The 56711-nt window shown below is 68.2% G+C and carries 39 protein-coding genes, 2 tRNA genes, 1 rRNA gene and 1 other RNA gene; 28 read left to right on the top strand and 15 right to left on the bottom strand.

Translation table 11 applies throughout. The annotated features are described in order from the left end of the window. The first annotated feature begins 37 nt into the window (after positions 1 to 37). A 5S ribosomal RNA gene (rrf, locus tag FK267_RS12860) occupies positions 38 to 155 on the top strand. A 246-nt stretch (positions 156 to 401) separates the two neighbouring features. Continuing rightward, entirely contained in the window at positions 402 to 1715 is a 1314-nt protein-coding gene (locus FK267_RS12855) for a threonine/serine exporter family protein (protein ID WP_232622402.1), read from the top strand. Positions 1716 to 1820: 105 nt separating this feature from the next. Here FK267_RS12855 and FK267_RS12850 read toward each other — a convergent pair whose 3' ends face one another. Next, on the bottom strand, positions 1821 to 3587 hold the full coding sequence (locus tag FK267_RS12850; RefSeq protein WP_232622401.1) for an aspartate:alanine exchanger family transporter: 1767 nt from the start codon (positions 3585 to 3587) through the stop codon (positions 1821 to 1823). 305 nt (positions 3588 to 3892) lie between these two features. Between FK267_RS12850 and FK267_RS12845 the strand changes: the two genes are divergently transcribed. The 3 genes from FK267_RS12845 to ilvC are packed head-to-tail and all read left to right on the top strand — an operon-like array spanning position 3893 to position 7236. Continuing rightward, a complete protein-coding gene (locus FK267_RS12845) occupies positions 3893 to 5677 on the top strand; it encodes an acetolactate synthase large subunit (protein WP_141407439.1) in 1785 nt (594 codons plus the stop codon). A 5-nt stretch (positions 5678 to 5682) separates the two neighbouring features. Next, the gene (gene ilvN, locus FK267_RS12840; RefSeq protein ID WP_003784785.1) at positions 5683 to 6195 is read left to right on the top strand and encodes an acetolactate synthase small subunit; all 513 of its coding nucleotides are present in this window, start codon (positions 5683 to 5685) and stop codon (positions 6193 to 6195) included. Positions 6196 to 6204: 9 nt separating this feature from the next. Further along, positions 6205 to 7236, top strand: coding sequence for a ketol-acid reductoisomerase (ilvC, locus tag FK267_RS12835; RefSeq protein WP_075373901.1), 1032 nt, complete (start codon positions 6205 to 6207; stop codon positions 7234 to 7236). Positions 7237 to 7315: 79 nt separating this feature from the next. Here ilvC and FK267_RS12830 read toward each other — a convergent pair whose 3' ends face one another. After that, positions 7316 to 8575: an MFS transporter gene (locus FK267_RS12830; RefSeq protein ID WP_141407438.1), complete on the bottom strand. Its 1260-nt coding sequence runs from the start codon at positions 8573 to 8575 to the stop codon at positions 7316 to 7318. Next, entirely contained in the window at positions 8572 to 9192 is a 621-nt protein-coding gene (locus tag FK267_RS12825; RefSeq protein WP_141407437.1) for a TetR/AcrR family transcriptional regulator, read from the bottom strand. Before FK267_RS12825 ends, FK267_RS12830 begins: the two co-directional genes overlap by 4 nt. A gap of 116 nt (positions 9193 to 9308) precedes the next feature. On the opposite strand from FK267_RS12825, the gene FK267_RS12820 reads away from it, so the two are divergent. Further along, entirely contained in the window at positions 9309 to 10376 is a 1068-nt protein-coding gene (locus FK267_RS12820; protein WP_141407436.1) for a 3-isopropylmalate dehydrogenase, read from the top strand. 67 nt (positions 10377 to 10443) lie between these two features. Continuing rightward, positions 10444 to 11103, top strand: a complete 660-nt coding sequence (locus FK267_RS12815; RefSeq protein ID WP_141407435.1) for a hypothetical protein — start codon at positions 10444 to 10446, stop codon at positions 11101 to 11103. A gap of 34 nt (positions 11104 to 11137) precedes the next feature. On the opposite strand, the gene FK267_RS12810 is transcribed toward FK267_RS12815, so the two are convergent. After that, a complete protein-coding gene (locus FK267_RS12810) occupies positions 11138 to 11965 on the bottom strand; it encodes a gametogenetin (protein WP_141407434.1) in 828 nt (275 codons plus the stop codon). An 86-nt stretch (positions 11966 to 12051) separates the two neighbouring features. Here FK267_RS12810 and FK267_RS12805 point away from each other — a divergent pair, with 86 nt between their 5' ends. The 10 genes from FK267_RS12805 to FK267_RS12760 all read left to right on the top strand — a co-directional run bounded on the left by FK267_RS12805 (position 12052) and on the right by FK267_RS12760 (position 31312). Next, positions 12052 to 13227 carry a branched-chain amino acid aminotransferase gene (locus tag FK267_RS12805; protein ID WP_004565326.1) on the top strand — a complete coding sequence of 392 codons (1176 nt, stop codon included), beginning with the start codon at positions 12052 to 12054 and terminating at the stop codon, positions 13225 to 13227. A 179-nt stretch (positions 13228 to 13406) separates the two neighbouring features. Beyond that, on the top strand, positions 13407 to 14543 hold the full coding sequence (locus tag FK267_RS12800; RefSeq protein ID WP_141407433.1) for an LCP family protein: 1137 nt from the start codon (positions 13407 to 13409) through the stop codon (positions 14541 to 14543). A gap of 75 nt (positions 14544 to 14618) precedes the next feature. Beyond that, positions 14619 to 15926: a UDP-N-acetyl-D-mannosamine dehydrogenase gene (gene wecC / locus FK267_RS12795; protein WP_075379399.1), complete on the top strand. Its 1308-nt coding sequence runs from the start codon at positions 14619 to 14621 to the stop codon at positions 15924 to 15926. Then, positions 15908 to 19117, top strand: a complete 3210-nt coding sequence (locus tag FK267_RS12790) for a bifunctional glycosyltransferase/CDP-glycerol:glycerophosphate glycerophosphotransferase (RefSeq protein ID WP_141407432.1) — start codon at positions 15908 to 15910, stop codon at positions 19115 to 19117. Before wecC ends, FK267_RS12790 begins: the two co-directional genes overlap by 19 nt. Positions 19118 to 19381: 264 nt before the next feature. After that, a complete protein-coding gene (gene tagD, locus FK267_RS12785; protein WP_065363115.1) occupies positions 19382 to 19774 on the top strand; it encodes a glycerol-3-phosphate cytidylyltransferase in 393 nt (130 codons plus the stop codon). Positions 19775 to 19914: 140 nt separating this feature from the next. Then, entirely contained in the window at positions 19915 to 23904 is a 3990-nt protein-coding gene (locus FK267_RS12780; RefSeq protein ID WP_141407431.1) for a CDP-glycerol glycerophosphotransferase family protein, read from the top strand. Then, complete coding sequence (locus FK267_RS12775; protein ID WP_141407430.1) at positions 23901 to 25745, top strand: glycosyltransferase family 61 protein; 1845 nt, start codon at positions 23901 to 23903, stop codon at positions 25743 to 25745. The genes FK267_RS12780 and FK267_RS12775 overlap by 4 nt, the downstream gene beginning before the upstream one ends. Further along, positions 25742 to 27667 carry a glycosyltransferase gene (locus FK267_RS12770; RefSeq protein ID WP_141407429.1) on the top strand — a complete coding sequence of 642 codons (1926 nt, stop codon included), beginning with the start codon at positions 25742 to 25744 and terminating at the stop codon, positions 27665 to 27667. Before FK267_RS12775 ends, FK267_RS12770 begins: the two co-directional genes overlap by 4 nt. Then, positions 27664 to 30069 carry a hypothetical protein gene (locus FK267_RS12765; RefSeq protein WP_141407428.1) on the top strand — a complete coding sequence of 802 codons (2406 nt, stop codon included), beginning with the start codon at positions 27664 to 27666 and terminating at the stop codon, positions 30067 to 30069. The genes FK267_RS12770 and FK267_RS12765 overlap by 4 nt, the downstream gene beginning before the upstream one ends. 28 nt (positions 30070 to 30097) lie before the next feature. After that, the gene (locus FK267_RS12760; RefSeq protein WP_141407427.1) at positions 30098 to 31312 is read left to right on the top strand and encodes a glycosyltransferase family 2 protein; all 1215 of its coding nucleotides are present in this window, start codon (positions 30098 to 30100) and stop codon (positions 31310 to 31312) included. Positions 31313 to 31363: 51 nt separating this feature from the next. On the opposite strand, the gene FK267_RS12755 is transcribed toward FK267_RS12760, so the two are convergent. The 6 genes from FK267_RS12755 to FK267_RS12730 are packed head-to-tail and all read right to left on the bottom strand — an operon-like array spanning position 31364 to position 38117. Next, entirely contained in the window at positions 31364 to 32140 is a 777-nt protein-coding gene (locus FK267_RS12755; RefSeq protein ID WP_075374709.1) for a DUF6270 domain-containing protein, read from the bottom strand. Positions 32141 to 32142: 2 nt separating this feature from the next. Next, positions 32143 to 33180 carry an ABC transporter ATP-binding protein gene (locus FK267_RS12750; protein WP_141407426.1) on the bottom strand — a complete coding sequence of 346 codons (1038 nt, stop codon included), beginning with the start codon at positions 33178 to 33180 and terminating at the stop codon, positions 32143 to 32145. After that, positions 33167 to 34081, bottom strand: coding sequence for an ABC transporter permease (locus FK267_RS12745; RefSeq protein WP_141407425.1), 915 nt, complete (start codon positions 34079 to 34081; stop codon positions 33167 to 33169). The genes FK267_RS12750 and FK267_RS12745 overlap by 14 nt, the downstream gene beginning before the upstream one ends. Next, complete coding sequence (locus tag FK267_RS12740) at positions 34078 to 35805, bottom strand: glycosyltransferase family 4 protein (protein ID WP_141407424.1); 1728 nt, start codon at positions 35803 to 35805, stop codon at positions 34078 to 34080. Before FK267_RS12740 ends, FK267_RS12745 begins: the two co-directional genes overlap by 4 nt. Next, positions 35798 to 37072, bottom strand: a complete 1275-nt coding sequence (locus tag FK267_RS12735; protein WP_075379391.1) for a glycosyltransferase family 4 protein — start codon at positions 37070 to 37072, stop codon at positions 35798 to 35800. The genes FK267_RS12740 and FK267_RS12735 overlap by 8 nt, the downstream gene beginning before the upstream one ends. Positions 37073 to 37076: 4 nt before the next feature. Beyond that, complete coding sequence (locus tag FK267_RS12730; RefSeq protein WP_141407423.1) at positions 37077 to 38117, bottom strand: MraY family glycosyltransferase; 1041 nt, start codon at positions 38115 to 38117, stop codon at positions 37077 to 37079. Between the two features lie 954 nt (positions 38118 to 39071). Here FK267_RS12730 and tagD (FK267_RS12720) point away from each other — a divergent pair. Next, positions 39072 to 39479, top strand: a complete 408-nt coding sequence (gene tagD, locus FK267_RS12720) for a glycerol-3-phosphate cytidylyltransferase (protein ID WP_141407422.1) — start codon at positions 39072 to 39074, stop codon at positions 39477 to 39479. A gap of 6 nt (positions 39480 to 39485) precedes the next feature. On the opposite strand, the gene FK267_RS12715 is transcribed toward tagD (FK267_RS12720), so the two are convergent. The 3 genes from FK267_RS12715 to orn form a co-directional block, all read right to left on the bottom strand. Further along, a complete protein-coding gene (locus FK267_RS12715; protein ID WP_141407421.1) occupies positions 39486 to 40346 on the bottom strand; it encodes a polysaccharide deacetylase family protein in 861 nt (286 codons plus the stop codon). Positions 40347 to 40554: 208 nt separating this feature from the next. Continuing rightward, positions 40555 to 40630 (bottom strand) — tRNA-His (locus FK267_RS12710). A 118-nt stretch (positions 40631 to 40748) separates the two neighbouring features. Continuing rightward, positions 40749 to 41360, bottom strand: a complete 612-nt coding sequence (gene orn / locus FK267_RS12705) for an oligoribonuclease (RefSeq protein ID WP_141407441.1) — start codon at positions 41358 to 41360, stop codon at positions 40749 to 40751. A gap of 183 nt (positions 41361 to 41543) precedes the next feature. Here orn and FK267_RS12700 point away from each other — a divergent pair, with 183 nt between their 5' ends. Beyond that, on the top strand, positions 41544 to 44051 hold the full coding sequence (locus FK267_RS12700) for a serine/threonine-protein kinase (RefSeq protein ID WP_141407420.1): 2508 nt from the start codon (positions 41544 to 41546) through the stop codon (positions 44049 to 44051). A gap of 87 nt (positions 44052 to 44138) precedes the next feature. Here FK267_RS12700 and FK267_RS12695 read toward each other — a convergent pair whose 3' ends face one another. Further along, a complete protein-coding gene (locus FK267_RS12695) occupies positions 44139 to 46826 on the bottom strand; it encodes an ATP-binding cassette domain-containing protein (RefSeq protein ID WP_075379385.1) in 2688 nt (895 codons plus the stop codon). A gap of 395 nt (positions 46827 to 47221) precedes the next feature. Between FK267_RS12695 and FK267_RS12690 the strand changes: the two genes are divergently transcribed. The 4 genes from FK267_RS12690 to FK267_RS12675 all read left to right on the top strand — a co-directional run bounded on the left by FK267_RS12690 (position 47222) and on the right by FK267_RS12675 (position 51593). After that, positions 47222 to 47294: transfer RNA gene (locus FK267_RS12690), tRNA-Arg, on the top strand. 308 nt (positions 47295 to 47602) lie between these two features. Beyond that, the gene (locus tag FK267_RS12685; protein WP_075379384.1) at positions 47603 to 49204 is read left to right on the top strand and encodes a GTPase domain-containing protein; all 1602 of its coding nucleotides are present in this window, start codon (positions 47603 to 47605) and stop codon (positions 49202 to 49204) included. Continuing rightward, the gene (locus tag FK267_RS12680; protein ID WP_141407419.1) at positions 49201 to 50703 is read left to right on the top strand and encodes a GTPase; all 1503 of its coding nucleotides are present in this window, start codon (positions 49201 to 49203) and stop codon (positions 50701 to 50703) included. Before FK267_RS12685 ends, FK267_RS12680 begins: the two co-directional genes overlap by 4 nt. 167 nt (positions 50704 to 50870) lie before the next feature. Beyond that, a complete protein-coding gene (locus FK267_RS12675) occupies positions 50871 to 51593 on the top strand; it encodes a single-stranded DNA-binding protein (RefSeq protein WP_075379382.1) in 723 nt (240 codons plus the stop codon). Here the strand turns inward: FK267_RS12675 and FK267_RS12670 are convergent. Then, positions 51586 to 52146 carry a TY-Chap domain-containing protein gene (locus tag FK267_RS12670; RefSeq protein ID WP_075379381.1) on the bottom strand — a complete coding sequence of 187 codons (561 nt, stop codon included), beginning with the start codon at positions 52144 to 52146 and terminating at the stop codon, positions 51586 to 51588. The two genes, FK267_RS12675 and FK267_RS12670, sit on opposite strands and share 8 nt — an antisense overlap. Positions 52147 to 52361: 215 nt before the next feature. On the opposite strand from FK267_RS12670, the gene ftsE reads away from it, so the two are divergent. From ftsE to ssrA, 5 genes are all read left to right on the top strand, one after another. Then, a complete protein-coding gene (gene ftsE, locus FK267_RS12665) occupies positions 52362 to 53051 on the top strand; it encodes a cell division ATP-binding protein FtsE (protein WP_004565300.1) in 690 nt (229 codons plus the stop codon). Positions 53052 to 53063: 12 nt separating this feature from the next. Continuing rightward, positions 53064 to 53981 (top strand): permease-like cell division protein FtsX, encoded by a 918-nt coding sequence (gene ftsX / locus FK267_RS12660; RefSeq protein ID WP_010614826.1) that lies wholly within the window; start codon positions 53064 to 53066, stop codon positions 53979 to 53981. A gap of 6 nt (positions 53982 to 53987) precedes the next feature. Further along, the gene (locus tag FK267_RS12655; RefSeq protein ID WP_004565298.1) at positions 53988 to 55304 is read left to right on the top strand and encodes a peptidoglycan DD-metalloendopeptidase family protein; all 1317 of its coding nucleotides are present in this window, start codon (positions 53988 to 53990) and stop codon (positions 55302 to 55304) included. A 155-nt stretch (positions 55305 to 55459) separates the two neighbouring features. Then, positions 55460 to 55996, top strand: a complete 537-nt coding sequence (gene smpB, locus FK267_RS12650) for an SsrA-binding protein SmpB (protein WP_009747496.1) — start codon at positions 55460 to 55462, stop codon at positions 55994 to 55996. 165 nt (positions 55997 to 56161) lie between these two features. Further along, positions 56162 to 56532: a transfer-messenger RNA gene (gene ssrA / locus FK267_RS12645) on the top strand. Positions 56533 to 56711 lie beyond the last annotated feature (179 nt).

Below are 56711 nucleotides of genomic sequence, written 5' to 3'. Positions count from 1 at the left end.
ACCGCACCAGACAACGAAGCACTGCCCATGTAGTCGTCTCGGTGGTCACAGCGACAGGGAAACGCCCGGTATCCATCCCGAACCCGGAAGCTAAGCCTGACAGCGCCGATGGTACTGCACCCGCCAGGGTGCGGGAGAGTAGGACACCACCGAGCACAAACATCAACTGGCCCGGAACCGCCACGAGCGGCTCCGGGCCAGTCACTTATGCTCTCCCACCAACAAGACACTCAACACCACCTCACAACACCCCGCACTCCAGTATCTGAAACCGAGAGATACCTGGACCGAACTGACAGCGGGATGCGAAACGGTGCACCATTGTCTCTGTGACTCATAGCGACCTCCCTGCCACTCCATCGGATAACGGCCATGAACCGAGTCTCGATGCCGATCGGCTCATGCAACAGTCCGACGTCGTGCTGCACCTGGGACGGCTCATGCTCGCTGCCGGTGCCGGCTCCTACCGCATCAAGTCCTCCATGGCCAGAGCCGCTTCGGCTGTTGGGCTCGACCGCCACGAGGCGACCGTGACGATGACCGAGATCGTCACCTCCTCCTACGTCGGCAACCGTTTCCGTACCGAGGCCTGCGAAGTGCGTCGGGTCGGCGTCAACGTCGGTCGCTTAGAGGCGCTGCGCCGCATCGTCCACGACCTGCGAGCCCACGAAACCGTCGAGCACCTCGAGGCCAAGCTTCAACAGGTCGAGAAGATGCATGCGCGTTACAACGCCTTCACCAACGCGGCAGCCTCGGGTGTGGCCTGTGCCGGATTCTGCTTCCTCAACAAGGGCGGTTGGGTGGAGTGCTTGACGGTCCTCGTCGCGGCATTCCTTGGACAGTTCGTTCGCCGGCAGATGCTGGAGCGCCACTATCAGCACTTTTTCACCTGGCTCGTCTGCGGAGTTGCGGCCTCCGGCACCTACATGGGCATCGTGACAGTCCTGAACGCCACTGGCGCGGTGGCGGGAAACCACCAGGGCGGCATCATCTCGGCGATCCTCTTCCTCATTCCTGGTTTCCCCATGGTCACCGCCATGCTCGACCTGTTCCGACAGGACTTCTCCTCGGCCCTGTCACGCAGTGCCTACGTGCTCATGGTCATGGCTGCGGCCGGTGTCGCCGTCTGGACCGTGACCTTCGTCTTCCGCTGGGATGTCGCAGCGGCCAGCGGTAGCACTCTCGACGGTCCTCTTCTTTACGTGTTGCGGTGCTTCTGCTCCTTTATCGCCGCCTACGGATTCGCCATGCTGTTCAATGCAGGCGTGAAGGCCAGCATGCTGGCTGCAGTGGTCGGGGCTCTGGCCAATACCGGCAGACTGCTTCTCATTGACGTCTTCCACGTGCCATGGCAGCTCGCGGTGGGACTGGCCGCAGTCACGATCGGCCTGCTCGCCCAACTCTTCGTCTCCCGCGCCTCCCTGTCCCGGGTGGCTCTCTCCGTTCCCGCCGTCGTCATCATGATCCCCGGGGTCCCCTTCTACCGGGCCATTTCCGCGCTCAACACGCTCTCCGTGGACAAGCTTGGCGTCGACGTCGGCGAAGCCGCCACGAACCTGGCTGAGGTCTTCTTCGTCATCACCGCCATCGGTGTGGGGCTTGCCCTGGCGCGCATCATCACCGATCACAACTGGCGTCACGACGTTGCCACCTCCGGGCGTATCACACTGCCCCGCACACACGTTGAGGCGGTGGAGCAGCCTCTGGAGGACTGACTCTCGGTCCGTACTCGCCTGAGACGGACGATGGTGGCCCGCCGCTGACCTACAGCGACGGGCCACCATCGATGATGCGAGACCGGCGAGCCTGCGGTGCGCGGGTCACAGCCCGCCGAGGACCTGCGCAATGAAGATCTTGACGATCATTGCCACGGGGTAGACCATCGCGTACCCCAGCGCCACCCGCGGGTCGGCGCCGGTGCGCTCGTTGGCGAAGGCCAGAATCGCGGGCTGGGTCTGTGCGCCACCGATGAGGCCGGACAGGCGAGTGCCACCCATCTTGACGATCCAGCGCATGGAGGCGTAGATCCCCAGTCCGACGATGGTGGTGACGACGAAACCGGTGACGAAGATCCTCCACCAGTCGCCACCGGTGAAGGCGTGCGCGATCTCCCCGCCGGCCTTCGTGCCCGCCTGGGCCAGGAAGACCAGGAGCCCGAACTCCGAGAGCACCGCCGTGGCAGTGAAGGGCATGGCGGTCACGAACTTCCCGATACGGCCGATGCGCCCGAAGATGAGGCCGACCAGGAGCGTCCCGGCAGCCGATCCGATGGAGAAGGTCGCTCCGGTGGGGGTGAGGAACTTCCACTCACCGATGAAGATGCCCAGTGCCATCCCCAGGCCCAGCGCCACCGGGTTGATGGAGGACAGGCCGCGCGAGGAGTCGCCGAAGTATGTGGAGATCTCCTTCATGCGTCCGGTCGGGCCGACGACGCGCACCCGGTCTCCCTGCTGAAGCACCAGACCCGGGGTGCCCACCATGTCGACGTCGCCGCGGCGTACCCGCGAGATCGTTGCCCCGAAACGGCTGTCGATATCCAGCTCTCCGATGGTATGGCCGGCCAGCTTCGGGTCCGAGACCGTGATCCTGCGGAAGTCGAGGTACTTGCGGTCCTCGATGAGTGAGTGCGAGGAGCCGTGGCCCACCGCCTTGATCGCCTGGTTGACGGCGTCCTGGGTGCCGACGACGGTGATGAGGTCGTCCTTGTACAGCCGGTCGTTATTCTTAGGTCGGGTGATCGGCCCCTTCTCGCCCCGACGTAGACGAGAGAACCGCAGCTGTCCCGAGATGGTCTCGACGATGTTGCCCAGGAGTGGGCCGTCCTCGCGCTCCACCCGGATGGTGCGGTTGATGAGAGGGGAGGGAGTGTCCTTGTCGCTGCGCCGGTAGCGCAGCGCCAGCAGACAGAAGAACAGCATGCCGATGACACCGTAGAGGTAGGTGACGGCATAGGCGACGGTGGCGTCACCCGGTCCGGCCTTGTCTCCGGCCATGGCGGCGGCGTTACCGGCTGCGGCCAAGGCGGGCGTGTTCGTGACGGCACCGGCGAAGGCTCCCGCGATCATCGCCGCCTTGAGCCCGAGGAGACGTCCCACGCCCACGGCTGCCAGGGCCGCCACGCCCAGAATGCCCAGGAGGAGCGCCAGCGGTCCACCGGCGGTTCGGATGACGTGGAAGAAGTTCGGCCCTGACTGGATGCCGATGGCGAAGGTGAAGATCGCCAGCCCCAGGGTTCCCAGCTCCTTGGGAACCTCAATGGGGGTGGCGGCTGCCGCTCCCCAGGCCGCCAGCGCAATGCCGCAGAACAGTACCGCTGCTGCTCCGAGGCTGACTCCCTTGATCTTGACGTGCCCGAGCAACATCCCGGTGCCGACCAGGACGAACAGGACGAGCACCACGTTCCCGGCCAGATGGTGGAGGATGTTGGCGTGAGCCACCTTCCAGATCAACAGGGCGGTACTGCCGATCAGGAGGGCCGCTGCCGGGACGCGTATGCTCCCGCGCCTGGCGCGCCAGAGCAGCATTCCGGAGCCAACCATGAGCAGGACGATGACAACCGGGTTGTCTAACAGATAGTCCAGGACCATAGCCACGTTGCTAGTTCCGCCTTCCGAATCGCTGCTGAGAGTGACGCAGCGGTTGTTTTGTCAGGAGTAACAGCAGCATTGTGTCATCTCCGTCGGCGTCGATGACGTACCAAGGTCCGTGATTCCACGGGGGAGCGGATCGCGCCTCGCACGTGGGGATCCTCCATGTCGCCGACATGCCACCGGGTCCGTGATTCCACGATGTGAGATTGCCGCCGTCTCATTATGACTCTGTGCGGAGACTGATCTAACGTTCATTACCCGGCAGGTCGCCGGACAGTAGGCACGGAGAAGGAGAGCGAGCGATGACACGCGAAGACGCTCCCGCACGTCAGGACCACCAGGTCATGACAGGCGCCCAGGCTCTGGTGCGCGCGCTGGAGGAGCTAGGCGTCACAGACATCTTCGGGATGCCGGGCGGCGCCATCCTGCCCTTCTACGACCCCCTGCTCGCCTCGACGACGATCCGTCACGTCCTGGTGCGCCACGAGCAGGGCGCTGGTCATGCCGCCGAGGGATACGCCATGGTCACCGGTCGCCCCGGGGTGTGCGTCGCCACCTCCGGCCCTGGAGCCACCAACCTCATCACCCCCATCGGTGACGCCCACATGGACTCCGTTCCCATGCTGGCCATCACCGGGCAGGTCGGAAGCCGCGGAATCGGGACGGACGCCTTCCAGGAGGCCGACATCGTCGGGGCCACGATGCCCTTCGTCAAGCACTCCTTCCTCATCACCCGGGCCGAGGACATCGTCCCGTGCGTGGCTGAGGCCTTCCACATCGCCTCCACCGGACGCCCCGGTCCGGTCCTCATCGACATCTCCAAGGATGCCCAGGAGGGGCTCACCGAGTTCGCGTGGCCCCCGGTCCGGGACCTGCCCGGCTACCGCCTGCCGGGCAAGCCCAACCAGCGGCGCCTGGCTCAGGCCGCCGAGGTGATCTCCGCTGCCGAGCGACCCGTCCTCTATCTGGGCGGTGGCCTGAACCGGGCGCAGGTTCCCACTGAGGACCTCACCGAGCTCATCGAGCTCATCGGAGCGCCCTTCGTCACCACTCTGACCGCCCTGGACGTCATGCCCAGTGAGCACCCGCTCAACCTGGGGATGCCCGGAATGCACGGTACGGTGGCCGCCGTCGGGGCGCTGCAGCGGGCCGACGTCGTCGTCTGTCTGGGAGCCCGCTTCGATGACCGGGTCACCGGCAAGCCGGACACCTTCGCCACCAAGGCCTCGGTGATCCACGTCGACGTCGACCCCGCCGAGATCTCCAAGATCCGCACCGCCGACGTCCCGATCGTCGGGGACCTGGCCGACGTCGTTCCCGCGCTGAGCGCTGAGTTCCGCGACCACGTCGCCGCTGAGGGGCGGGTGGATATCGCCCCGTGGCGCCGTGAGATCGAGCGCATCCAGGCCACCTACCCCACGGGCTGGACCGACACCGACGACGGACTGCTCCAGCCCCAGGAGGTCATCACCCACCTCAACCGGGCGGCCTCCGAGGACACCATCTGGGTCACGGGCGTGGGGCAGCACCAGATGTGGGCGGCGCACTACCTCACCTTCCGCCGTCCGCACACCTGGCTCAACTCGGCTGGCGCCGGCACCATGGGCTACGGCCTGCCCGCCGCCATGGGCGCCAAGGAGGCCTGCCCCGACCGGCCAGTGTGGCTCATCGACGGGGACGGGTGCTTCCAGATGACCAACCAGGAGCTGGCCACCTGCACCCTCAACAACATCCCCATCAAGGTCGCCATCATCAACAACTCCTCGCTGGGGATGGTGCGGCAGTGGCAGACGCTGTTCTACGGGCAGCGCTACTCCAACACCGACCTGCATACCGGGGCCGGAACGAAGCGGATTCCCGACTTCGTCAAGATGGCCGAGGCCTACGGGGCCGTTGGGCTGCGGTGTGAGCGCCTGGAGGACCTGGACGACGTCATCGCCCAGGCCAATGCCATCAACGACCGCCCCGTCGTCGTCGACTTCATCGTCTCCGCGGACGCCCAGGTGTGGCCCATGGTCGCGGCCGGGGTGTCCAACGACGAGATCCAGCACGCCCGCGGCATGAGCCCGGTGTGGGAAGAGGAGTGAGCGCCGTGAGCGAGAAGCACACGCTGTCCGTCCTGGTGGAGAACAAGCCCGGCGTCCTGACCCGGGTCTCGGCGCTGTTCACGCGCCGGGGCTTCAACATCCACTCCCTGGCCGTGGGGCCCACCGAGCACGAGGACATCTCGCGCATCACGGTGATCGCCGACGCCGAGGGACTGGCCATGGAGCAGGTCACCAAGCAGCTCAACAAGCTGGTCAACGTCCTCAAGATCGTCGAGCTCGACCCCGACACCTCGGTCGAGCGCGAGCTCTACCTCATCAAGGTGCACGCCGATGACGCCAACCGCACGGCGGTGCTCCAGGTCGTCGACCTGTTCCGCGCCCACGTCGTGGACGTCGCCCCCACGTCGGTGGTCATTGAGACCATCGGCTCAGAATCCAAGGTCAAGGCTCTACTGACGGCTCTCCAGCCGTACGGTGTCAAAGAGATTGTCCAGTCCGGTGCCGTGGCGATCACGCGCGGCCCACGATCCATCACCGATCAACTCAAGGAGAAGTGAGAAGCAATCATGGCAGCTGAGAAGTTCTACGACGACGACGCCGACCTGTCCGTCATCCAGTCCAAGAAGGTCGCCGTCATCGGCTACGGTTCCCAGGGGCACGCTCACGCTCTGAACCTGCGCGACTCCGGTGTGGAGGTCGTTGTCGGCCTGCGCGAGGGCTCGGCCTCTGTGGCTAAGGCTGAGGAGGCGGGCCTGCCCGTCAAGCCGATCGCCGAGGCCGTGGCCTGGGCCGACGTCGTCACCGTCCTGGCCCCCGACCAGGTGCAGGCCACCCTCTACCGCGAGGAGATCGAGCCGAACATCAAGGCCGGCTCCGCCCTCCTGTTCTCCCACGGCTTCAACATCCACTTCGGCTACATCAAGCCGGCCGCGGACATTGACGTCGTCATGGTGGCTCCCAAGGGGCCCGGCCACACCGTGCGCCGCGAGTTTGAGTCCGGCCGAGGCGTGCCCGTGCTCGTCTGCGTGGAGCAGGACGCCTCCGGCACCGCCTGGGACCTCGTCCTGTCCTACGCCAAGGCCATCGGCGGTACCCGCGCCGGCGCCATCAAGACCACCTTCCGCGAGGAGACCGAGACTGACCTCTTCGGTGAGCAGTCGGTCCTGTGCGGCGGCGTCTCCAAGCTCATCCAGTACGGCTTCGAGACCCTGGTCGAGGCCGGCTACCAGCCCGAGATGGCCTACTTCGAGGTCTGCCACGAGATGAAGCTCATCGTGGACCTCATCAACGAGGGCGGTATCTCCAAGCAGCGCTGGTCCTGCTCCGACACCGCTGAGTACGGCGACTACGTCTCCGGCCCGCGCGTCATCACCCCTGAGGTCAAGGAGCACATGAAGGAGGTCCTGTCCGACATCCAGGACGGCACCTTCGCCAAGCGCTTCATGGACGACCAGGCCGCCGGCGCTCCGGAGTTCAAGAAGCTCCGGGCCGAGGGTGAGGCGCACCCCATCGAGGCCACGGGCCGCGAGGTGCGTTCCATGTTCGCCTGGCGCGCCGACGTCGACAAGGACTACACCGAGGGCTCCGTGGCCCGCTGAGGACTTGTGATCCGTTGACAACGGGCGGTGCCCCGATGACTTGACGTCATCGGGGCACCGCCTACGTCGTGCGACGGCACTACTGGGGTGAGGCGAGCCGGCGTCGCTGGAGGCGAACGGTGAGGGCTACCAGGGCCATGACCGCGCCCATGAGGCCCACGAGCAGGGCGGCGCCGCGTCCCGGGCCGATGCCGACGACGGCTCCCACACTGGTGGACAGCGACCGTCCGGGCTCCAGCAGGGGCTGGAGCACATGGTCCACCAGGACTCCGGAGCACAGGTAGGCCACCAGGTAACCCATCTGGGTGACCAGGCTGATCGTGCCCCAGGTGCGTGCCTGCCGAGTGTTGTCGACCTGCGTGCGCACCAGGACCTCCGCACCCGCCTGGGACAGGGGCAGGCAGGCGAAGGTGAGGAAGCCGCAGGCGGCCACCCACCAGGCGCCCGGCCCCAGGGGGACCAGCGCCATGGCGGCGCCGGTTCCGGCCAGCCCTGCGGCAAGCAGCGTCGTGGGCTGGGCGCTCTTCCAGGCCGTGACCAGGGCTGCGCCCACGAGCATGCCGGTGGCGGCCACCGTCTCGACCACCCCCATCTCGGCGGTGCTCACGGTGGGCAGGAGAATCGGCTTGATAAGAACCTGGATGACTCCGATGGCGAGGGTCGCCAGCGTCATGAGGACCACGAGGACGCGCAGGCCGGGGGAGGCGGTGATGGTCCTCCAGCCCGCCATGACGTCGTGGTCGTCACCGGGCTGGGACGCTGCGCGTTGCGAGGCACCTGCTGCCAGAGCCTGGCGCACTGTCATGGTGCACGCCACGGTGACCAGGCAGGTGCTGGCGTCCAGCAGCACGAGACCCTGGGGGCCGACAAGAGGCATGAGGAACCCCGCGGCGGCCGGCGCCAGCAGGTACTTGGCGGCAGAGGCGAGCTGGAGCAGACCGGAGGAGCGCACGTAGTCCTCCTCGGTCACCAGGTCGGTGACGCTGGCCCGCAGCGCCGGCTCGGTCAGGGCCGCCAGGCAGGAGGAGGTGACGGCTCCTGCGCAGATCCAGCCCAAGGATGGCCGGGGCGAGGACAGGGCCGTCAGGATGACGCCCAGCCCGAGAATCGAGCCGGCGTCACCGATCATCATCATCAGGCGGCGGTCGTAGCGGTCTGCGAGGACTCCGGCCAGGGGTGCCAGAAGAACAATGGGGGCGAAGGCGCTCATCTGGACGGCGGCCACTGAGGATGCCGTCCCGTAGGTGCGCAGCATGACGACGGCCAGGCCGAAGGCGCTCAGGCCCGTTCCCAGCGAGTTGATGAAGGAGCCCAGGACCAGCAGTCCGACGTGCTTCATGGCTCCGCCTTCGTCAGGAAGCCGAGGCTGCCGGGCTCGGCACCCAGGAGGGTCTCACTGGCCCAGATGAGGGTCTCCTGGCGGCGGGCGAGCTCAGCAGGGCTGGGCTTCATGATGTCCTGGTCCAGGAGGATGCCCGAGGCGCTCAGCAGCAGCTCGATGACGTCATGGGGACGCTCGGTGGTGAAGGTCCCCTCGGCCACTCCCTGGGTGATGACCTCGGCCAGGACCGGGGTGAGGTGCTCGATCATCGCCGTGATGGACAGCAGGTGGAACTCCGCGTTGCCCGGCGCGTGGAACTGGTCGACGAGCTCGGTCTCGGTGTCCACCAGCCTCATCGCGCTCATGATCGCTGCGAGCTTGTCGGCCGCCGGGGCCGATGAGGCGGTGATCTCGCGGGCCTGCTGCTCAACCTGGTGGACGATGCGCAGGACCAGGGCCTTGAGGATCTGCTCCTTGCTGGGGAAGTGGTAATAGAGCGTCCCCTTGGCGATGCCCACGATCCCCAGGATGTCCTCCATGGTCGTGGGTTGAAAGCCCTTGGTGGTGAACAGGGTGTGGGCGGCGTCGAGAATCTCCTCGCGACGTTGCGCGGCGGGGCGGTGGATGCGCGGCATGGCTCCTCCTTGGTGTGTCGGAAACAGACTAACCGACCGACGGTCGAGACGCGAGTGCGCACATCCGTCATGCGGACTCTTTGTCTCGCATCCTGATCCTGCCCTAAGGTGGCCCCATGACGCAGACCATCAAGCTGGCAGTAATCCCGGGTGACGGCATCGGTAAGGAGGTCGTCCCCGAAGGGCTCAAGGTCCTCGAGCGAGCGCTGGAGGGAAGCGGGGTCACGGTCCGTCCCACCACCTTCGACCTGGGGGCCGAGCGCTGGCACCGCACCGGCCAGACCCTCACCGACGAGGATCTCGAGGCCATCAAGACCCATGACGCCATTCTGCTGGGAGCTGTCGGCGATCCCTCCGTCCCCTCCGGCGTGCTCGAGCGCGGTCTGCTCCTGCGTCTGCGCTTCGCCCTGGACCACTACGTCAACCTACGTCCCTCGGTGTACTACCCGGGCGTGCCGACGCCGTTGGCCGATCCCGGCGACATCGACTTCGTCGTGGTGCGCGAGGGCACCGAGGGCCTCTACTGCGGTAACGGCGGCGTCGTGCGCCAGGGCACGGCGCACGAGATCGCCACCGAGGTCAGCGTCAACACGGCCTACGGGGTGGAGCGCCTGGTCCGCTACGCCTTCGCCAAGGCCCAGGCCAGGGCGGCCAAGCACCTCACCCTCGTCCACAAGCACAACGTGCTCGTCCACGCCGGCGACCTGTGGCGGCGCACCGTGGAGGCCGTCGGCACCGAGTACCCCGAGGTCACCGTCGACTACTGCCACGTGGACGCCGCCACCATCTACATGGTGACCGACCCCGGCCGCTTCGACGTCATCGTCACCGACAACCTCTTCGGCGACATCCTCACCGACGAGGCCGGCGCCGTGACCGGCGGCATCGGACTGTCGGCCTCGGGCAACATCAATCCCGAGAGGGCCTTCCCCTCCATGTTCGAGCCCGTCCACGGCTCGGCCCCGGACATCGCCGGTCAGGGCAAGGCGGACCCGACTGCCACGATCAGTGCGGTGGCCCTCATGCTCGACCACCTCGGGCTGCCCGAGGTCGCGGCGAAGGTCGAGGCCGGAGTCACTGCGGACATGGCCACTCGGCGCGGCGGCGCCCAGCGCTCCACCAGCCAGATCGGTGACGCCATCGCCGAGGCAGTGACGGCCGGGGCCGATACGTCATCGCTTTGAGACCCCACGGCCCTCATCGTGTCCGCAGCGTGATCGCAGTACGCGAGCGGGCCGTTACATTCCGAGTATGTCGCTACTCGGTCCCCGACGTCGGACAGCCGTTTGCCTCCTGCTCGCCGGCCTCACCGGCCTGTGCGGCTGCGACGTCCTGACCGACGCCCCACTGACCGACTCCGAGATGTCCGCCTTCCTGGCTGAGGCGGATTCGCACGCCACCCGATCGCGGGGACGGGCCTTCCAAGCGACCGCGGTGGCGGCAGCGGATCAACGCTCCGCCATCACGGAGGCCCTGTCGCTCTCCCGGGTCCGGAGCGATGCCGCCGCGGAGGCCGCGACGCTGGCCACCAGGGTCGGAGCTGTGGCGAGCGACCTGAGTCAGGCCGAGTCCACCGACCTTGAGGTCGCGAGGTCGGCGCTCGACCAGGCAATGCGGGGCGAGGACGTCGAGGCGATCACGACGGCGCTCACGAACCTCCGTCACGCCGTGGCTGCGGCCGAGTCCGCGGTCTCGGCCCGGCGCTCCTCAACCGGGCAGGACCAGGTGGCTGAGCCCGGGGAGGAGAGCCCGCCAGGAGGTCCTGGCAGGGGAGGGGACGGCGAGTCCGCAGGGGCGGACCGGCCGGGGGAGGGGGAGCCCGAGTCCTCCGCTCAGGTCGGCGCCCCGTCCGATAGCGAGCCATCGGGCCCCCAGGACTCCGCCGAACCGGCCCAGGGGCCGCCTTCTTGAGGGGAGCAGTCTCAGGGGCCGTGATGAGACGGGGTCATCCGGTGGCGGAGGCAGCCGGCGTCTCAGACCCGGGTGCCGCCTTCGTGGGCCAGCGGGACTGACCCGACAGGCCGTCCACGGCGACGCCGCGAAGGACGGCGTCCCACGCCGCCTCGTCGAAGACCCCCTGCTGACAGACCTGGGTCACCGACACGGCTGCGCCGTCGGCCGACCACACCCGCACGAAGGCCCTCCCCGCGACCCGGGAACCACGGAGGCTGGCGCTGAAGGCGGTGGCGATACCGGCATAGGGTGCGGAGCGGTTCGTCGCCGTGAGCTCCTCTCGACCGGTTTGCCGGTAGTCCGGGTAGGTCCCCGCCAAGGAGGCGGACCAGTGCTCGGACAGGGCGCGGTCATCGCCGCCGGAGACGAGCAGCGCCGCTGCGCTGGTCACCTCGGCGCTCACCTGGCATCCGGAGGAGGTCGAGGCGTAGGAGCGCGACCAGGATGCCTCCGGGGTTGACGCCGTCGCGGGCCCGGTAGGGGTGGTGCTCCCGTGCAGGGCGCTCGTGGCGGTCGGGGACGCGGTGGAGGCGGTGTAGCCGGGAAGGTCCGGGAAGCTGACCGTGAGCGCGGCTGCCGCCGTGGCCTGGGCGGTCGGCAGCGCGGTGGGCATCACCATCCGGGACGGAGCCGTCGAGGACTGCGAAGCCGTAGAAGGGGAGGTGGGCCCCGACACCGACCCGGCGAGCTGATCCAGGTCCACCTGTGCGCATCCGCTCACCCCGGTCAGGAGGACTGTGCCGGCCACCGCCGCCCGGGCGAACCGGGCTCGTGCACCCATTCGGCGAGTACTGACCGAGGGACGACGAACAGAAGTCATGGCCGGAACCTAGCTCTGAGCCCGCCCGCCTGCCAGCATATGGGAAGGTCGTGTCCGAGTTGTGGCCTCGGCGGTAGGGTGGACCTATGCCCGAGACAGACGCCACCTCAACCGACTTCGCATCCACCTCCTTGGCCCGCGCCGCCGAGGTCCCCGTCCCGCAGGCCGATGCGCTCGCCGGTCGATTCCCCCTGACCGCCAACCCCTCACCCCTCGCCGAGGACGAACGGGCAGCGGTCCTGAGGAGTCTCCACTTCGGTAACGCCTTCACCGACCACATGGCTCACGCCCGCTGGAGGCAGGGCGAGGGATGGGGCGACTACGGCGTCATTCCCTACGGCAGCCTCAGCCTGTCCCCGGCCGCCGCTGTGCTCCACTACGGCCAGGAGGTCTTCGAGGGCATCAAGGCCTACCGGCACGAGGACGGATCGGTGTGGACCTTCCGCCCCCGCTACAACGCAGCGCGCCTCAACGCCTCCGCCCGGCGCATGGCTCTGCCCGAGCTGGCGGAGGAGGACTTCGTGGCCTCCCTGGTGGATTTGGTGCGCGCCGACGCCGCCTGGGTGCCCTCAGGTGAGGGCGAGTCCCTCTACCTGCGCCCCTTCGCCTTCGCCTCCGAGGCCTTCCTGGGCGTGCGCCCCGCCGCTGTGGTGGACTACTACGTCATCGCCTCTCCCGCCGGCTCCTACTTCCCTCACGGCTTGGAGCCCGTCTCCATCTGGGTGACCACCGAGTACCACCGCGCCGGACGCGGAGGGACCGGGGCGGCCAAGACCGGAGGCAACTACGCCTCCTCCCTGCTTCCCCAGCAGGAGGCCTACGCGCAGGGCTGCGACCAGGTCTGCTTCCTCGACGACGTCTCGCAGAAGAACATCGAGGAGCTCGGCGGCATGAACCTCATGGTCGTCGACGCCGATGGGACCGTGCGCACACCGCGCCTGACCGGGACGATCCTCGAGGGCTGCACCCGCAGCGCCATCATCCGCCTACTGCGCGACTCCGGGCGGAATGTCGTGGAGGAGACCATCAGCCTTCAGGGACTGCTCGCAGACATCGAGTCGGGTCGGGTCAGTGAGGTCTTCGCCTGTGGAACCGCCGCCGTCGTCGTGCCCCTGGGGCATCTCAAGGGCGAGGGCTTCGACGCCCGCATCGAGGGCAGTGAGGTCACCCGGCAGATTCACGACCGGCTCACCGCCATTCAGACCGGCCGCGCCGAGGATCCCTACGGGTGGATGTATCAGCTCGTGCCTCCTCGTTCATAAAACCACCGACGATATTCCTTCTGAACGTCCAGAAAGATATTGTTTATGTGACGTGAAATGGTGACAGTGAGATTGCGGCGGTCTCAGTTGTATCTCATTTCATGAGCATTTTGCCCGGAATTCCTAAAACAAGGGGATTCCGGGCAAAACGCTCGAGAAATATGTGGTGCCATTGGCCCATGACTCAGTCCCTCCTACCAGAACCCGAAAGCAGTCCGATTGAAAAGGGCGATGCTGAAGCCGCCTCGTCAGGGGCCGACACGACCTCGGCGCGCGGTGCAGGCAGCGTCCTGCGCCGTCCCGGACGAGGATGGAGGATCGCCCTTCTTAGTGTCCTGGCGTTCTTCCTGGTTCTGACCCTGGCCACAGGAGGCCTGGCCCTGTGGGTGCGACACTCCATCGCCTCCGGCATCGAGTTCATCGCCGATCCCTTCGCGGGCATTCCCGCACGGGCCCCGCAGCAGAAGGTGGCCGCGGGCGAGGAACCGGCTGTCAACATCCTGGTCCTGGGGACCGACTCGCGCACCTCCGCCTCCGACCCCTCCCAGTGGAAGGAGGGGGCCCAGCGCACGGACGCGATCATGATCGTTCAGGTCAGCGGAGACCGGAAGACGGTCTCAGTCATGTCGATCCCCCGCGACTCATGGGTGGAGATCCCCGGTCACGGCCAGGGGAAGATCAACGCCGCCTACTCCTACGGGGGGCCCTCGCTGACGATCCACACCGTGGAGAACCTCACCGGCATCCACATCGACCACTTCGCGGTGGCGAACTTCGAGTCCTTCGTCGCCCTGACCGACGAGATCGGTGGGGTGCGCATCAACCTCAAGACGCCTCAGACACTCGCCGGCAAGGAACTCGGCGCAGGTGCCCAGGTACTCGACGGGCAGCAGGCCCTGGCCTACACCCGCGAGCGCTCCTCCCTGCCCAACGGGGACTTCGACCGCGTCAAGCGCCAGCAGACCTGGATGCGCTCCATCGTGAGCAGGGTCCTGACCAACGGCACCCTGAGCAGTCCCACGGCGCTGTACTCCTTCCTCAAGACCGCCTCGCGGACAGTCGCCGTGGACGAGTCCTTCACGCTCAACCAGATGCAGTCCCTGGCCCTGGAGACGCGCCACCTCCACAGCAACGACATCAGGTTCATGACCGTGCCGACCGCCGGTACGGGAACCTCCACGGACGGGCAGTCCATCGTCACGCTCGACGCCGACGTGGACACCCCCTTGTTCAAGGCCTTCGCCGAGGACCGGGTGAGCGCCTACCTCACCGAGCACCCTGACGCCGTCGAGCTGCTCCCCGCCACGGTGAACTAGAGGTACGGACACGTGGCTCACGGAGCAGCGTCCCCGGGGAGCTCCCCGGGGACGCGAACGAATGCATGGAGACTTATGACTGACACGACTGAAGTAGCTGACGTCGCGGTCATCGGGCTGGGGTACATCGGCCTGCCCACGGCAGCGGTCCTGGCCCGCGCCGGGCTCGACGTCGTCGGGGTGGACCGGATCCGGGAACGTGTCGAGGCCGTCAACCGCGGAGAGCTTCCCTTCCTCGAGGAGGGGCTGGCCACCGTGCTGGCCGAACAGGTCGAGGCCGGCCGCCTGCGCGCCCAGATGGAGACGCCCTCGGCACGGACCTACATCATCGCGGTGCCGACCCCGTCGACGGGCTCGGACCACGCGGCCGATCTGTCCCTGGTGGAGGCCGCTACCAGGCAGATCGCCCCTCGTCTCACAGGGGGCGAGCTCATCGTCCTGGAGTCGACCTGCCCGCCCGGTACCACTCGCGCCCTGGCTGAGGCGATCGGCTCGATGCGCCCGGACCTGTCCACGGACGGCAGCGGCGCACGGCCCCAGGTGCATCTGTCCTACTGCCCCGAACGCGTGCTGCCCGGGCGCATCATGACGGAGATGGTGACCAACTCCCGGGTCATCGGCGGCCTGACCCCCGAGGCGTCACGCCTGGCCAGAGACCTGTACGCCACCTTCTGCGCCGGCGAGCTGGTCCTGACCGACGCCACCACCGCCGAGATGACCAAACTGACGGAGAACTCCTTCCGTGACCTCAACATCGCCTTCGCCAACGAGCTGGCCCTTGTCTGCGAGCGGGTCGGGGTGGATGTCTGGGAGCTCGTCGACCTGGCCAACCGCCATCCGCGGGTGAGCATTCTGCAGCCGGGCCCCGGCGTGGGCGGCCACTGCATCGCCGTGGACCCCTGGTTCCTGGTGTCCAGCGCTCCGGAGGAGACCCGGCTCATCCGCACGGCCCGCCAGGTCAATGACTCCCGGCCGGCCCACTACGTCGGGCGCATCCTTGAGGCGATGGAGCCCTTCTCCTCGCCGATCGTGGCGGTACTCGGCCTGACCTTCAAGGCCGATGTCGATGACCTGCGCCAGTCGCCGGCGCTTGCGATCACTGAGCAGGTGGCCGCCGCTGCGCCCCATGCCCAGGTCCTGGTGGCCGAGCCGCACGCCAAGGAGCTCCCGGCGTCTTTGGCGCGGTGGGACAACGTGCGGCTGACCGGGTGGCGGCAGGCCGTCGAACAGGCTGATGTCGTGGCGGTGCTGGTTGGCCACCAGGAGTTCGCCGACCTTGATCCGCACCTGCTCGAGGGGCGCAGCGTTATCGACGCCACGGGGTTCTGGCGCGCCCGAGAGCCCCAGCTGACGGGTAGAAGGACATGGGCGGCAGGCGTCTGAGACGTCTCATCGGTGCGGCTGTGCGCGGCGTGCACCGGCCCCGACTCAGCGTCATCGTCCGAGCAGCGGGGGCCGGTCCTCACCTGGAAGGGGCCATCCGCTCCGTACTCAACCAGACCTTCAGGGACCTGGAGGTCCTGGTCGTCGTCGGTCCGGGGGCCGATGCGCTGAGCTCCGGTGAGCAGGTGGCCACCGGCCTGTCCGCCAGGGACCGGCGCGTCCGGGTCGTGTCCTGCGACCGGGACGATATCCGGGGCGCTGGCCCGGATGGCTGGCTGGATACCGCCCTGAAACGAGCCAGGGGAGGCCTGGTCACCGTTGTTGACGGTGGGGACGGACTTGTCGGCGGTGCCTGCCAGTCGATGATTGAGTGCCTGGAGCGGTCGGGCTCCGACGTTGTCGTCGCGCGCTCGCGGTCCTTGACACCGGCAACCGGGGCCGGGCCGGGGGCGGGACCTCCCCGCGCGCCTCGTCTCGCGCAGCCGCCGGCTCGGGTGCCCGAGGTGGTTGAGGAGCTGGTGGCCGGCGCGGTCATGGCGCGCCGAAGGCTGTGGGCACCGCCGAGACGGCCTCGAGTGCTCCGCGCCCCCGCCGTGTCACTGCCCGCCAGGGCCCTCGCGGTGCTTCTGGCCGCGACCCGGATGGACGTCCTGGATGAGGAGGTCTACACCTGGCGCGCAGGCTCTGCGGCCCGTGGCCTCAGTGCGGACACGGATCCCGTCGGCCTCCTGGCGGAGGTGGACGCTTTGGCGCAGCTGGCCGCCGACGCCCCGGAGGCGGTGCGTCGGAGCCTGGTCGCCGGACGCCTGAGTCGGGACCTGGTTCGTCTGGCCGAGGCCACTCACCGGGAGGGGCCCGACTTCTCCGGCAGGCTGCGCCGCATTGCGAGAAGGGCGCTCGCCGACGCCGACGACCTCGTGTGGGAGGCGGTCGGGCTGCTCGACCGACTCGTGCTGTGGCTCCTCATCCAGGACGAGCCGGCCGGCGCCGTGGAGCTCGAGGAGCTGATCGGCAGACGCTGCGAGGACCTGGGCCACCTTCCCCTGACCATCGAGGCGGGCACCGTGCGCCCCGAGCCTGCTCTCCTGGAAGGGGCCCCGGTGCCCCGCCGACTCACCGAGATCCGGGACGCCGACTTAAGACTGCACGTCGGTGTCGACGCGGTGCGCTGGCTGGGCCCCAGGACCCTGGAGGTGCGCGGATGCGCCTGGGTCTGGGGGCTCGACCCAGGCCTGATCGACCGCCCGACCGTCGAGGTGGTCGATGAGACCGGACGAGTTCGAGGCCGCGCCCAGGCTGATCGCTGTGAGGCCCCCCGAGCCGACCTGGAGGCCGGCGACCCGTGGCGCTCCTACCTCACCTCGGGGATCGTGGTGCGTCTGCAGGTCGAAGCGGGCCGCCCCTCCTGGTTCCGGGTGGTGACCCGCGTTGCCGGGCGAGAGGTGCGGGCATGGATGCCGCAACCGGCCGGCTCCAGCAGGAGGCACCTGGCGCCGCCGGAGACCGGGCAGCATCTGGAGGCGCGCGGTCAGCGGGGGCTGCTCCAGGTCGCCCCGGCGCCGAGTGGGATCCGGGGGAGCAAGGCGCGGCCCGGCGGGGAGATCGACGTCGTGCTCCTCTGCGCGCGTCTGGACACTGACGCAACGCTGGAGCTGAGCGGAACGGTGGCGCCGGCCCCGGATGGGCTGGATATCGTCCTGGGCGGCAGGGCCGCCGAGGCTCGGGCGATGACGGTGCCGGCCGTCCTGGCCCCTGGCGGCGGCTGGTCGGCAAGCATCGATCTGGCTGATCCCGACATCGAGCTGGCGACCTACTCGCTGAGCTGGAGCACCGTATCGCAGGACGAGCCCGGCAACCGGATCAAGGGAGCCTGCCTGGCCGGAGAAGGGATCGACGGTCCGGCCACCGAGGTTCCTATCGCCGCGGCGCCCACTAGCTGCGCGGCGGAACCCGATAGCGACGTCACCGGGGCGGATGCCGGGCGCCCGGCGCGCCGCGCGCGGCTCCTCACCCGCACGGACGGCTCCGTGGCCGTTGCTGTCATCCCTCCGCTGACTCCTGGCGTGCGCTCACGACGGGGCCACCGGCTCCTCATCGAGCGCGAGGCGGGCCCCCTGAGACCGGGAGTGTTCCTGGAGTCCTTCGGTGGACGCAGCGCGGGAGACAACCCGGCCGCCATCTGCGAGGACCTGGCGGCCCACGGCGTGGGAGCGCCCCTGTGGTGGTCGGTTGTTGACGGGACGGTTCGCGTGCCGGCGGGCGCGCGCCCCGTCGTCGTCGGATCCCCGCAGTGGGTGGAGGCGCTGCGCACCTCACGTGTCATCGTCACCAACGACCACCTCCCCTCCTGGTTCTCCAAGCGTGAGGGCCAGCACCTGCTCCAGACCTGGCACGGCACTCCGATCAAGAAGCTGTTGCACGATGCGCCGAGAGCCGTCACCCTGAGATACCGGCGACTCATGGACCGCCAGGTCCCTCAGTGGGACCTGCTGCTCGCCCAGAGCCCGCAGGCTGGTCGGCGCCTTCAACAGGCACTGGGATACCGCGGGCCGGTTCGGGTGGGGGAGTACCCCCGCAACGTGAGGCTGCTCGGAGGCGCTGAAGTACGGCGGCGGGTGCGCCACGAGCTCGGTATCGCTCCGGGACAGCCCGTCATTCTCTACGCCCCGACCTGGCGCGAGAGCCTGCGGCCCTCGACGGGTGCTGCCGGCTGCGCCGCCGCGCACGGGCCGGGACCTGTGGGGGCACTGGACGGGCCGTGTCTGGCTGAGCTCCTCGATGCGGTGGTCCTGATGCGCAGCCACCACATGAACCGGGCCGGATGTGTCCCAGGGATGATCGATGTCAGCAGGTACCCGGGTGTCGAGGAGCTCATGCTGGCGGCCGACATCCTGGTCTCGGACTACTCGAGCATCTTCTTCGACTTCGCTCTGACCGGGAAACCGGCAGTGGTCTACGCACCCGACCTGGCCTCCTACCGAGATGTCGAAAGGGGCCTGTACGGTGACTGGCCCCTGGGCTCGGGGCTGCCGGTCGCCGCCGACCACGATGAGCTCGTATCCCACCTGCAGCGGCTCCTCGGCGACATCGACGTCGCTGAGGGGCGCTACTCCCCACTGGAGGTGGAACCCGCGCCGATCCTGGACAACCTCATGTGGATCCGGGGATGGATCGCTCGTTTCCTGAGCTGATAAGCGACCGGAAGGGTGGATGAACGCCGCCTCTCAAAAGAACTGGAAAGAAAAATTGTGACGAGTGTGTGAGAGTGAGGGAAAGGTGAGACGGAACTCTCTGTGATATTCGACGGCGAACATCGGGTATTTCGGCGGCATATCGGTATCGCATCGATTCTATGACATCTTCGATTGTGGTTCTCGGGGTGGGGAATACTCACGGTGGTTTGTCCGGAGTGTTGTTGAGGATGAACCTCGAACGTCCAACCAGGAAGTGACCCCATGAAGCGCGTGATTACCTATGGCACATATGACCTGCTCCACTATGGTCATATTGCATTGCTGAAGCGTGCGCGAGCGCTGGGGGACTTCCTGATGGTGGCGCTGTCCAGTGACGAGTTCAATGCCGGAAAGGGTAAGCAGGCCTACTTCTCCTACGAGGAGCGCAAGGTGATGCTCGAAGCCATCCGGTATGTCGATCTCGTGGTGCCCGAGATGACCTGGGGGCAGAAGACCGAGGACATCGCCAAATACGGTATTGATGTCTTCGTCATGGGGGACGACTGGAACGGCGAGTTCGACGACCAGCTCAAGGGTCTGTGTGAGGTCGTCTACCTCCCGCGGACTCCCGAGGTCTCAACGACTCGGATCAAGAGTGATATGCGCCTGGGCTGAGTGGTGCGCTGAGCGGCGGCTCGCTGTGCGGGCTGTATCGAGGGGTGAGCGGAGACCTGGATCGAGGCTCGCTGCATGCTGCGTCAACAGGCGCAGGATTAAATACGCGTAATGTTCATACTGAAATAAGGGCGACCATCATGAGTAAGGATGCTGTTCTCAGAAAAATGGGGCGTGCCGTTTCCGGCCGCCTGCAGCTGCCGGCCACCACCCGGCTGGTGCGCTATGCCGCCGCCAGGGAGTACGAGGACGGTAACCTGGCTGAGGCAAAGCGTCTGTATGAAAAACTCTCTGAGAGCGGCCACGACACGGCCATCCGGCTGCGGTTGGGAGTCATCGCTGAGCGTCAGGAACGGTTCGAGGCGGCCTTGAGGACCTACACCGAGGTGGCCGACCGCGACCCCTCCTGCGGAGAGGCCTTCTACCGTGCCGGCTGCCTCCTCAAGCGTCAGGACGATCCGGAGGGGGCCTCCGTCTTCTTCTCGCGGGCCCTCTCCTCGGGGGTGCGGGACCGGCGCTACTCGGAGAATCTGCTCGCCTGCCTGCCCGCGAGCACCCCGCAGTGGCAGCGCCTGGAGGTTCTGCTCTCCGGACTGCCGGAGCACGAGAACGACGCCGCCTGGCTGCGCAAGCTCCTTCAGGCTCAGCTTCACCTGGGGCTCAACGGGCCGGCCAGGTGCACCCTGGACGCCCTGGCCGACATCGATGAGCTCAGCGCGCAGGAGCTCTTCGAGCAGGGGGTCATCGCCCACCGTGAGGGGGATCGGGCCTCCGCCGCCGCCAGCTTCGCCGCCGCCTGCAAGGCCGCCGGAGGAAAGGCCTGCAGCAAGGGGCCGGCCCAGTTCGCGTGCTCCCGGGGAGACTGGAGGCTGGCGGCCGAGCTCTTCGAGATCTACCCGGGCGAGGGGATGACGAGGGTGGAGCGGGCCTACGAGCTGGCCTACTGCCTGGACCGTCTGCGCGAGCACGAGCGGGCACAAGGACAGTACGCCCTGGCCGCCTCACTGGACACCGGCAACGGGAACACTCTTTACAAGCTGGGACTCGCCTCGGAACGTGTCGGCGACCTCGCCACCGCGGAGCGCTCGTACCAGGAGGCCTTGCGGACGCTCAAGAAGCCCGCACGCAGCTGGTGGAACTATCGCCGTGGGGTCTGCCTGGCAAGGCTGGGACGCCACGACGAGGCGCTGGCCTCCTTCTGGGCCTACCTGGGACCGGCCCCGCGCGGGCTGGCATCGGTGTCCAAGCAGCTGGCCAGCACGGGCTTCCTCGACCTGGTCCGCGCGAAGAGCACACCTCCGCCTCGGCAGCGGCCGGAGGACCTGGTCGAGTCCACCATCGGCGACGTCATGCTCGGCCTTCACGAGGCTCTCAGCTCCCACAACTCTACGGATGATCCCGGTGCCGGTGAGGCGATCCCGTCCGCCGCAGCGGGTCAGGCCGCTCAGTCCATCCGGCATGTCCTCCCTCTGGTTCTCAAGGGGGACCGGAATCACCGCCTGGTCCTGGCCCAGCTGGCCCAGGACGCCGGGCAGGTGGAGCTCGCCTGCGAGATCCTCGAGCAGGCCGAGGAGTTCGGCTGCAAGGACGGGCTGGACCCGAGGGCCTATGGACGCACCGCGACAGCCGCCCGCAACATCCGCTACGCCGAGGCCCTGGAGGTCCTTCCCGTCAGCCCCCACCTGGTGCTGTGGGAGTCCAACCACGGCGCCTCGATCGGTTGCCATCCCCTGGCCATCTTCCGCTGGATGGTGGACCGGCCGGAGTACTCCCACCTGTTGCACGTGTGGGCCGTCAATGACCTGGGCGCCATCCCCGCGGATCTGCTGGGGCGTCGCAACGTCGTCTTCGTCCCCCTGCACAGCACGGAGTACATGCAGTACCTCGCCACCGCCGGGTACCTCGTCAACAACGTCTCCTTCGCGCCCTACTTCGTGCGCCGCCGCGAGCAGCGCTACCTCAACACCTGGCACGGCACCCCCTTCAAGACCCTGGGACGGTCCATGCGGGGAGGTCTGCTCGACTACGAGAACCTGCAGCGCAACTTCCAGCTGAGCACCACGCTCATGGCGCCCAATGAGCTCACCCGATGGGCGCTGGTGGAGGACCATGATCTGCTCGACGTCTACCGGGGCCGCACCATCGTCGCCGGCTCCCCCCGACTGGACACCTCGCTGACGATGAGCGCGCAGGAGCGCACGGTGCTGCGAGGTCGCCTGGGACTTGCTGAGGACGATGAGCGCCGTCTGGTCCTGTTCGCCCCCACCTGGCGCGGCGGGGTCAGCAAGCGAGAGCTGGACCGTGAGGCCCTGGTCGCCGACCTGACCGCCATGGCCTCCCGTGACGACGTGCTCGTGGTCTACCGCGCCCACCGTCTGTCCGAGAAGCTGCTGGCCGGCGTCGATCTGCCGGTGAGCGTCGTCCCCAAGGACATCGACACCAATGAGCTGCTGGCCGCCGTCGACGTCCTGGTGACCGACTACTCCTCGATCCTCTTCGACTTCCTGCCCCAGAAGCGCCCCATCGTGCTCTACATGCACGACATCGAGGAGTACCGGGCCGAGCGGGGCCTGTACCTTGATCCTGGGGAGGTCCCCGGGCTGGCCTGCTATGACCGCGCTGAGCTGGCCTCAGCCATCGGGCGTGCCCTGGCCGGAGAGGGGGTCGCGCCCCAGAAGGCCCTCGACCGGTACTGCCCCTACGAGGACGGACAGGCCTCGTCACGCCTGGCCCGAGCCTTCTTTGACGACGACCTCGACCACGGACGGCAGGCGATCATCAGGGACCACGCCCTCGAGCCCGCATCTGGCGACGGTTCCCGCAGACGCCGCACCCTCCTGTTCCACGCCTCCATGATCCCCAACGGGATCGCCTCCGCCCTCCTGGCCCTCCTGGAGGCGCTCGATCCGGACCTCTACTCGGTCAACCTCATTGTCGAGCCCTCCGTCCTGCGCAACAACGAGGACCGTCAGGAGATCTTCCGACGCCTGCCCCGCCACGTCCATGTCATCTGCAAGCCCGGGGCCGCTCCTTGGCGGATCCACGAACGGGCCTGCGTCAACGACTTCGCCCGCCACCCCGATGCCTTCACCTCGCAGAGCTTCTGGGACTGCTACTGGGCCTACTACGAGCGCGAGACGCGCCGCATCCTGGGCGACTTCGTGCCCGACGCCGCCATCGAGTACGACGGCTACGCCGAGACGTGGGTGTCGCTCATCGCTGCCTGGGGTCGCCGCGGATCGCGCACCTCCTGCTACCAGCACAACCAGATGGACAACGAGTACCGGGACAAGTACCCGGGCCTCAAGCGCGTCTTCACCCTCTACAGCGCTGTCGTCGCCGTCGTCGCCGTCAGCCCGGGACTGGCCCGCCACAACCGCAGCGGGCTGGCCGGCCTGGGCATTGACCTCTCCCAGCGCCAGCTCTCGGCCCGCAACCTCCTCGACGTCGAGCGGGTCCGCCTCGGGGCACAGGCGCCCGCGCCCGATGCCTTCATTGCGCTGAAGAACGAGCACGACATCGTCCTTGCCACCATGGGGCGGATGTCGATGGAGAAGAACCAGGCGGCTCTCATCGAGGCGCTCGCCCTTCTGCGCGAGCAGGACGGCACCGAGGGCGGTACCGCTCAGGGGCTGAGCATCGGCCTGGCGATCGTCGGATCCGGGGTGCTCGAGGGGACGCTGCGGGCCAGGATCGATTCCCTGGGCCTGTCCGGGCACGTCGCGCTGCTGGGACAGATGGACAACCCGTTCCCGGTCCTGGGCGGAGCCGACCTGTTCGTCCTGCCCTCCTTGCACGAGGGGCAGCCGGTCACCCTGCTGGAGGCGATGACACTGGGAACCGGCATCGTGGCTTCCGACCTTCCGGGCAACCGGGAGCTGGTCGCCCTCGGATACGGGGTTCTGAGCGGGACCTCGCCCCAGGACATCGCCCAGGCGATCCGCACGGCACTGGCCGATCCCCGCCTCGCCCACGGAGACTTCGACGTCACCGAGCACAACGCGCGCTCACTGCGGGACACCCTGGAGGCAGTGCTCGGCCCCGAGGCACTCCACCAGCAGCCCCAGGGGAAGACGGCTTCCAAGAGGCGGCGGCGCAAGCGGGCGGCCTCGCGAGGGAAGCCCGCATGACGGGCCCCCACGGGTCACAGCCCACAGCGGCTCGCCAGGGTGCGGTCTGCGCCCCGATGCCGGCCGGCAAGCCCTCGGCGGAGCTGGGGGAGATCCTCCAGCAGGTCCTCCAAGGGCTGTTCCGCGGGGAGGAGTCCGGAGCAGCGCCCCGTGTCGCCGTGCTCCTGGACCGCCCTCAGCCCCACCTGAGCAACTGGCTCGGGGCGGCGCTGGGAGCGCGCGAGCTGATCGTCTGCTCAATGCGGGACGAGCAGGACGAGCAGGACGGGTGCCCGGAGGCGGAACCAGTGGAGTACTCCGGTCTCATCGGTCTGGCCCGAGTGGTTGGCTTCACGAACCAGGTCGACCTGCACCAGGCCCTGGCCACTCACGGCCGGTTCGACGTCCTCGTGGACGCACTCACCCACAGCCCGGGCATGCGCGCCACGTCCGCCCAGCTGTTCATCGGTATTGTCCGCGACGGCGGGTACTACGTCGTCATCGATGGTGCGGCGCTGGGCGAGAGCCTCAACACCGCTGGGCTCATCACCCGGGCCTCGCGCAGCCTCGCCGGTCTGCACGGAGCCGCGGGGGAGCTGAGTGGGGACGAACGGTCCTACGGTGAGCAGGTGGCCGCACTGACCGTCCTCGACGGCGGCGTCGTGCTGCGTAAACGAGGAGACGGATTCGTCAAGCTCCGATACGCCGAGACCCCGCCGATCCTGTCCGCCCGCTACGGCGAGTCCTGGGGGCGGTCACTGGAGACCCTCCCCGCCCGGGTCACCCCGCTGGAGGTCATTGGCGTCACCAACAACCCGGGATTGTGCGCCAAGAGGTTTCCGCGCGAGAACCGCATCCCCGAGACCTCCGTCCTGGAGTACCGGGACGTGTGCGTCGCCCCCCGTCAGGTGCTTGTCAAGGATCATCTCCTGCTGCCCAACACCTTCCGCCTGGCCACGACCAAGCGGCTGGTCAACACGGCGCTGAAGGAACTCAACCACTACTACGCCGCGCCCACGGTCGATACGCAGTCGGCTCCCAGACGTGAAGGAACCTTCTTCTACCTGGACATCGAGTACAACCGGCACTTCGGCCACTTCATGACCGAGGTCGTTCCCAGGCTCTACGCCTGGGAGCTGGCGCGGGCGACGCACCCCGACATCCGGATCCTCACCAACAGCAGGGCCGACCGCGGCCGTCCCCCTGCCTACCAGCGCATCCTCCTGGAGGCCTACGGCATCGACGACGACCTGGTCGAGGTCATCACCTCCCCGGTGAAGGTCGACACCCTCGTGTGCGCCATGCCCCTCATGCAGAACGGGCGATTCGCCGACCCGGCTCTGGCCTCAACCTGCCACCGGCTGCGTGACGGCCTGCTGGAGCGATCAACCCCCAACGACAAGCCCCAGCGCAGGCTCTTCATCTCCCGCAAACCCGACATGTGGCGCGAGTGCCTCAACGGCAGTCAGGTCGAGGAGTGCTTCGCCCGCAGGGGCTTCACCATCATCCGGCTCGAGGGCCATTCCATCGTGGAGCAGGCCCGCATGTTCTACGAGGCCGACGTCGTGGCCGGGTACATCGGCTCGGCCCTGTACAACATCATGTTCGCGCGCCGACCGATCGACGTCATCGGCTTCATCAACCAGTCCTACCTGGCCACCAACGAGTACCTCATCTGCTCGGTGCTCGGCCACCGCCTGCACCTGTTCTACGGCGACGAGATCACCGACGGCAGGGGGAAGGACTGTGAGGGCCGGGACCTGGGAGTCACCAACCGGGACTACGTCTTCAACATCGAGCGCGACGGCGACCAGCTCGACGAGCTGCTCGACTCCCTGGAGAAGACATGGGGGGAGTCATGAGCTCGCCGGAGACCCGCACCTCGCCTCGGACGGCCCCCGAGCTGCGGCGAGCCCTGTGGCACCTGCGTCACTCAGGGCTGTCGGGGCTGCGTGAGCACCTGCGCCGTCGTCGGGCCACCGCCTGGGCCCGCCCCCGCCGAGGGGCCTCCAAGAGACGGGGCCGGACGCTCCTGCCAGACTGGCCGCTGCCCACACCCCAGGAGACCGGGCCCCGTCACGACGTGACCGTCGGGGTGATCGCCGACGAGTTCACGGCGCTCGCCCTGGGCTACGAGTGGCGCTCGGTGCCCCTGACCCCCACCGGTTGGCGCGAGCAGGTCGAGCAGACCCCCATCGACCTGCTCTTCGTAGAGTCCGCCTGGCACGGCAACGACGACGCCTGGCGCTTCCAGGTCATCGGCTCCCAGGGACCCTCGGGCCACCTGAGGGACATGGTTACCGTGCTGCGGGACCGAGGAGTACCGACGGTCTTCTGGAACAAGGAGGATCCCGCCCACTACGACGAGGCCATCGAGACCGCACGCCTCTTCGACTGGGTCTTCACCACCGATGAGGCGATGGTGGAGCACTACCGGCGCGACCTGGGACATGACCGCATCGGGATCCTGCCCTTCGCCGCCCAGCCCGCGATCCACAACCCGATCCGCCTGCTGGACGAGGCGGGGCGTCCCGCGCCCCTGAGGGATGTCGCCTTCGCCGGCACCTATTTCGCTCACAAGTACCCCGAGCGGCGCGAGCAGATGGAGATCGTCCTGGGCGGCGCCCACGACGTCGCGGCACGCCTGCCCCACGGGCTGGACATCTTCTCCCGGTACCTCGGCGGCGACGACACCTACCAGTTCCCGGCTCCCTGGGACTCGCACGTGCGCGGCAGCCTCACCTACACCCAGATGCTCAGCGCCTACCGCGCCTACGCCGTCTTCCTCAACGTCAGCTCCGTGGTGGACAGCCCCTCCATGCTTCCGCGCCGCGTCATTGAGGTCCTGGCCTGCGGCACTCCCGTGGTGAGCACCCCGACGCCGGCCACCGACCGCCTGCTGCCCGCAGGCGCCCTGGCCAAGGTCACCGACCGCGCCCAGGCCGGTCACACCGTGCGAGCGCTCGTGACCAACCCGGCCCTCGGGGAGTACATGACGCATCTGGCGCAACGGGAGATCTGGAGCCGGCACACCTACAGCCACCGCGTGGAGACCGTGCTGCGAGCCGTCGGCATGGGGGAGCGGGCCACGCGTCGCCCCACCATCGCACCGCTGGTGTCCACCATCCGGCCCGAGCAGATCGACCACGTCCTTGAGACCCTGGCCCGCCAGCAGCGGGTGACGATGGCCCCGGTCATCCTCACCCACGGCTTCACCGCACCGGCCCGCAGCAGGGCCCGGGCCCGCGAGCTGGGCCTGGAGATCGACTGGGTCAGCGCCGAGACCAGCACTCCCTTGGGGGGCTGCTACAACCTCATGCTCTCGCGGATCGAGGCCGACTACATCGCCAAGATGGACGACGACGACCTCTACGGCGATCACTACCTCTTCGAGTCCCTCGCGGCGGCCGACTACGCCCGTGCCGAGGTCGTGGGCAAGCACGCCCACTACCTGCACCTGACGGGCCCGGACCTGACGGTGCTGCGCTTCGCCGACTGGGAGCACCGCTATACGACTTTCGTCTCCGGGCCGACCCTGGTGGCTCGGGCGGACCTGGCGCGCGAGGTGACTTTTCCCGAGACGACCACTGGTGAGGACACCGGTTTCCTCAATGACTGCGCACGTGCCGGGGCCCGTATCTATTCGGCCTCCCGATTCGGGTTCGTCCAACGGAGAGGGACGACTTTCGGACACACCTGGGACATCTCCAACGCGGAGGTGCTGGCTACGTCCACCATTAGTCATTGGGGACCGCCCCACGAAATGGAGATGCCCACCTCATGAATGCCCGCAGCACCGAGACCTTGCACGTCATCATCATCGGTTCCGCAGATGGGCAGGACACACTCGACTCTCTTGACCAGGACTCGCCCGAAGGCGGGATCGTCCCCATTGGCTGCCCCGATCCGGCGGGGCTGGGCCAGGTCCTGCGCCCCCTGGCCGCAGGGACCCGGGTCCTGCTCCTCCAGGCGGGAGACCGGGTCGAGCCGGGCTATCTCACCTCAGTGGCCCAGCACGGCACCGCCGAGGCGGTCGTCCTCACCCCGACCGTGACCATCCGCCCCGACGGCACCCGCGACGAGCGGCTGCAGTGGCGCTTCAAGCACGGCAACCGCACCGCTGACCTGACCGTCGAGCCCCACATCTTCCCCGACACCGTCAGCGGAGCGGTGCTCACCATCCCCCGCCACGGCCTGCAGGACTGGGGCGGACCAGGGGCCCTCCACGGCGGGGACGACGCCGCCGGCGCGCAGACCGCGACCGATGACGAGCACACCGCCCTGAGCGGGCTCATTGCCCACATCATGGCCACCGGCAACCGGGTGGGGCTGCACGACGGCCCGGCCGTCATCCGCCACGCCCCCCAGCCCCCCGGCCCCTGGGACAGGATCGACCACTACCGCCACCTGCTGGGCACGGTGCTGCCGGCGTGGCTGCAGGCCGGCAGCCCCCCACCGGCCTGGGTCCACCAGCTCATCATCCACCGCCTCATCCAGGTCACCGACGCCGACCGCGGACTGCGCTACCCCTCGGCAGGACTCACGGCCGCCGAGCGCGCCGAGGTGGCCCAGCTTCTGCGCGCCGTCACCCGGCGCGTCCCCGCCCCCCAGATCGAGGCGTACTGCTCCACGCCGCTGGCCGTGGGCCGTCGCACCGCACTGGTCGCCATGGCCGCCGGCCCCATGCCCGCCCCGATCCTGCCCTCGGCGCGCAGGTTCCGCAGCGACCAGAAGGCCACCTACTTCTACACCGGCGACATGCCCCAGGAGCAGTGGAAGGTCGATGGCGCCTGGGCCCAGCCGACCAGCGCCAAGACAGTCGACCACCGCTACTTCGACGACGTGGTCCTCCACGAGCGCATCGTCTGGCTGCCCAAGGGCCAGATCACCGCCGTCATCGACGGCCAGGAGCTCCCGGTCGCCCCCTACCGGGGCGACCCCAGGCCGCCTCAGACGCCACCGGGGCGAGGCCGCCCAGGAGCGGCTTCATCCGGGCTGCGCCGGCGCCTGGCCCGGCTCCTGAGTCCCACCGCCACGCAGGAGACCCAGACGCCCGACGGCACGTCACCTGCCCCGGAGGCCTCCTCCGCGGCGTCCTCCACGACCTCCGTGGCCTCCTCCTCAGCGCCCACGCCGTACACCGCCTCATCCCCCTCCGACTGGCCCCGCACCTGGCTCTACATGGACCGCCACGACAGCGCCGGCGACAACGCCGAGCCGCTGTACCGCTACGCCCGCACCCACGCACCCAGCGTTCGGCACATCTTCGTCATCGAGCGCAGCAGCCCGGACTGGGAGCGCCTCGCACAGGACGGCTTCGTCCTGCTGGACCCGACCGGCCCCGGATTCGACGCCGCCTGGAGCGGCGCCGAGACCATCCTCCTGTCCGATATCGGCGACCCGCTCATCGCGGGCCGCCTCACCGGCACGGGCGTCGGCCCCGACCAGCGCCTCGTCTTCCTCCAGCACGGCGTGACCATGCGCGACATGTGGCGCTGGTTCAACGGCGCCCGCATGGACGTCGTCGTGTGCGCCACCGCCGCCGAGCAGGCCGGGCTGACTGCCGACCACACCTCCTACACCCTCACCGACCGAGAGGTCTGGCGCACCGGCTTCCCCCGCCACGACCACCTCCACAGCCTGCTGGGACGCGAGCGCGACAGCATCCTGCTGGCCCCCACCTGGGACCCCGAGGTCTCACGAGCCCTGGAGAGCGACCCCGACGCCGTCGGACTCCTCAGCGCGCTCTACCGGCCCTGGCTCGAGCTGGCCGCCGGCCTGACCCAGGCCGGCCACCGCACCGTCCTGTTCGCCCACCCCAAGCTGGTGCTGCACGCACCCGAGTGGTTCCGGGCCCTGGGCGTGCCCGCAGTCACCGGCCGCGAGCTGCCCGAGACCCTGGCCCGCTCCTGGGCGGTGGTCTCGGACCGCTCATCCGTCCTCGACGAGGGCATGATCGCCGGCTGCGTCGGTATCGTCTGGGACCCCCGCGCACGGCCGGACACGGATCGCTACCGCGCCCGTCACGAGGCCATCGGAGCCATCGGCGCCGACACCAGCGCGCAGGTGCATCAGGCGGTGGAGGACGTCGTCGCCGGACGAGTCACCGCCCCCGAGGACCTCCTCCTGCTCGACGCCGGAGCCTGCGCCCGCCTGACCGCCCAGCTCCGACGCGACGTGATCTGATGCCGGCCCCGCCGGCGGGGCCCCGCTGATGCGCCGCCGCCCGCCCCTGGTCAGCCTCGTCATCCCCGTCTACGGGGTGGCCCCTTACCTGCCCCGCTTCCTGAGCTCGCTCGACGCCCAGGACCACCCGCACCACCGTCTTCAGGTCGTGCTCGTCCTGGACGGGGCCTGCGACGACTCTCCGCGGGCCTGCCGGAGCTGGGCGCGGCGAACCGACCTCGACGTCGAGATCATCGAGACGGACAACGGCGGACAGGGACGCGCCCGAAACCTCGGGATGGAGCGGGCCCGGGGACAGTGGATCGGCTTCCCCGATCCCGATGACTGGCTCGCCCCCGACTTCCTCACCCGGCTCCTGGCTGCCAGACGCCGCGGCGACGTCCTCCTGGCCGGCCGCACCCTCATCCATCAGGACGGTGCTGAGATCCCCCACCCCCTCGACTTCCGCTTCCAGGGCGGGACTGCCCGGGTCGACGCCGCCCGGCAGCCGCAGGCCATCCAGCTCTCCGTCCACGAGTGCCTCATCCGGGCCGACCGGGCGCTCGCGGCCCGGTTCCCGGAGGACCGTGAGGCCCCCACCTTCGAGGACGCCCTCTACCTGGGGCGTATCCGTAGCCGCTGGGGCCGGATCGTCTACGTGCCCGAGGCCGTCTACCACTATGACAAGCGGGTCGCAGGCGACTCCACGGTTCAGACCGCCTGGTCGCGGCCGGGCCGCTACATCGCTCAGATGCGCACGCGCTACCACGCCCTTCTCGATGCCGCCGGTGGGGCGCCCTGGGCTCAGCAGACGATCCTGTATGACCTGGGCTGGTACTTCGGGGTCGTCGACGCCGGCCGGATGCCCACTGATCCGCCCGGACTGGGGCAGACGCACGCGGCTGAGATGCGTGAGCTGGCGCAGCGCCTCGACTCCGAGCAGATCCTCCGCAGCCCTTGGGGCAACCTCGGCGCCCGGGACCGGGCCCGCCTCCTGCTGTGGAAAGGCCGACCCGAGGTGGCGGTGGTGCGTGACGGCGAGGTCATCGAGCTGTGCACCGTCGAGCCTGCCGGTCGGCAGGCGGAGCCCCTGGGCTACGCCGGCACCGACGTCGGCTGGATCCTCACCGGAGCCGAGGCGGCGCAGCGCTACTCCGGTGCAGACGTCCCCCGCATCCCTCTGTGGTCCCGCCGGCCACGGCTGGTTGAACCGCGCCCGGCCAGGACGGTGCGCCTTCGCAGGCTGCTGCGGCGTCGTCGCTGAAGCGCGTCGATCCCCACCGGCCCTACGCCGCCCTGCCTCACGGGGTGGGGCTCACAGCGCCGGGGCGAGGCTGCGCGGTGCCAGGGCGATCTCCAGCTCGTCGGCGACCCAGGAGTACAGGGAGCCGGCGTAGTGGAAGGGGGCGGCCCCCCAGCGGTGCGCGTCGTCGGCCACCACGAGCTCGTCGGGCACCTGCAGAATCCGCAGGTCGGTCTCCTGGTAGACGAGCTCGATGTAGCGGGTCATGACCCAGTTGGCCTCCATGGCCGTCTGCCCCCAGCTCGGGACGGTGGACATCCCCGATGTGGTCCGTGTCGCCCAGGGAACGTTGATGAGGATCGTCCGCCTCGCCAGGTCGAGCCGCTCCAGGAGGGCGTGGAAACGCAGCAGGGCGGGCCGCCACAGGTGCAGGTGCTCGGCCGTCCCCAGCTCGAGGAACCTGGCGGGAAGCCCCTCGTAGAGGCCGGCCGTCAGCGCCTCGGTCGAACGCGTCAGGAAGGTCCCGGGGGAGGTCTCCAGGACGCCGAGGCGCTCATCGGTCAGGTCCCACAGCAGGAGGTCGGTGTAGGAGGCGACGGCCGTGAGCTGCGCCTCCAGGTTGCCCACCATGTCGGACAGGAAGGACCGACGGGCGAAGGACGACCTGAGCAGGGACAGATCGACGTCGCCGACGTCGGCCGGGCACCCCGCACTGATGAGGGACTGGCGGGCGATGTAACGCTCCACGCTCCAGCCCCGCCGCTCCATCTCACCGGCCACGTCCCTGGCCACGCAAGAGCCGTAGACCGTGATTCGTCCTGCTGTCATCGTGCTTTCCTCACTGCGCATGGTCATACTCCTCGAGCGTGTCGGTAGGGCAGGGTGCGGCTCTCCGAGCGTTGGATCCGCACCCCCGCCGGTTTCCACTTCTCCCGGCACTCGGCCAGGATCGTGGCGGCCTTGTCCGGCTTGTTCTTGGCGATGTTCCAGGACCACCACCGGTAGTCGTGGGCGATCTGGGGGCCCGGGCCGTCACCGATGAGCTCGCCATCCATGAGCCACAGAGCCCGGGTACACATCTCCTCAATGACCTGTGCGGCATGGTTGACGATGAACACCGTCCCGGCGGCGCGCCGCAGCTCGGTCATCTTGATCTCGCTGCGCTCCTTGAACGCGGCGTCACCGGTGGACAGGGCCTCGTCGATGAGGAGGATGTCCGGGTTCGCCGCGGCGGCGATCGCGAACCGCAGACGTGAGGCCATTCCCGAGGAATAGGTCTTCATCGGGCGGTAGATGGCCTTCCCGATCCCGGCCAGCTCAATGACCTCCGGGATGATCGCCTCGATCTGCTGGGGAGTCAGCCCCATGGCCAGGCAGCCCAGGCGCACATTGCGCTCGCCGGACAGGTCCGGGACGAGGGCCGCGTTGACGCCCAGGAGCACCGGGGTGGAACGGGCGCTCACCGTTCCCGAGGTCGGCGTCTCCAAGCCGCCCATGACGCGCAGCAGCGTGGACTTCCCCGCCCCGTTGCGCCCCAGGATCCCGATCGACTCCCCGGCGCGAGCCACGAAGGAGATGTTCTTGAGAGCCTCGACCCTCACTTTCGGCCTGTGCCCAGTCATCCCCATGACGATCTTCTGCGCCACGGAGGCGGTGCGCAGATCCTCGGCGTCCGTGGAGGGCGCCCGGTAGCTCACCCCGATCTCGTCGACGACGACGGTGGCGGTGCCGATGCCGGCCTCGTGACCCTCGGCCGCGGTCATGACAGCGGCCGACGAGTCGCCATCCGATGTCATCATGACGATGGGGGAGGGAGATGTCGCCTCTCCCGGCCCGTCCGCCTGGAGGGCCGCTGAATCCTTCCCTGCTCCGGTCTCAGCGCTCGACACCGTAGGCCTCCTCCTTCTCCCAGAAGAACACGAAGGACACGGTGGTCAGCCCCAGCGACCAGGCACTGAGGATGAGCCACATGCGCGGCTGCGGAACACGCTGGTACAGGATCACGTCTCGGTACATCGTGATGATGAGGTAACCGGGATTGAGGTCCATGGCCCGCAGCATCACCGGGTGATTGATGAACCGTTCGTAGGAGAAGAAGACTCCCGAGGCGTAGAACCAGAACTGAGTCAGGAAGGGCCAGATGTTGCGCATGTCCGGGATCGTCGTCGTGATACGGGAGGCCGCCAGCGTCAGTCCCAGGCTCAGGAGCACCTGAAGCGCCAGGACCGGGACGATGAGGACCCAGTGCCAGCTCGGCCAGGCGTGAGGAGGAAGGACCACCTCGAGGACGAGGAGCGCGATCATCGGCGGGACCAGGTCGATCGCGCTGCGAATCGTGTACGACGCGGACAGGGCGGCCCGAGGGAAGGAGAAGCCTCGAATGAGGTTCCTGCCGGTGACGATCACCTGGCTGCCACCGGTGACCGCCCGCTGCAGCGGCGGGAAGAACGTGACGCCGATGATGAGGTAGCCGATGAAGTTGTCAATACCGCGGCTCGTCTGCAGAAGCAGCCCGAAGACCAGGAAGTAGACGATCGCGTCGAGCATCGGCTTGGCGATGAGCCAGGCGTTGCCCAGGAAGGTGCCCCGTTGAGAGCCCAGGGCCTTGGCCCGGGCGTCGGCCCAGATGAAGTGCCGGCGCTGCCAGAGCTGGCGGATGTAGGCCACCAGCGGTGGGCGCCGGCCCACCGGGTAGAGCTCGCTGAGCTCGACGACGCTGACACTGACCTCCGAGCTGCCGCCCCAGAACGGCTGCCCATCGGACCACGGGGCCCAGGACGCCCTGCTCATACCAGCTCCTTGTAGATCTCGGCCTGACGGACTGCGTTGCCGCTCCAGGTGGGCAGCGGCTGATGCGTTGAGGGCGTTGAGGGCAGGGGATCTCCAGACGCCATACCAGTCAGCACTCGGCTGAGCGCCTCCACGTCCCCGGCAGGGAAAGACCGATTCGTCGCTGCGGCGGTGAGCTCGCTGAGCGCGGGAAGGTCGGAGACCACCACCGGCCGCCCCAGCGCCATCGCCGTCATCGGCTTGAGCGGTGTCACCAGCCGGCATACCGGCGTATCCAGCCTCGGCACGCAGAAGACATCCAGGGCCTGGTACCAGTCCAGGGCCGTGGCGCGCTCCACCCGTCCGGGAAGGACGCACACCGAGGTCTCCAGCCCCAGCTCTCCGGCCAGGGCCACCAGCCCGGGTCGGCTGACCCCGTCACCCACGACGGCGCACCGCACGTCGACCCCCCGAGCGCGGCAGAGCGCCACGGCCCGCAGGAGCACGTCGAAGCCCTCGTAGCCCACCAGGGAGGAGACGCTGCCCACCCACAGGCCGTCGCGGGGCAGGCCCAGCCGTTGGCGGGCATTCGCTGGCGAGTACCTGGTGGCCTCCAGGACCTCCTGTTCCACGGCGTTGGGGACGACCGTGATCCGGCCGGGCTCGACACCCCGGGCCGCGAGGTCCTCGGCCTGTACCCGAGAGAGGACGACGACGGCATCGGCCCGCCGAGCCATCTCGGCCTCCTTGGCCCGCAGCAGCGCGAAGCGCTCGGAGCTCAGTGCCTCGGCCTGCTGACCCACCGGCCTGGAGGCCACCCAGGTGCACTCCAGTACCCCTCGCATCTCGTAGACCCAGGGCAGGCCGTAGGAGCGCGCCACCGTCTGGGTGACCAGGGCGTTGACGTAGTTGGTGGTCGTGTGCAGCACGTGTGGGTGGAACGCGTCCACCTCCCGCGCCAGCAGACGGCTCATCTGAGCCAACCGGGCTATCGGGGCGGCCTGGGTCCGCGCGGGCAGAAGCCGCCGGTAGGTGACTGCGTCGACGACGTCGGTGGCCTGAGCCGAGGGCCTGCCGATGATGACGGGGTAGCCGATGCGGGTCACCGCCCGCACGTCGATGCCGGCGTCGCACTGCGCCTGAAGGAGTGCGTGCGAGCGCACGGTGTAGCCGGACTGGGTGTGGGGCAGTGAGCTGGTCAGCAGGTGAAGGACTCGCAGCGGCTCGCCGGGGTCAGGAACGGTCCATCCCGGTGAGGGGGACAAGCGGGGCAGGTGGAATCCCGGGCTCATCATGGCGAGCTGGGAACGCAGCCGGGCCCGCAGCGCCCCGGAGCCGGGCGCTGCCTCCAGTGCGCTGAGCGCGGCGCTCAGGTGTCCCCGGGACCACAGGTCCCGCGCGCGCACCGCGGGGCTCAGGCCCTCGGCGTCAAGATGCCTCCGCTCGGCGGAACCGAGGTGGATCGCCATCTCGGCGGCAAGCCGGCGGCCGAGGGTCGATCGCGGCACCGCCCGGCTCAGCGCGTCACTAGCCGAGTCCGGTCGGTCGGCGATGAACGCCGACAGCGCCCGGCGCAGCTCGTGCTCGCCCGCGCCGATGCCGAGAGCCCGAGCGCTGCGGCCACGCCAGGGCTCAGAGAGCCGACGCGCCCCCTGCAGGGCCAGCAGCACCGGATCCTCGACCAGCTGCCGGGTGGCGGAGGTACTCAGCAGTGCGAGGTTCCTCAGGATCTGGAGGTCAGCCACCGGCCACCTGCCTCAGGAGGGACTCGTAGCGGTTGGTCATGGCCTCGGCGTCGGCGTGGACCGCCAGCCAGCGCCGTCCGCCCGTCACGTCCAGACGGCTGCGGTCTGCAGCCAGGGCGCTCCACAGGGAGGCCAGGGCCTGCGGGTCCTGCGGGGCGGTGACGTCACCGCAGCCAGCGTCCTCCACGATGCGCCGGGCCTCCCCGTCCACCGAGGCGCACACGTGCACTCCGGCGGACATGATCTCGTAGAGCTTGGAGGGGACCGTCATGGACATGGCCGGCCAGTTCTGCAGGCTCACCAGCGCCGTATCGGCCCAGGCGTAGTGCTGATCCACCTCGCTCCAGGGCACAGGGGGGAGGATCTCCACGGGGGCGGCGAGCCTGTGGGCCAGGGCCACCACCTCCTGGAGCTGTGCGCCGTCGCCGACGATCCGCAGCACCACCGGGGTGCCGTTGCACTGAGCGATGTGTGCGGCTCGCACCGCGAAGCCCAGTCCCTGAGCGCGCCCCACGGTTCCCAGGTACAGCACGTGCAGGGTGCCGTCCCAGCGGCGTCGGTCGGCACCCGTGCGGCCTGTCTGCACCGCGGCGCCGGTGTTGCGCACCGTCACCACGCGGCGTATCCCGCGCGAGCGCAGGACCTGGGCGAAGGAGTCGGTCGTCGTCACCACGGCCGCGGCCTCCCGCTCCAGGCGGGTGATGAGGGGTGGCAGGAGGTTGTGCGTACCGTGGTCGACGATGTGAAGCCGGCGGGCTCGGTGGGCCCATGCCAGGGCCGATGGGCAGGTGGCCGGCTCGGACCACTGCGCGGCTGACAGGAGCAGATCCGGCCAGGCGTCGCGCAGCTCCACCACGACCGGGCGGCGCAGGGCCCTGCCGACGGCGAGCGCGGCCGGGAGGGTGGGGAGCCCGGGAACCGAGCCGAGGATGACGTCGGGACGGTTGGCGCCCCGGAAGCGCGCCACCCCCAGGCGCACGGAGTCGGCCGCCGCGACCATCTGATCGGTGCCGCGTCCGCACACTCCGCTGCTGTAGGGGCGGAAGATCGTGCGGTGCACCATCGCCCCGGTGACGTCCCGCCTGATCGAACCGGCCATGTGGGGCGCGCCGCCTGGCAGGAGACGACCTCCCGGGTAGTGGGGGGCCGGAGCCAGCACCGCTAGCTCGTGGCCCCGTGAGATCAGCGCCTCGGCCAGCCGGTTCCAACGGCGTTGAGGAGCGCCGACCTCCGGTGCCCAGTAGTGGGTGAGCAGAAGAATGCGCATGTCCTCACCGCGCCCTTCGAGGGGTGGGGAAGGGGTTGGGCGCTCCGATGATGGAGGGCATCTTCAGATAGAGGATCAGAACTGCGGCCATGGCGACCTGGGGCATCCAGAGCCGGTTGCTGGTCAGGAGGCTGCCTGACGCCAGGGCGGAGCACGACGCCGCGGCCAGGGTGACCAGGAGGGCCGAAGCCCAGTGCGGCCATCCGGCGCAGACCAGGCGCTGGTAGACGTGCAGCCGGTGCGGCTCGTACCAGCACTGGCCCGCTCGCAGCCGCATCCACAGGGTGTAGCCGGTATCCACTAGGAGAACGAGGACGGGGGCGAGTGCCGCCTCCACGGCCACACCCCGGGCCAGGCAGGCCGTCACGGCGAAGGCCCAGGCGCCGCCCAGGGCGTAGGAGCCGGAGTCACCCAGGAACACCTTGGCGCGAGGAGTGTTGAACGGTAGGAAACCGAGGCACGCGCCGGCCACCGAGATCATGACGAGCCCCAGTCCGGCGACCGGGGCGAGGATCGCCACCTGGACGTACCACAGAGAGGTCATCAGGGCGTGGCTGCAGGCCAGGCCATTGGCGCCGTCCATGAAGTTCGTGGCGTTGACCAGCGCGGCTGTGCCCACGCAGATCGCCGGGGTCCACCACAGCGAGACCTCGAAGGCGCTGTGTGCCACCAGACCGAGCCCTGCGCCCAGGACGAGCTGGAGAATCAGACGGGTCCTGACGGACACGGAGAACAGGTCCTCGATCAGTCCGAGCAGTGCGAAAGCGAGCACGGTGGCCAGTCCCATGAGCGCCACGTGGAGCCCGGTCATGGCGCGAACAGCGCCTTGCAGGTGCACCGCGGCGAGGATGGCCGCCCATGTGGCCAGTGAGGTGGCCAGGACGATGGCGAATCCACCACCGCGGGGGGTGGGCATCCGGTGGAGGGATCTGTCCCCGGGGACGTCAACGGCGCGGGCCCTCCTCAGGAGTGGAATCACGGCCGCGGTCAAGGAGGCGCAGGCGGCTGCCGTCACGGCGAGCCCGCTCAGGAGCAGGGTGGTCATGAGGCCGTCTCCAGGGCTCGCCGCGCGCGAGCCCTCCATCTCAGACGGTGCCGCCACTGATCCGCCACAGCGACGGCCGACCCTGCCAGGCCTGCGGTCCACGGAAGGAGGTGGACCTGCGTGGCGAGGTCGAGGAAGCAGGAACCCAGTGCGAACCCGGCCCCGGCAACGATGATGAACGGCATGACCCGTGTGGAGGCCCACGGCCAGTAGTGCCACGTCACGCACCAGGCGGTCATCTGAATGAGGGCTGCGGCCGCGACCCCTATCAGGAGCAGGCGCGGATAAAGAATTCGATGCGTTGATAAGAGCGTCCTGATAAGGGTCGCCAGGAAGAGACATAGTGCCCACGACGCGATGTCTCGGCTCACTGCCGAGAAATCAGACGGGAGGCCGGGTGCTGAAGCGGCCACGGAGGGGATGCTCGAGCGCGTGCGGGAGGGGTTGGTAAGGGGTCGGGCAGGGGCTACTGCGACCACTGGTGACCTCCGGTCTTCTGGGGCGGGAAAGGCCTGAGGGGTGGCCTTCTTTACTCGCTTTCTTATAACGGTAGTTGTGTCGCACAGTAGGAAAAGCGACAGTCGTCATGATTGGCTTGTCTGCAATCAGACTGTGATGTTCGGGGCTTGTCGTGACGGCGCCGAAACCGCTCGTAATCGTTGTGATACCGCGGAATACCGGGGTTCTATCACATGATGGCCTCAGGTTGCGGTGGTTCGGGCCGGGTGGCGGTGCTGCGGTTTCGCGCATTCATTGGGTTAAGCGATAGTGGGTGACGGCCGACATAGTTGAAAGCCTGCTGCGGAGGGGTAACAAAGGAATTTTGGGGGGTGTCTCGTGCTTAGACTTAGTGGCGAGCGCGTTCCACCGCCATACGCGCATCCAACGACAATGCCACCGATTCTTGTGTGATTCATACAAAATCGATGGATTCAACCCGCGAGGACTATCTCAATGAAACGCATCATCACCTACGGCTCCTTCGACCTGCTCCACTACGGGCACATCGAGCTGCTGCGCCGGGCCAAGGCCATGGGTGACTATCTCATCGTGGCTCTGTCGACCGATGAGTTCAGCGCCTCCAAGGGGAAGCGCACCTACTTCTCCTACGAGCAGCGCAAGGCGATGCTGGAGGCCATCCGCTATGTCGACATGGTCGTTCCCGAGCGGACTTGGGGCCAGAAGAGCCAGGACGTCGACGAGTACGGCATCGATGTCTTCGTCATCGGTGATGACTGGATCGGTACCTTCGACGAGCAGCTCGAAGGTCGCTGCGAGATCGCCTACCTCCCGCGAACCGCGGAGATCGGCTCTGCTCAGGGACGGTCGTGCCGCGAGGGGCAGGAGGCTCTCGAGCGGTGAGTCCCCTCAGGCGTGACGATTGTGTCCGGGGCCAAAGTAGACATCGTCGAGCGTGGCTGTCTGCAGAGAGCGCTGACGCAGAATGTCGATGATCTGACCGTAGACGGATGTGACGGTGGGGAAGTTCGCGTGACCGATGACGATGTGCTGAGCGAGCAGCCACTTCTGCGCCTCACCGAGAAGGACCTCGGGTGTGAGTTGCCCGGAGTCTCCGAAGGAGCCATACCACATGGTCGTTGTCGTGTAGCCGACCTTGGCGCAGACCGAGTCGGTGTAGGAGCTGCGGCCGCCGTAGGGTGGTCGGATGAAGGGGGCGCCTGTGACGCCGTAGGTGTTGCGCAGCAGGTTCTCGCACTGGGTGATCTCGTCGATGATCCCGCCCTCCGACAGCGTCGTCAGATCGGGGTGCGTCCAGGTGTGGTTCGCCAGCTGAATCTGCCCGGATTCCACCAGGGGCCTCATCTTGTCTCGGTTGTCGGTCCAGCTCGGATAGCAGCCGGTGACGAAGAAGGTCAGGCGGACTCCCGAGTCCTTGGCGAAATCCAGGTAGGCGTCCACGACTGAGGAGTCGACGCCGTCGTCGATGGTGATGGCCACGACGTTGCCGACGTTCTCCGGCAGGCCGGTGATGAGCGAGTCCGCCGGGCTGGGTGCGGGCAGTGGCGGAGGACCGTCCTGAAGGTGAAGCGGGCTGAGGGAGGGGGTCGGTGAGGGTACGGGTGAGGGGGACGCTGAGGTCAGGGGGGAGCCCTGCGCCGGGGACGAGGCCGGTGAGGCGGAATGGGCTGCCGGCCGTGCGGTGTTGCAGGCGCTGAGGCAGCCTGCGGTTCCAGCGGCCAGGGCGAGCATGAAGTCGCGGCGTTGCATGGGAGGGACTTTCTCGAAGGTTGGTTGTCGGAGCATCAAGGACCTGCGGCGCCGGCAGGGGCGTCGCAGTGAGTGCGTTGCTCATTTGTCGGGGCGCAGGAGAACTGCTGAAGCCATCGCTGTCCGCAGCAAATCTGCGCCGCTAAGGTGGCAGCGTCGTTTGCTGCCTTGGGAGGGGGATGAGGGGAGGGATAATCCCTGCCATCAGTGGGGTGGCTGACGGGGTTTGAACCCGCGACCTCCTGGACCACAACCAGGCGCTCTGCCGACTGAGCTACAGCCACCACGTACGGTATCACCGCAACGAGTCGGTACTGTATCCGCTCCTCAGCCCGCACACCAAACTGGAGTTGGTGCACTACGTCACGTTCGATGGGTGCGCCGAGGACGCCGTCGTCCCGCTCACCTGGTAGGTGTGTTGAGGATCCGCTCAGCCACGTCCTTGCACTCCTGAGAGCTCGGGCCCTCCCCGGCGGGGAACAGGACTTCGCGGTAGTAACGCAGCTCGTCGATGGACTCCAGGATGTCCGCCAGCGCACGGTGCCCGCCGGCCTTCTTCGGCGCGTGGAAGAAGGTCCTGGGGTACCAGCGCTTGGCCAGCTCCTTGAGGGAGGAGACGTCCACGATCCGGTAGTGGAGGTGCTCGATGAGCTCGGGCATGTCGCGAGCCAGGAACGCCTTGTCCGTGCCCACGGAGTTCCCCGCGAGCTGGGCGGTGCGGGGCTCGGGAACCAGGGAGGTCACGTAGTCCAGGACCGTGGTTCGGGCGGTCTCCATGGTCACCCCGTCCTCCAGGGCGGCCAGGAGGCCGGAGGAGGTGTGCATGTTGCGCACGTAGTCGTCCATCTGCTCCAGCGCAGCGGCGGGAGGCTTGATGAGCACATCGATTCCCTCCGCCAGGGGCTTGAGCTCATAGTCGGTGACGACGACGGCGACCTCGATGAGCGCGTCGGCGCTCTGGTCCAGCCCCGTCATCTCACAGTCGATCCACACCAGCGGGTCAGAGGTAGTCATCTGCTTGCTCACGGGAACCACTGTAGTCATCTCGGCGAGTTTCAGGTCCGTGGACCCTCCCATGGGGGTGGTGACATTCGAGGCGCGATGGGTGACCGTGTCCTGGCATAGCAGTCCGGCGGTGCAAAGATCGAGATAAGGTCTCCATGAAGTCTGACCGCCCTTGAGTAACACGGAGCACTGATGTCCCAAAGCCCCGACCCCCGTCACCTCGGAAGCTCCTACATCATGGAGGCCCGGATCGGTGTGGGCGCCCAGGGAGAGGTCTGGCGCGGTCGGCGCACGGATGCCCGCGAGACCTTGGCCTTCAAGGTTCTGCGTGCGGAGCTGGTGGAGAATCCCGACGTCGTGGAGCGCTTCATCAAGGAGCGCTCCACTCTGCTGCGGGTACGCAGCCCCTATGTCGTCGCCATTCGTGACGTCGTCATCGAGGGCTCCACCTTCGCGATCGTCATGGACTACGTCAACGGCGGTGACCTGAGAGATCTTCTGAGGGTTCACGGCAGTCTGCCACCTGCGCAGGTGGCGTCCCTGGGGACGCGTATCGCTCAGGGACTGTCCGCGGTTCATCGGGCCGGCGTGATCCACCGGGACATCAAACCCGCCAATGTCCTGCTCAGCTCCCGTCTCAGCCGGGGCGGCGACCCGGCTGAGACGGTCGTCGTTGGTGTCGCCCCGGGAGAGGAGGTGCCCGAGACCGTTGTGCCCCGACTCGCGGACTTCGGGGTGGCGCGCATCTGCGACACCTTCTCCGCCTCCCACCTCACGGGGGCCATCGGAACACCGCTGTACATGGCGCCGGAGATTCTGTCGCTGCAGGCCCCGACCTCCGCCGCCGACATCTACTCACTGGGCATCATGCTCTATGAGATGACGTGTGGGACGACGCCGTTCGTGGGGGAGCCCGCCCAGCTGCTCAGCCAGCACGCCCGACGTGACGCGGGCCGGCCTCTGGGAGTGCCCGACCCGCTGTGGGAGCTCATCGCCTCGATGATCTCCAAGCAGCCCGATATGCGTCCTTCCATTGAGGACGTCGCCCAGCGCCTGGACGTCATGCAGTCCGCTCTGGCCGGTCTTCCCGCAGCGCCTCGCCTCGCCTCGCCTCCGCAGTCGACGGCCTCGCTCGTTCCCTACGACTGGGACGCCCTCCCTCCTGCCGAGCCCGCGGCGCCGCCGGCGACGCTGCCGAGTCCCTCGGCGACCTCGGCCACGATGGCCTTCGCCCCGGATGCGCCGACCCTGGTGGGCGGGCAGCAGTACGTCCCGGGACCCGGACAGGTTCCTCTCAGTCCGGGAACGGCAGGGACCGCGGGCTTCGCCGCTCCTGCGCTGCCGACCAGCCCCGGTGGCCCCAGCCCGGCTGCGTCCGCTTTCTCCGGTCAGCCGGGCTCGCAGTATCCGCAGGCTGCGACGGGTGGGCCGCAGGCCGGCGCGCGCCGTCGGTGGTGGCGCCGTCGGTGGGTGGCTGCGGTCGCCGTGGTCACCGTCCTGGCAGTGGTGGGGGCGGGAGCGACCTGGTGGTACTTCTTCTCCGGAGCGGAGATCGACAACCGGTGGGCGGCGGCCCTGCCCGCCGGCAACGGTGTCCGAGAGGAGCTGCGCTACTCGGAGGTCTCCGAACCCGTCGCATCCGCAGACGGAGCCACGATCGCCTTCCAACGCGATGGCAAGAAGCACCTCGTGGATCTCACGAAGAGCACGACGACGCCGGTGTGGAGCGGTGAGTGCTACAAGGCCCTCCCCTGGGTCGGTGGCTCGATGCTCTGCACCCAGACCAGTGACGAGTCCACAGTCATCGGGGCTACGGGCAAGACCTCCAAGGTGCCCTTCTCCAAGGGCTCCTTCTATATCGGCGCGACACCGGAGCTCGGCATCGTGTCCGACAAGGGGGAGTCCTCCGACGGAGGCCCCATGAGGGGATACGACGCATCCGGCAAGGAGAAGTGGACCGCTTCCGGCCAGTACAAGGGAGGCCGGGTCGCTAACGGTTTCATCCTCACCTACGAGATCAAGTCGCGACAGTTCCAGGTGCTGTCGGCCAAGACCGGAGAGGTGCTCGTCTCGGAGCGCGGCGAGCAGCCGGACTCGGACTTCGATGAGGACACTCGATTCCCCGGTGGATTCAACATCGAGTCCGGGCCGGAGGTCTTCTCTCGAGTGACGTCCTCGGGTGCCACGATCTACAAGGCCAACGGCAGCGAGGCGGGAACCGTCTCAGGCAAGTTCTCGGAGAAGCACTGGTGGGCAGCGTCAGCGCCACTGGATGCCTCGGCGCTGAAGGACGCCTACTCCTCCTTGGCCAAGGCCTCTTCCTCGACCACTCCGGTCATCGGCCCCGGCGGCACGGTCGACGTCGTGGTCGATAAGAGTGCCTGCACGGCCAAGGCCGGTGGCAAGAAGCTCGCGCTACCCGAGTTCTCGCAGAGTGACGGGTGCCACATCAGGCCCATTGGGCTGCTCAGTGACGGACAGGTGCTGGTGGAGGTCGGGGAGTACAGCAGCTCGGCGAGTGATCCTGGGAACCTCGTCGTCGCCGTATCGCCCGATACGGGCAAGGTCGGCTGGAAGGTTCCCGGCGCCTACGGCGGCACCGTCCCTCCCGCGAAGGACCAGAGCGATGCCCGCCTCCTGGTCGCACAAGGATCCTCCTACTTCTTCGATCTGGTGGTCTCCCGCATCACCAGCAAGTAGGAACACCTGCGAAACGCGGCGCCGGGGTGCCGACCAGCTCAGTGGTCGGCACCCCGGCGCTCATACTCGGGAGGGCTCGAAAGGGGATCAGCGACGCCCGCGGCGAGCCAGGGCGACGTAGCACATCACCATGCAGACCAGTCCGATGGCTGAGAGCAGGCCGTAGTCCGTCAGCCACTGCGCGGTCTCGTGCTTCCACAGCGCGTCGTCGCGGTTGGGCAGGATGGCGAGCATTTCCAACGTGGAGGCGGCCATGGCGTAACCCCACCGCGATGGCATGAACCAGGCGAGCTGCTCGAAGACCGCCCGTCCCGAGATCGGGATGATTCCGCCGGACAGAACCAGCTGGGCCATGATGGAGACCACCAGGACCGGCATGACCTGCTCGGAGGAGGAGACCATCGCGGAGACCGCCAGGCCCAGGAGCCCGGAGACGAAGGCGACGGCCCAGCAGCAGAAGGCCAGCTCGAGTCCCGGCCACCCCTCCAGGATGACGGCATCGGTGGGGCCCTTGTTGAGGGCCAGGGCGATGCCCAGCATCAGTGCGGTCTGAATGGTGGTGATGAGCGCCAGGATGGTCGCCTTGGAGAACAGGTAGGCGCCGGATCTCAGGCCGACGGCCTTCTCCCGCAGGAAGACGTCCCGTTCCCCGATGAGGTCGCGGATGGTCGCCGACATCCCCGAGAAGGCCGCCCCGGTGATGAGGATGACCAACAGCTGCAGGGCCTGGCTGGAGTACTTGATGATCGGGGGAGTGGGGTTCTCCGGTGTCGGGGGAGTGGGCTCCGGGTAGTGGGGGACCGCGAAGCCGTCGCTGCCCTCGATGGCCTTGGTGAGCAGTCCCATAATGATGGGGAGCAGCAGCATGAAGGCGAGGTAGGACGGATCCGCCGCCACGATCCGCAGCTGGCGCCGCACAAGGGTCGAGACCTGCCTGAGCACGGACTGCTGCTTGGGCGGCTTCTCCTGCGTCGCCGGTCCCGCGGCCGCTGCGGGAGCCCCTCCGCGCCGCGTCGAAGGCACTGTGGCCTCCATGTACTGACGCAGCTCCGCGGTGTGGTTGCGGATGAGGGCGTAGACGTCGGCGTAGCCGTCCACGGCGGGTGGGTCGGGCAGGGTGCCCTTCGGGGTGTTGAGCAGCAGGCGGCCCTGAGAGGCGATCTCGTTGAGCCTCTGGCGGAAGTAGGGGAGTACCTCGCGGGGGGAGCCGTAGTAGACGGGCTTGCCGCCCGCCGCCAGGATGAGGACCTTGTCCGCGCGGTCGATGTGGTTCTCATTGTGGGTGACGACGACGACCGTGCGGCCGCTGTCGCCAGGACGCGTCCCGTGAGCCAGGGACGCCAGCAGGTCCATGACGTCACGGTCCAGCTGGGGGTCCAGACCGGAGGTGGGCTCGTCGAGGAACAGGAGGCTGGGGCGCGTCAGCAGCTCGATGGCGGTGGAGACCCGCTTGCGCTGGCCTCCGGAGAGCTTCTTGACCCGCTTGTCCACGTGCGCGGTCAGGTCGAGGTCCTCCAGGACCTCGGCGATGCGTTGGCGCCGCTCGGCCTTGGACACGTCCTTGGCGAAGCGCAGCTCAGCGGCGTACTCGAGGGTCTTGCGGACAGTGAGGGCCGAGTGGATGACGTCGCTCTGGGGGACCACGCCGATCTTGTTGCGCATGACCGGGTAGTGCTCGTACACGTCCAGCCCGTTGAAGAGCACCTGGCCCTCCTGGGCCTTCTGCTCGCCGGTGAGGGCCTTGAGCAGCGTCGACTTCCCGGCTCCCGACGGGCCGACGACGGCCAGCAGCTCGTTGCCCGGCAGCGAGAAGGAGATGCCGTCGAGCAGCGTCATGCTGCCGTTGTTGACCCGGAAGGTCAGGTCCTTACCCACCAGCTCGCCGCCGGCTCCGCCGGCGACCTGGACCTCGCACAGACCGTCCGGGCTCAGGGCGATGAAGGTCGATCCCAGACCCATCAGCACGGGCTGGGTGACCTGGACCTGCGACACGCGCTGCCCGGCGACGTACAGACCGTTGGTGGATCCCAGGTCGGTGACGACCATGCCGTTGGGGGAGACGTCGATACGGGCGTGGTGCTTGGAGATGAGCGGGTCATCCAGGACCAGGGTGTTGTCGGGCGCGCGCCCGATGGTGCCCGAGGAGGTGACGCGGAAGGACTTGAGCGTGTGGCGTGAGGTGGGGAAGGCTCCCGAGCCCGCTGAGCTCGATGAGGGAGGCGCCTGGCGGCCCGGGGGTGCCACGTAGGTGGCTGCAGAGGACGCCGATGCCATGGCCTGGGGCATGGGCGCGGCCTGCGCCGGGAGGGCCGCGGCCGGGGTCGGGCCTGCCGGGCGCTGGAGGGGTGCGGCTTGCGGGGCGGAGGCCGCACTCGGCTGCGATGGGATGAAAGGGGCGCTCGGCGCGGATGGCGCGGGCTGGCCCATCTGCCGGGGCTGGTTGGGGGCGCCGGCCTGAGGCGCGCTGCCGGAGACGACCGGAGTGAGCCCCAGCGCTGGCCCGGAGGCGTCGCCCAGCTGGATTCGAGTCCCCTGAGTCACGAGCGCCTCGCGCGTCACGGCCCCGTTGACGAGCATGCCATTACGGCCCTGGCACCTCACCGCCCACCCGGTCGGGGTGGGGGTCACCTGGAGGTGAGTGCGGGAGACAAGGGGGTGGACGATCTGAACGTCGCTGTCCGGTGAGCGTCCCACGGTGAAAGGAGCGGTGAAGGTGTGGGGCTCCAGTGATGACTGGGCAGAGAGGGAGCGCACGATGAGTGCGGGAGTGGGCAAGGCGCAGTCCTTCCGGAGGTGTGGGATGGGGCTGCGGCCACGATACTGGTGTTTCGTCGTCGTCGCTAAGAGTGAGGACTCCCCGGCGTGAGGTTGGATACACGCGGACGACGCCGTCGGGGCAGGTGCGGGCCCTCCCCGGTGTCGATCGAATCGGTCACAGGGTTGTTGCAGTGCGATCACGGTCGTATTGCGGTGATTGTGCTCAGCAGTGTGAGGCGTGAACGTCGCGGCTGCGCAGAACCATTCGCTCGTTCAGATCGATGCGTTCTCGTCATGGCGATGTGATCTTCTCGAGATCGTCTTCTGGTGCTGACGACCGCCTCGGGACGTCCCCCTCGTCGGGGGTGGGGCCGCCGGGTTGATGGCGTAGGCTGGTGAGGCGCTTCGCGCACGCCTCCGTAGCTCAATGGATAGAGCATCGGCCTTCTAATCCGCAGGTTGCCGGTTCGAGTCCGGCCGGGGGCACTGGCGGTCGAGGCCGAGAAGGTTGATATTCCGCGGACTATCGACCGTTCGGGTCGCCGATTCGCCGGGGCTGTGACGATGGTGTCGCACTCATCGCCCCGTGAGCTCCCCGCTTCTGAGGGCGTGGCCGGCGGCTGCGTTCCCGGCCCGCCTGAGAGTGTCATCCGCCTTCTCGAGGGGGACTCGGCGCGCGCTCGCGGTGGTCACAGCGGAGTGACAGGAGATTCTCACTGAGCTTGCGACACATGTGGTGTGAACTGTCGAGATCAATCGTCGACTCTGCTGCGCTGTGCTCATAGTGTTGGCACATGCCCGCTCCTGTCCCCTCGCGCCACTCCAAGGACGACGCCCCCGTCTCCGCCCTGAGTCGCGCTCAGCTCCTCGATGTCCTGTCCGACCTGGTCCGGGACCTCGAGCGCCTCGACCTGGCCCTGAGTGCCGACGGCATCGAGGCTGCGCGCACGTTGCGCGACGGTCTCATCGGGCAGGTCCGTGACCAGGTCGTTCCCCGCCTCCAGGATGCTGATGTTCCCTCCATCGTGGTGGTCGGGGGATCCACGGGAGCCGGGAAGTCCACGCTCGTCAACTCCGTGCTCGGCCAGGAGGTCTCAGTCGCCGGAGTACTCCGACCCACCACTCGAACCCCGGTCCTGGTGGCCAATCCTGAGGATATGGGCTCGCTGTCCGAGCACCCTCTGACCCAGGTCTGCCGCCAGGAGGTCTCCGCTGCCATTCCGGCCGGCCTGGCCCTGATCGATGCCTCGGACCTGGACTCCGTGCACGAGGCCAACCGGGCTCTGGCCGGTAGGCTGCTGGAGGCCGCCGACCTGTGGCTCTTCGTCACCACCGCGGCGCGTTACGGCGACCAGACGCCGTGGACGACGCTGGAGGAGGCCGCGCGCCGCGAGACCCCCATCGGCGTGGTTCTCAATCGGGTACCGGCGAAGATCCTGCCCGAGGTGCGTCGGGATCTCATTACCCGCCTGCAGGGGCTGGGGCTGTCGGAGGCACCCTTCTTCGTCGTCCCGGATGCCGGGCCGCACGAGGGGCTCCTGTCGGATGACGGCGTCAGCGAGCTGCGTGACTGGCTGCAGCTCCTCGCCGGGCGTCACCGTGCAGCCGGTCTCGTGCGGCGTACCGGCAGGGGGGTGTGGAGCACTCTGCGCGCCGACCTGGAGCGCCTGGCCGACGACGTCGACGCCCAGGACGCGGTGGCCCAGGAGCTGGAGAGGACGTGCCAGGAGCTGAGGGAGACCGCCATTGAGGCGCTGAGCGCTGACATCAGGGCCGGTTCAGCAGGCCAGGGCGCCACCGCCACCCGGTGGATCACCCTGGCCTCCTCCGGAGGCCCCCTGGCCTCGCTGGCCCAGGGAGGCAGACTGCGCAGAGGATTCCTGGGGCGGGCGGACAAGGCCCGGGCCGAGGGGCTCTCCCAGCTGGCCACCGATGCCCGCGAGGCCCTGGCCAACCAGCTCCAGGCCGCCATGATCGCCTTGAGCGCCGAGGCTCGTAGGGCCTGGGCCGAAGCGGGGGCCGAGGAGCATGCCCGTAGGCTCCTGGGGCAGGGTGATGACGCAGCCGCGACCATTGAGGCCTGGGTCGGCTACCTGGAGGCCAATATCGAGAACCCGCAGGACATCCGTAGACTGAGCCCCGGTAGTGTCATCGACCTCCTCATCTCCGCGGCAGCCGGTGTCGACGGGGCTGTTGCAGCCGCCAGACGCCTGGGACTGGAGGAGCAGACCGCTCAGGCCAGTGCTCTCCTGGTGGAAGCGGTTACCGAGGCGCTGACTGCCACAGTCCCCAAGGGGGCGGCCACCTCGCTGGCCCCCGCCCCTGGGTTCGCCGCTGCGCTGCGTCTGCGCTCGGGCGAGCTCAAGCCCTTTACCCGTCCCGGAGCCACAGCATGAGCCATTCCGAATCCGTCCCCTCCACCTCCTCGGCGCACAGAGGGTTCGAGGTGCTCGACGCCGAGCACCTCGATGCCCGTCTCAGCGCGGTTCGGGAGGCGCTGCGCCTGTGCCCCACGGAGGTTCCGGCCTCCCTGTCGATCCCTGCTCACAAGGCACTTGATGCCGTGGCCCAGCGTCTGGCGCTGGGAGTGGATCACACTGTCGTCGCGCTCTTCGGGGGCACCGGCTCGGGCAAGTCGTCGCTGTTCAACGCCTTGACTCAGCTGAACTTCGCGGATGTCGGCGCGCGTCGCCCCACGACGTCGCGGGCCGCCGCCTGCTCCTGGGGTGACGACGCCGGCCCGCTCCTGGACTTCCTCGGGGTCTCCTCGGAACGGCGAATCCGGAGGGACTCGATCCTCGACGGCGAGGACCAGGGCTCCATGGCCGGTCTGGTCCTGCTCGACGTCCCCGACTACGACTCGGTGACGACGGAGCATTCCCTGCAGGTGGATCGCCTCGTTCCGCTGGCGGACATCCTCGTGTGGGTGGTCGATCCTCAGAAGTATGCCGACGCGGCCCTGCACGACGGCTACCTGCGCGGACTGGGCGCCCGCCAGGAGGACATGCTCGTCCTGGTCAACCAGGTGGATACCCTCCCGGAGAGCGGCTTGGCGAGTCTGCTCGATGACGTCGGGTCTCTTCTCAAGGACGACGGGCTCAGTCAGGTTCAGGTGCTCCCGGTCTCGGCCGTGCGCGGCGACAACCTCGACGTCGTGCGCAGCATGCTGCGCCAGCGCGTCGCCCGGGAGTCCAACGCGGCACGCACGGCCTCGGCCGAGCTCGACGCGATCACCCGTCGTCTGCGTCCCACGGTGGCTCGCAACAAGGTGGAGCTCGATGCCGAGCTCACCGAGGAGACCACCAAGGTGCTGCTGCAGGCTTCCGGCGCCCAGGCGGTGGAGGACTCGGTGAGGGCCGGGCTGTCCAGGGTGCTGCCCAGGGCACTGGCCCGTCCCGAACCGCCCTCGCGCACCGCGGTGTCCTCGGCCCACTCCACCTGGGTCCACCGCACCTCCCAAGGGCTGCCGCCCACGTGGGCCCGGAGCATGGAGGCCTCCGTCGTCTCCCCGGAGACCTTGGCAGGGCAGACCGCCGAGGCGGTTGGTTCAGTGGCGCTGCCGGGGCACCGCCAGCCGCTGATCGACCTGCTGTGGTGGGGAGGCCTGCTCATGGTGCTCGGCGGGGTGTCGTGGCTGACCGCCTCCGTGGTGCGAGAGGGGCTCGAGGTCCTGCACCGCAGCATCGAGATCGCCCCGGTCTGCCTCGTCGCCGTCGGACTCCTGGCGCTCTTGATCGCCACGGTGCGCCGGCGCAGCAGAGCGCGCCGTGAGGCGCAGCGCTATGGACAACGGGTGCGTGACCGCCTGGAGTCCGTGGTTGAGCGAGGACTGAGCCGGCCGGCCGCCAAGGTTCTGGACAAGCACCGGGTGCTGCAATCGGCTTTGGGGCTCTAACCCCGTCTGTGCAAGGCAGCCGTGTGGCCACAGCCCTGAGCCTGCCCTTCGGTGAGACAGAGGTGGGGACTGAGCGCGCGGCCGGCTGGGCACTTGAGGGACGGTCCGAGCACCGTTGTGGTGAAGGGGCGGCAGAGGGCCGCCCGCCCACAACCAAGGAGCCCCTCATGACTCGTCAGCTCGACCTCACCGTTCAGGGCGTCGTCGGAACCAATCCGGCCCTGTCCCGTGTCGGGGACAATGCCCGTCCCTACTGCCGTTTCCGCGTCGCCGTCACCCCCACCTACCGCACTGAGCAGGGCTGGAACAACGCCGAGACGATCTGGTTCACCGCCAAGGCGTGGGGCCAGCTCGCCGCCAATCTGAGCCACTCCCTGCGCAAAGGGGACGCAGTCCTGCTCACCGGACGCTTCTCCCAGGAGTCCTGGGAGAGCAACGGCAGGAAGCACGAGACCAACGTCATCACGCTTCAGGCCGCCGGTCACGACCTGACCAGAGGGGAGTCCCGCTTTGCGCGCGTCAGAGCCGCGGAGTCGGCGCCGTCGGCCTCCTCCGGGGCGGGAACCGGTGATGCCGAGCTCGAGCCTGGTGGCGAGGAGCGCGTCCCGTCGGATCACTGGGAGGTTGAGGCGGTGGCCTCAGGCGCCTCGGCTTCACCGGCCCCGGGGCCTGGAGACCCCCGAGAGTCCGCAGAGTCCACCGAGCTCAGTGAGTCCACCGAGTCCACTGAGCCCACCGGGCTTGGTCAGCCCAGCGCGACGCACGCGCAGAGCCCTGAGTCCTTCGTCATCGATCCGGCCTGTGCACGCAGTGAGGATCAGACCGGGGAGCCGTGGCCCGTCTATGAGCTCGCCGATGATCTCGTCGAGCAGGCCCTCGGGGTCAGCTGATGTCGGAGTGCGCGCGCAGGAGGTAGTCCAGGTCCGCGGGATGGGCGACCTCGAGCACCTCGATGAGGATGCGGGTCACCAGGTCGGCGGTCTCGTCTGCGTCGGACAGCAGCCTGGCGAAGACGTGATGGCTCTCCTGCCAACCGATCGCCCCCAGGATCCTGCGCTCGGTGGGGCCCAGCAGCACCCGTCCCTGCGCATCGAGCTCGGGCAGCGATACCTCGACGCCGTCGGAGCGGCCGACGAGGACCACGCCCGGCAGGTCCGGGGAGGGGACCGGGGGAGTGACGAGGGACAGCCTCGTCAGCAGCTGCGACCAGCGCCCCTGGGGAACCAGCTCCTCGGGCTTGACCATGGGGAGCGGGGCAGTCAGCAGCAAGGTACCGCCGGAGGGATCAATGGCGGCCTCGGCGGATTCTCCCCGCTGCGCGGGCGGCCTGCACACCTCGTCGAGGAACCGGGCCAGCGACGAGGTGAAGCCCGCCCAGGAACCCAGGTCGACGCGATCCTCGAAGGCACGTGTCAGCGCGGGCGATAGGGAGGTCTCACTCATGCTCCCAAGCCTAGGGTGCGTTGCCGGTCAGTGGTTGGAGCTTGGGGCTGTCGAGGTCTGGGATCACAGGAGGATCACGCCGCGTCCCTGCCATCACAAGCCACATCGACGCTGGGCGTGTCACGGCGGAAAAATGGCGTGTCGGCGCATACGGTGGCCACAACGCCATGAACCCGAGTGCCGTGCTCGGGGCGCAGCAGGGGAGCAACGAGCAGATGATCCGCTTCAACCACGTCTCGAAGGTCTATGACCGGGGGATGCGTCCGGCGCTCGACGACGTCGACATCAAGATCAATCGTGACGAGTTCGTGTTCCTTGTCGGCGCCTCGGGATCGGGCAAGTCGACCTTCCTGAGGCTGGTCATCCGGGAGGAGCGCCCCACCAAGGGACGCATCCACGTCCTGGGACGTGACCTGTCGAAGATCTCCTCGTGGAAGGTGCCCCAGCTGCGGCAGGAGATCGGCTTCGTCTTCCAGGACTTCCGGCTCCTGGAGAACAAGACCGTTCTGGAGAACGTGGCGCTGGCCTCCCAGGTCATCGGTAAGCCGCGCCACTACATCCTCTCCGCTGTGCCCGAGGCCCTCGACCTGGTGGGGCTGGCCGGCAAGGAGAGGCGCCTGCCGCACGAGCTCTCCGGGGGTGAGCAGCAGCGCGTGGCGATCGCCCGCGCCATGGTCAACCGGCCCAAGCTCCTCCTGGCCGATGAGCCCACCGGGAACCTGGACCCCTCGACGTCGGTCGGGATCATGCGTCTGCTCGACCGCATCAACCGGCAGGGGACCACGGTCGTCATGGCGACTCACGACGACGAGATCGTCGACCAGATGCGTAAACGCGTCATCGAGCTCAAGGGCGGCGAGGTCGTGCGCGACCAGGACCGCGGCGTCTACGGCTCGGACCGCTGAAGGAGAAGAACTGTGAGACTGCGTTTCGTCCTGTCGGAGACCGCCAAGGGCATGTACCGGAACCTGGCGATGACGGTGTCCGTGATTCTCGTTGCCTTCGTGTCGCTGCTCTTCGTCGGAGCCTCGTCGCTGCTGCAGAGCCAGATCTCGACCATGAAGGGCGACTGGTACGACAAGGTCGAGGTCTCGGTCTACATGTGCCCCAAGTCCTCGGCCTCCTCCAACTGCGCCAACGGCGAGGCCACCGCCGCTCAGATCAGCGAGGTCGAGAACCTCATCACCAGCGGCGCCCCCTCCGGCTACGTCAAGTCCTACCAGATGGAGACCAAGGCCCAGGCCTATCAGAACTTCATGAAGGCCTACGCCAAGTCCGCCGTCGGGAGGAACGCGACGGAGGACATGATGCCCGTGTCCTTCCGCATCAAGCTCAAGGACGCCGAGAACTACAAGCTGGTGGCCGAGCAGTTCGAGGGGCACAGCGGCGTGGAGCGGGTGGTCGACCAGCGCTCCACCCTCGAGCCGCTCTTCCTCGTGATGAACCGGGCCTCCTGGATCACGGGAGGGCTGGCAACCATCATGGCGGTGGCCGCGGTGCTGCTCATCTCGACGACCATCAGGCTGTCGGCCATGTCCCGCTCCCGACAGACCGGGATCATGCGTCTGGTGGGGGCCTCGAACCTCTTCATCCAGCTGCCCTTCATCCTCGAAGGGGTCATCGCCGCCCTCACCGGGGCGATTCTTGCCGTGGCCACGTTGTGGGTGGGAGTCCGCTACGTCGTGGAGGGGTGGCTCGCCTCCTCCATCTCCTTCACGAGCGCCTTCATCAGCACCAGGGATGTCCTCCTCCTGTCGCCCTGGCTGATCCTGGCCGCCATCGCCCTGGCCGCGGTCTCCTCCGCCCTATCGCTGTCCAAGTACACGAGGATCTGATCTCACATGCTGTCTCGTCTGTTCCTGCGCCGCTCACGCCGGCGTGCCGCAGTCTGCGCCCTGGCGGCCGCCAGCCTCGTCTTCTTCTACTCCGGGGACATCTCCCTGGCCGATGAGCGAGACGACGCCGTTGCCAAGCAGAACGAGGCGCAGCGCAAGCAGCAGCAGGTGATGTCCTCGCTGGAGGGGGTCAGCGCCGATCTGGGACAGGCATACATCTCGCTTCAGAACGCCCAGGCCTCCTTGAGTACCGCGGAGACCCAGCTGACCACCGCTGAGACGAATCTGGCCGCCAAGGAGAGAGAACAGCAGATCGCCAGTGACCGCCTGACCACGGCGCAGAACAGCCTGGAGACGGTCAAGAAGGAGTCCGAGGCGTCCAAGAAGACGGCCGAGGAGACCTCCGACTCGGTGGCGGAGATCGTGGTGTCCACCTATCAGGGGGACAACTCGGTGACCTCCTGGAGCTATGTCCTCGCCTCTCAGGACGTCGAGGAGCTCAGCCAGCGCGCCTCAGCGGTTGAGATCGGCTCGGGAGTCCAGGAGGCGGTACTGTCCGCCGCCGAGGTCGAGCGTGCTCAGAACGCCAACCGTGAGGCCAGGCAGAATGCTGCCACCACGCGAGTCAGCACGCTCAAGACCGAGGCTGACACCGCCGAGGCGAACGCCAAGGCTGCCCGGGACGCGGCCAAGACCAAGCGGGACGAGGTCGCCAAGCTGGCTGCCCAGAAGAAGTCGGCCGCCGAGGCGCTGGAGAGCCGTAAGAGCGATCTGCAGTCCCAGCTCAATCAGGCCAACGCCGATGCCGCGGCAGCGGCCGCACGAGTTGCCCAGATCGACGCCGCCAACCGGGCCGCGGCCAGCGCCGGAACGATGCCCTCGGTCCCCGCCAGTTCGATCGGCGCCGACTCCCTGGGAAGCGGGTACATCGGGCACCCGATCACCGGCCCGCTCGAGGTGACCTCGCCCTTCGGGTACCGCGTCCACCCGGTCACCGGTGTTGCCACAGGACACCAGGGGGTCGACTTCGCCGCGAGTGAGGGGACGCCCCAGTACGCGGCGGTCTCCGGAGTGGCCACCTACTGGGACTCCGAGTCTTGCGGCATCGGCATTGACATCAACGGTGGCATCATTGACGGGCACTCCTACGTCATCACTCTGTGCCACCTCTCCTCGCGCAGCATCGCCGATGGCCAGCAGGTCAAGCGCGGCGACGTCGTCGGCGCGACCGGCTCAACCGGCTACGCCACCGGGGCGCACGTCCACTTCCAGGTGGCCCAGGACGGGGCGTACATCGACCCGATGTCCCTGCCCGGCTTCTAGCCGGGTCGTTCTTGACGGGGCCCGTAGACTCCTGTCCCTGCGCGTCGTCGTGTCACGCCACGATGCCCCGGTCGGGCTCGGCCCGCTCGGAGGGAACTCCGGGCCGTGCTGACATGGGAGCGCCAGCCATCCCGTACTCGTGAAAGGACAGGCCGATGACCCCTGCCTCCAAGTCCGCTCGGGCGCCCAAGCCAACGGCCGGGCAGAAGGCGAAGGCCGCCTCCGACGCCCACAAGACGGTGGCCCGGAACCGCAAGGCGACCCACGACTACTTCATCGAGGACCGCTACGAGGCGGGGTTGGTCCTTACCGGCACCGAGGTCAAGGCGCTGCGCATGGGGCGGGCCTCGCTGACCGAGGCCTGGATCGAGATCGACCGCCATGGTGAGGCCTGGCTCCAGGGGGCACATATCCCCGAGTACCTGCAGGGGACGTGGAACAATCACTCCCCGCGTCGCAAGCGCAAGCTGCTCCTGCACCGCAGTGAGCTGGAGCGCCTCGAGACCAGGGTCCAGGCCAAGGGCTACACGGTGGTCCCGCTGGAGCTGTACTTCATCGGGGGACGCGCCAAGCTGGAGATCGCCCTGGCACGGGGTAAGCAGGACTGGGACAAGCGCCAGGCGCTGCGTGAGGCGCAGGACAAGCGGGAGGCGGCCCGGGCCATGGCAGCCGCCAACCGGCGTCGGGGCTGAGGCAGGAGGGAGCGAGGCTCCGTGAGCGTTTCTACCTGCTGACCGGCCACGTGAGGTATGGAGCAGTAGCCCTCAGTGCTCTCGTCTCCTGGTTCTGCTAGAGTGGCCTGGCTCTGCTGAGAGCGCGTTCCGGGTCTCCTGCGGGAGCCCGGTGACACCTTCATAGGGGATGATCGGTTTCGACGACGGTCGTAGGTTCAGGAGAAGCGGGTCGAGGATGCGCAGTCATCTCGTCAACGCTCTGCGCGAACCAATAGGTGCCGATAACACTCGCACCGACTTCGCCCTCGCCGCCTGAGCGAGCCTCGAAGTCCGTCAGCCCGGGGAGCGCTTCCGCCCCGGTTCCTGGCGTCATCTAGGAAGCCACTGCTGAGAGCCCGTGTCGGTAGGGCTCTCGGGACTTTTCATCGACTGAGCCCGTCGGCGTCCTTGCTCGCGTGAGACGCCGGGGCCGAGAAAAACGCTAGCGAGCTGCACCCGGAGAAGTCCTGTTGTGCGGCCGTCGGACGGGGGTTCGATTCCCCCCATCTCCACCAGTACATGAGTTTCCAACGAATAATGCCCGCGGTTACCCGGTGAGGGTACAGGGCGGGTATCACGTTCGGGAACGCAGCACGGAGTCCCCACCACCCATTGCGGGTGGTGGGGACTCCGTTGTGTTGGGTCGGGAAAGCGCCGCAGGGGGCCTTTGTTGGTTGTTTTAGGTGAGGACGGC

It is taken from the genome of Actinomyces oris (assembly GCF_006546825.1).
In the GTDB taxonomy this organism is placed as follows: domain Bacteria; phylum Actinomycetota; class Actinomycetes; order Actinomycetales; family Actinomycetaceae; genus Actinomyces; species Actinomyces oris.
This window is presented reverse-complemented; position numbering and strand designations above follow the sequence as displayed.

Excerpts from the sequence above, each read along its gene's own strand:
- FK267_RS12855 (WP_232622402.1), top strand. The coding sequence starts at position 402 with ATGCAACAGTCCGACGTCGTGCTGCACCTGGGACGGCTCATGCTCGCT.
- FK267_RS12800 (WP_141407433.1), top strand. The coding sequence starts at position 13,407 with ATGACTCAGTCCCTCCTACCAGAACCCGAAAGCAGTCCGATTGAAAAG.
- FK267_RS12680 (WP_141407419.1), top strand. The coding sequence starts at position 49,201 with ATGAGCCATTCCGAATCCGTCCCCTCCACCTCCTCGGCGCACAGAGGG.
- FK267_RS12745 (WP_141407425.1), bottom strand. The coding sequence starts at position 34,081 with ATGAGCAGGGCGTCCTGGGCCCCGTGGTCCGATGGGCAGCCGTTCTGG.
- FK267_RS12775 (WP_141407430.1), top strand. The coding sequence starts at position 23,901 with ATGACGGGCCCCCACGGGTCACAGCCCACAGCGGCTCGCCAGGGTGCG.
- tagD (WP_141407422.1), top strand. The coding sequence starts at position 39,072 with ATGAAACGCATCATCACCTACGGCTCCTTCGACCTGCTCCACTACGGG.
- tagD (WP_065363115.1), top strand. The coding sequence starts at position 19,382 with ATGAAGCGCGTGATTACCTATGGCACATATGACCTGCTCCACTATGGT.
- orn (WP_141407441.1), bottom strand. The coding sequence starts at position 41,360 with ATGACTACCTCTGACCCGCTGGTGTGGATCGACTGTGAGATGACGGGG.
- FK267_RS12755 (WP_075374709.1), bottom strand. The coding sequence starts at position 32,140 with ATGCGCAGTGAGGAAAGCACGATGACAGCAGGACGAATCACGGTCTAC.
- FK267_RS12735 (WP_075379391.1), bottom strand. The coding sequence starts at position 37,072 with ATGCGCATTCTTCTGCTCACCCACTACTGGGCACCGGAGGTCGGCGCT.
- ftsE (WP_004565300.1), top strand. The coding sequence starts at position 52,362 with ATGATCCGCTTCAACCACGTCTCGAAGGTCTATGACCGGGGGATGCGT.
- FK267_RS12760 (WP_141407427.1), top strand. The coding sequence starts at position 30,098 with ATGCGCCGCCGCCCGCCCCTGGTCAGCCTCGTCATCCCCGTCTACGGG.
- FK267_RS12845 (WP_141407439.1), top strand. The coding sequence starts at position 3,893 with ATGACACGCGAAGACGCTCCCGCACGTCAGGACCACCAGGTCATGACA.
- ilvC (WP_075373901.1), top strand. The coding sequence starts at position 6,205 with ATGGCAGCTGAGAAGTTCTACGACGACGACGCCGACCTGTCCGTCATC.
- FK267_RS12815 (WP_141407435.1), top strand. The coding sequence starts at position 10,444 with ATGTCGCTACTCGGTCCCCGACGTCGGACAGCCGTTTGCCTCCTGCTC.
- wecC (WP_075379399.1), top strand. The coding sequence starts at position 14,619 with ATGACTGACACGACTGAAGTAGCTGACGTCGCGGTCATCGGGCTGGGG.
- FK267_RS12715 (WP_141407421.1), bottom strand. The coding sequence starts at position 40,346 with ATGCAACGCCGCGACTTCATGCTCGCCCTGGCCGCTGGAACCGCAGGC.
- FK267_RS12790 (WP_141407432.1), top strand. The coding sequence starts at position 15,908 with ATGGGCGGCAGGCGTCTGAGACGTCTCATCGGTGCGGCTGTGCGCGGC.
- smpB (WP_009747496.1), top strand. The coding sequence starts at position 55,460 with ATGACCCCTGCCTCCAAGTCCGCTCGGGCGCCCAAGCCAACGGCCGGG.
- FK267_RS12825 (WP_141407437.1), bottom strand. The coding sequence starts at position 9,192 with ATGCCGCGCATCCACCGCCCCGCCGCGCAACGTCGCGAGGAGATTCTC.
- FK267_RS12675 (WP_075379382.1), top strand. The coding sequence starts at position 50,871 with ATGACTCGTCAGCTCGACCTCACCGTTCAGGGCGTCGTCGGAACCAAT.
- FK267_RS12685 (WP_075379384.1), top strand. The coding sequence starts at position 47,603 with ATGCCCGCTCCTGTCCCCTCGCGCCACTCCAAGGACGACGCCCCCGTC.
- FK267_RS12805 (WP_004565326.1), top strand. The coding sequence starts at position 12,052 with ATGCCCGAGACAGACGCCACCTCAACCGACTTCGCATCCACCTCCTTG.
- FK267_RS12780 (WP_141407431.1), top strand. The coding sequence starts at position 19,915 with ATGAGTAAGGATGCTGTTCTCAGAAAAATGGGGCGTGCCGTTTCCGGC.
- FK267_RS12850 (WP_232622401.1), bottom strand. The coding sequence starts at position 3,587 with ATGGTCCTGGACTATCTGTTAGACAACCCGGTTGTCATCGTCCTGCTC.
- FK267_RS12830 (WP_141407438.1), bottom strand. The coding sequence starts at position 8,575 with ATGAAGCACGTCGGACTGCTGGTCCTGGGCTCCTTCATCAACTCGCTG.
- FK267_RS12810 (WP_141407434.1), bottom strand. The coding sequence starts at position 11,965 with ATGACTTCTGTTCGTCGTCCCTCGGTCAGTACTCGCCGAATGGGTGCA.
- FK267_RS12770 (WP_141407429.1), top strand. The coding sequence starts at position 25,742 with ATGAGCTCGCCGGAGACCCGCACCTCGCCTCGGACGGCCCCCGAGCTG.
- FK267_RS12820 (WP_141407436.1), top strand. The coding sequence starts at position 9,309 with ATGACGCAGACCATCAAGCTGGCAGTAATCCCGGGTGACGGCATCGGT.
- FK267_RS12670 (WP_075379381.1), bottom strand. The coding sequence starts at position 52,146 with ATGAGTGAGACCTCCCTATCGCCCGCGCTGACACGTGCCTTCGAGGAT.
- FK267_RS12655 (WP_004565298.1), top strand. The coding sequence starts at position 53,988 with ATGCTGTCTCGTCTGTTCCTGCGCCGCTCACGCCGGCGTGCCGCAGTC.
- FK267_RS12730 (WP_141407423.1), bottom strand. The coding sequence starts at position 38,117 with ATGACCACCCTGCTCCTGAGCGGGCTCGCCGTGACGGCAGCCGCCTGC.
- FK267_RS12700 (WP_141407420.1), top strand. The coding sequence starts at position 41,544 with ATGTCCCAAAGCCCCGACCCCCGTCACCTCGGAAGCTCCTACATCATG.
- FK267_RS12765 (WP_141407428.1), top strand. The coding sequence starts at position 27,664 with ATGAATGCCCGCAGCACCGAGACCTTGCACGTCATCATCATCGGTTCC.